This is a genomic window from Variovorax sp. Varisp85 (assembly GCF_047304045.1).
Lineage (GTDB): Bacteria > Pseudomonadota > Gammaproteobacteria > Burkholderiales > Burkholderiaceae_C > Variovorax.
The window spans coordinates 1-55807 of sequence record NZ_JBGLYN010000018.1; the positions used below are offsets into that span (position 1 = coordinate 1).

Annotated in this window: 53 protein-coding genes and 1 pseudogene (1 of these 54 cut by a window edge); 28 read left to right on the forward strand and 26 right to left on the reverse strand. The window is 65.4% G+C overall.

Features of this window, described 5'->3' with window-relative positions; genetic code table 11:
* Nucleotides 1-225 (forward strand): annotated as a pseudogene (locus tag ACCC97_RS09755) (hypothetical protein); the annotation flags it as partial.
* A gap of 271 nt (nucleotides 226-496) precedes the next feature.
* Here the strand turns inward: ACCC97_RS09755 and ACCC97_RS09760 are convergent.
* Entirely contained in the window at nucleotides 497-1108 is a 612-nt protein-coding gene (locus ACCC97_RS09760; protein ID WP_007828789.1) for a glutathione S-transferase N-terminal domain-containing protein, read from the reverse strand.
* Between the two features lie 128 nt (nucleotides 1109-1236).
* Between ACCC97_RS09760 and purB the strand changes: the two genes are divergently transcribed.
* The 4 genes from purB to ACCC97_RS09780 all read left to right on the forward strand — a co-directional run bounded on the left by purB (nucleotide 1237) and on the right by ACCC97_RS09780 (nucleotide 6722).
* A complete protein-coding gene (purB, locus tag ACCC97_RS09765) occupies nucleotides 1237-2616 on the forward strand; it encodes an adenylosuccinate lyase (protein ID WP_007828788.1) in 1380 nt (459 codons plus the stop codon).
* Nucleotides 2617-2747: 131 nt separating this feature from the next.
* Nucleotides 2748-3881: a PepSY-associated TM helix domain-containing protein gene (locus tag ACCC97_RS09770; RefSeq protein ID WP_413332522.1), complete on the forward strand. Its 1134-nt coding sequence runs from the start codon at nucleotides 2748-2750 to the stop codon at nucleotides 3879-3881.
* Between the two features lie 97 nt (nucleotides 3882-3978).
* Entirely contained in the window at nucleotides 3979-6114 is a 2136-nt protein-coding gene (locus ACCC97_RS09775; RefSeq protein ID WP_413332612.1) for a TonB-dependent receptor family protein, read from the forward strand.
* Between the two features lie 47 nt (nucleotides 6115-6161).
* Entirely contained in the window at nucleotides 6162-6722 is a 561-nt protein-coding gene (locus ACCC97_RS09780; RefSeq protein WP_413332524.1) for a YaeQ family protein, read from the forward strand.
* A gap of 10 nt (nucleotides 6723-6732) precedes the next feature.
* Here ACCC97_RS09780 and ACCC97_RS09785 read toward each other — a convergent pair whose 3' ends face one another.
* Both ACCC97_RS09785 and ACCC97_RS09790 read right to left on the reverse strand, forming a co-directional pair.
* Nucleotides 6733-7038, reverse strand: coding sequence for a putative signal transducing protein (locus ACCC97_RS09785; protein WP_007828783.1), 306 nt, complete (start codon nucleotides 7036-7038; stop codon nucleotides 6733-6735).
* A 2-nt stretch (nucleotides 7039-7040) separates the two neighbouring features.
* Complete coding sequence (locus ACCC97_RS09790) at nucleotides 7041-7514, reverse strand: DUF3717 domain-containing protein (RefSeq protein WP_007828781.1); 474 nt, start codon at nucleotides 7512-7514, stop codon at nucleotides 7041-7043.
* Between the two features lie 496 nt (nucleotides 7515-8010).
* On the opposite strand from ACCC97_RS09790, the gene ACCC97_RS09795 reads away from it, so the two are divergent.
* From ACCC97_RS09795 to ACCC97_RS09805, 3 genes are all read left to right on the forward strand, one after another.
* Nucleotides 8011-8760: a TerC family protein gene (locus tag ACCC97_RS09795; protein WP_042672689.1), complete on the forward strand. Its 750-nt coding sequence runs from the start codon at nucleotides 8011-8013 to the stop codon at nucleotides 8758-8760.
* Nucleotides 8761-8838: 78 nt separating this feature from the next.
* Nucleotides 8839-9303, forward strand: coding sequence for a hypothetical protein (locus ACCC97_RS09800; RefSeq protein ID WP_007828775.1), 465 nt, complete (start codon nucleotides 8839-8841; stop codon nucleotides 9301-9303).
* Nucleotides 9304-9391: 88 nt separating this feature from the next.
* The gene (locus ACCC97_RS09805; protein ID WP_007828766.1) at nucleotides 9392-9748 is read left to right on the forward strand and encodes a phage holin family protein; all 357 of its coding nucleotides are present in this window, start codon (nucleotides 9392-9394) and stop codon (nucleotides 9746-9748) included.
* A 9-nt stretch (nucleotides 9749-9757) separates the two neighbouring features.
* Here the strand turns inward: ACCC97_RS09805 and ACCC97_RS09810 are convergent, their stop codons facing one another.
* A complete protein-coding gene (locus tag ACCC97_RS09810; RefSeq protein ID WP_413314229.1) occupies nucleotides 9758-11320 on the reverse strand; it encodes a M48 family metalloprotease in 1563 nt (520 codons plus the stop codon).
* Between the two features lie 54 nt (nucleotides 11321-11374).
* Between ACCC97_RS09810 and moaC the strand changes: the two genes are divergently transcribed.
* On the forward strand, nucleotides 11375-11857 hold the full coding sequence (gene moaC / locus ACCC97_RS09815; protein ID WP_007828763.1) for a cyclic pyranopterin monophosphate synthase MoaC: 483 nt from the start codon (nucleotides 11375-11377) through the stop codon (nucleotides 11855-11857).
* 23 nt (nucleotides 11858-11880) lie between these two features.
* Here the strand turns inward: moaC and ACCC97_RS09820 are convergent, their stop codons facing one another.
* Nucleotides 11881-13527 carry a PglL family O-oligosaccharyltransferase gene (locus tag ACCC97_RS09820; protein ID WP_413332527.1) on the reverse strand — a complete coding sequence of 549 codons (1647 nt, stop codon included), beginning with the start codon at nucleotides 13525-13527 and terminating at the stop codon, nucleotides 11881-11883.
* A gap of 187 nt (nucleotides 13528-13714) precedes the next feature.
* On the opposite strand from ACCC97_RS09820, the gene pilV reads away from it, so the two are divergent.
* From pilV to ACCC97_RS09850, 6 genes are read left to right on the forward strand one after another with little or no spacing between them, the layout of a single operon-like run.
* On the forward strand, nucleotides 13715-14317 hold the full coding sequence (pilV, locus tag ACCC97_RS09825) for a type IV pilus modification protein PilV (RefSeq protein ID WP_413332529.1): 603 nt from the start codon (nucleotides 13715-13717) through the stop codon (nucleotides 14315-14317).
* Complete coding sequence (locus ACCC97_RS09830; protein ID WP_413332530.1) at nucleotides 14314-15330, forward strand: PilW family protein; 1017 nt, start codon at nucleotides 14314-14316, stop codon at nucleotides 15328-15330. Before pilV ends, ACCC97_RS09830 begins: the two co-directional genes overlap by 4 nt.
* Before the next feature lies 1 nt (nucleotide 15331).
* Nucleotides 15332-15934 carry a PilX N-terminal domain-containing pilus assembly protein gene (locus tag ACCC97_RS09835; RefSeq protein ID WP_413332532.1) on the forward strand — a complete coding sequence of 201 codons (603 nt, stop codon included), beginning with the start codon at nucleotides 15332-15334 and terminating at the stop codon, nucleotides 15932-15934.
* A 15-nt stretch (nucleotides 15935-15949) separates the two neighbouring features.
* Nucleotides 15950-20317, forward strand: coding sequence for a pilus assembly protein (locus ACCC97_RS09840; protein ID WP_413332534.1), 4368 nt, complete (start codon nucleotides 15950-15952; stop codon nucleotides 20315-20317).
* A gap of 2 nt (nucleotides 20318-20319) precedes the next feature.
* Complete coding sequence (locus tag ACCC97_RS09845; protein ID WP_413332536.1) at nucleotides 20320-20799, forward strand: type IV pilin protein; 480 nt, start codon at nucleotides 20320-20322, stop codon at nucleotides 20797-20799.
* On the forward strand, nucleotides 20796-21371 hold the full coding sequence (locus tag ACCC97_RS09850; protein ID WP_413332538.1) for a GspH/FimT family pseudopilin: 576 nt from the start codon (nucleotides 20796-20798) through the stop codon (nucleotides 21369-21371). The genes ACCC97_RS09845 and ACCC97_RS09850 overlap by 4 nt, the downstream gene beginning before the upstream one ends.
* A 168-nt stretch (nucleotides 21372-21539) precedes the next feature.
* On the opposite strand, the gene ACCC97_RS09855 is transcribed toward ACCC97_RS09850, so the two are convergent.
* The 13 genes from ACCC97_RS09855 to sucC form a co-directional block, all read right to left on the reverse strand.
* A complete protein-coding gene (locus tag ACCC97_RS09855) occupies nucleotides 21540-23066 on the reverse strand; it encodes a hypothetical protein (protein WP_413332540.1) in 1527 nt (508 codons plus the stop codon).
* Complete coding sequence (locus ACCC97_RS09860) at nucleotides 23063-23551, reverse strand: hypothetical protein (RefSeq protein WP_413332541.1); 489 nt, start codon at nucleotides 23549-23551, stop codon at nucleotides 23063-23065. Before ACCC97_RS09860 ends, ACCC97_RS09855 begins: the two co-directional genes overlap by 4 nt.
* 120 nt (nucleotides 23552-23671) lie before the next feature.
* Nucleotides 23672-25297, reverse strand: a complete 1626-nt coding sequence (locus ACCC97_RS09865; protein ID WP_413332543.1) for an NAD(P)/FAD-dependent oxidoreductase — start codon at nucleotides 25295-25297, stop codon at nucleotides 23672-23674.
* A 10-nt stretch (nucleotides 25298-25307) separates the two neighbouring features.
* Nucleotides 25308-25745, reverse strand: a complete 438-nt coding sequence (locus tag ACCC97_RS09870; RefSeq protein WP_413332544.1) for a GtrA family protein — start codon at nucleotides 25743-25745, stop codon at nucleotides 25308-25310.
* Nucleotides 25735-27651 carry a hypothetical protein gene (locus tag ACCC97_RS09875; RefSeq protein ID WP_413332546.1) on the reverse strand — a complete coding sequence of 639 codons (1917 nt, stop codon included), beginning with the start codon at nucleotides 27649-27651 and terminating at the stop codon, nucleotides 25735-25737. The genes ACCC97_RS09870 and ACCC97_RS09875 overlap by 11 nt, the downstream gene beginning before the upstream one ends.
* Before the next feature lie 66 nt (nucleotides 27652-27717).
* Nucleotides 27718-28176, reverse strand: a complete 459-nt coding sequence (locus ACCC97_RS09880; RefSeq protein WP_413332548.1) for a pilin — start codon at nucleotides 28174-28176, stop codon at nucleotides 27718-27720.
* Between the two features lie 205 nt (nucleotides 28177-28381).
* Nucleotides 28382-29185: a 3',5'-cyclic-nucleotide phosphodiesterase gene (locus ACCC97_RS09885; protein ID WP_413332613.1), complete on the reverse strand. Its 804-nt coding sequence runs from the start codon at nucleotides 29183-29185 to the stop codon at nucleotides 28382-28384.
* Between the two features lie 29 nt (nucleotides 29186-29214).
* Nucleotides 29215-31467 carry a CHASE2 domain-containing protein gene (locus tag ACCC97_RS09890; RefSeq protein WP_413332549.1) on the reverse strand — a complete coding sequence of 751 codons (2253 nt, stop codon included), beginning with the start codon at nucleotides 31465-31467 and terminating at the stop codon, nucleotides 29215-29217.
* Nucleotides 31468-31518: 51 nt separating this feature from the next.
* Entirely contained in the window at nucleotides 31519-32172 is a 654-nt protein-coding gene (locus ACCC97_RS09895) for an FHA domain-containing protein (protein WP_007828715.1), read from the reverse strand.
* Between the two features lie 87 nt (nucleotides 32173-32259).
* On the reverse strand, nucleotides 32260-33048 hold the full coding sequence (locus ACCC97_RS09900) for a Stp1/IreP family PP2C-type Ser/Thr phosphatase (protein ID WP_413332551.1): 789 nt from the start codon (nucleotides 33046-33048) through the stop codon (nucleotides 32260-32262).
* Between the two features lie 28 nt (nucleotides 33049-33076).
* The gene (locus tag ACCC97_RS09905; RefSeq protein ID WP_007828712.1) at nucleotides 33077-33760 is read right to left on the reverse strand and encodes a TerC family protein; all 684 of its coding nucleotides are present in this window, start codon (nucleotides 33758-33760) and stop codon (nucleotides 33077-33079) included.
* 119 nt (nucleotides 33761-33879) lie between these two features.
* On the reverse strand, nucleotides 33880-34773 hold the full coding sequence (gene sucD, locus ACCC97_RS09910) for a succinate--CoA ligase subunit alpha (protein WP_007828710.1): 894 nt from the start codon (nucleotides 34771-34773) through the stop codon (nucleotides 33880-33882).
* Nucleotides 34774-34783: 10 nt separating this feature from the next.
* The gene (sucC, locus tag ACCC97_RS09915) at nucleotides 34784-35950 is read right to left on the reverse strand and encodes an ADP-forming succinate--CoA ligase subunit beta (RefSeq protein ID WP_007828709.1); all 1167 of its coding nucleotides are present in this window, start codon (nucleotides 35948-35950) and stop codon (nucleotides 34784-34786) included.
* A 205-nt stretch (nucleotides 35951-36155) separates the two neighbouring features.
* On the opposite strand from sucC, the gene argC reads away from it, so the two are divergent.
* Nucleotides 36156-37079 carry an N-acetyl-gamma-glutamyl-phosphate reductase gene (gene argC, locus ACCC97_RS09920; RefSeq protein WP_413314212.1) on the forward strand — a complete coding sequence of 308 codons (924 nt, stop codon included), beginning with the start codon at nucleotides 36156-36158 and terminating at the stop codon, nucleotides 37077-37079.
* A gap of 16 nt (nucleotides 37080-37095) precedes the next feature.
* Here the strand turns inward: argC and ACCC97_RS09925 are convergent, their stop codons facing one another.
* Nucleotides 37096-37824, reverse strand: a complete 729-nt coding sequence (locus ACCC97_RS09925; RefSeq protein ID WP_007828707.1) for a hypothetical protein — start codon at nucleotides 37822-37824, stop codon at nucleotides 37096-37098.
* 129 nt (nucleotides 37825-37953) lie between these two features.
* Between ACCC97_RS09925 and yiaA the strand changes: the two genes are divergently transcribed.
* Nucleotides 37954-38391, forward strand: coding sequence for an inner membrane protein YiaA (gene yiaA, locus ACCC97_RS09930; protein ID WP_007828706.1), 438 nt, complete (start codon nucleotides 37954-37956; stop codon nucleotides 38389-38391).
* Nucleotides 38392-38421: 30 nt separating this feature from the next.
* On the opposite strand, the gene recX is transcribed toward yiaA, so the two are convergent.
* Entirely contained in the window at nucleotides 38422-38880 is a 459-nt protein-coding gene (gene recX / locus ACCC97_RS09935; protein ID WP_007828704.1) for a recombination regulator RecX, read from the reverse strand.
* 42 nt (nucleotides 38881-38922) lie between these two features.
* Nucleotides 38923-40029, reverse strand: a complete 1107-nt coding sequence (gene recA, locus ACCC97_RS09940) for a recombinase RecA (protein WP_007828702.1) — start codon at nucleotides 40027-40029, stop codon at nucleotides 38923-38925.
* Between the two features lie 146 nt (nucleotides 40030-40175).
* On the opposite strand from recA, the gene ACCC97_RS09945 reads away from it, so the two are divergent.
* From ACCC97_RS09945 to ACCC97_RS09955, 3 genes are read left to right on the forward strand one after another with little or no spacing between them, the layout of a single operon-like run.
* Complete coding sequence (locus ACCC97_RS09945) at nucleotides 40176-40661, forward strand: MarR family winged helix-turn-helix transcriptional regulator (protein WP_413332554.1); 486 nt, start codon at nucleotides 40176-40178, stop codon at nucleotides 40659-40661.
* Nucleotides 40662-40720: 59 nt separating this feature from the next.
* Complete coding sequence (locus tag ACCC97_RS09950) at nucleotides 40721-41395, forward strand: response regulator transcription factor (RefSeq protein ID WP_007828698.1); 675 nt, start codon at nucleotides 40721-40723, stop codon at nucleotides 41393-41395.
* Between the two features lie 37 nt (nucleotides 41396-41432).
* Complete coding sequence (locus ACCC97_RS09955) at nucleotides 41433-42875, forward strand: sensor histidine kinase (RefSeq protein ID WP_007828696.1); 1443 nt, start codon at nucleotides 41433-41435, stop codon at nucleotides 42873-42875.
* Nucleotides 42876-42884: 9 nt separating this feature from the next.
* Here the strand turns inward: ACCC97_RS09955 and ACCC97_RS09960 are convergent, their stop codons facing one another.
* From ACCC97_RS09960 to ACCC97_RS09970, 3 genes are read right to left on the reverse strand one after another with little or no spacing between them, the layout of a single operon-like run.
* Nucleotides 42885-43082 (reverse strand): hypothetical protein, encoded by a 198-nt coding sequence (locus tag ACCC97_RS09960; RefSeq protein WP_007828694.1) that lies wholly within the window; start codon nucleotides 43080-43082, stop codon nucleotides 42885-42887.
* A 5-nt stretch (nucleotides 43083-43087) separates the two neighbouring features.
* Nucleotides 43088-43903, reverse strand: coding sequence for a biotin--[acetyl-CoA-carboxylase] ligase (locus tag ACCC97_RS09965; RefSeq protein ID WP_007828692.1), 816 nt, complete (start codon nucleotides 43901-43903; stop codon nucleotides 43088-43090).
* A gap of 2 nt (nucleotides 43904-43905) precedes the next feature.
* Nucleotides 43906-44592, reverse strand: coding sequence for an SET domain-containing protein (locus ACCC97_RS09970; protein WP_413332557.1), 687 nt, complete (start codon nucleotides 44590-44592; stop codon nucleotides 43906-43908).
* Nucleotides 44593-44679: 87 nt separating this feature from the next.
* Here ACCC97_RS09970 and ACCC97_RS09975 point away from each other — a divergent pair, with 87 nt between their 5' ends.
* The 3 genes from ACCC97_RS09975 to ACCC97_RS09985 all read left to right on the forward strand — a co-directional run bounded on the left by ACCC97_RS09975 (nucleotide 44680) and on the right by ACCC97_RS09985 (nucleotide 48879).
* Entirely contained in the window at nucleotides 44680-47628 is a 2949-nt protein-coding gene (locus ACCC97_RS09975; RefSeq protein ID WP_007828684.1) for a DNA topoisomerase III, read from the forward strand.
* Between the two features lie 3 nt (nucleotides 47629-47631).
* Nucleotides 47632-48612 (forward strand): tripartite tricarboxylate transporter substrate binding protein, encoded by a 981-nt coding sequence (locus ACCC97_RS09980; RefSeq protein ID WP_413332559.1) that lies wholly within the window; start codon nucleotides 47632-47634, stop codon nucleotides 48610-48612.
* An 84-nt stretch (nucleotides 48613-48696) separates the two neighbouring features.
* A complete protein-coding gene (locus ACCC97_RS09985) occupies nucleotides 48697-48879 on the forward strand; it encodes a hypothetical protein (RefSeq protein WP_413332561.1) in 183 nt (60 codons plus the stop codon).
* A gap of 30 nt (nucleotides 48880-48909) precedes the next feature.
* On the opposite strand, the gene ACCC97_RS09990 is transcribed toward ACCC97_RS09985, so the two are convergent.
* On the reverse strand, nucleotides 48910-49791 hold the full coding sequence (locus ACCC97_RS09990; RefSeq protein WP_042672665.1) for a gamma-glutamyl-gamma-aminobutyrate hydrolase family protein: 882 nt from the start codon (nucleotides 49789-49791) through the stop codon (nucleotides 48910-48912).
* Between the two features lie 140 nt (nucleotides 49792-49931).
* On the opposite strand from ACCC97_RS09990, the gene ACCC97_RS09995 reads away from it, so the two are divergent.
* Nucleotides 49932-50987, forward strand: coding sequence for a sugar phosphate isomerase/epimerase family protein (locus ACCC97_RS09995; protein WP_413332563.1), 1056 nt, complete (start codon nucleotides 49932-49934; stop codon nucleotides 50985-50987).
* A gap of 8 nt (nucleotides 50988-50995) precedes the next feature.
* Here ACCC97_RS09995 and ACCC97_RS10000 read toward each other — a convergent pair whose 3' ends face one another.
* The gene (locus tag ACCC97_RS10000; protein WP_413332565.1) at nucleotides 50996-52453 is read right to left on the reverse strand and encodes a PLP-dependent aminotransferase family protein; all 1458 of its coding nucleotides are present in this window, start codon (nucleotides 52451-52453) and stop codon (nucleotides 50996-50998) included.
* Between the two features lie 84 nt (nucleotides 52454-52537).
* On the opposite strand from ACCC97_RS10000, the gene ACCC97_RS10005 reads away from it, so the two are divergent.
* The 4 genes from ACCC97_RS10005 to dbpA form a co-directional block, all read left to right on the forward strand.
* The gene (locus ACCC97_RS10005; RefSeq protein WP_413332567.1) at nucleotides 52538-53776 is read left to right on the forward strand and encodes an MFS transporter; all 1239 of its coding nucleotides are present in this window, start codon (nucleotides 52538-52540) and stop codon (nucleotides 53774-53776) included.
* A 354-nt stretch (nucleotides 53777-54130) separates the two neighbouring features.
* Complete coding sequence (locus ACCC97_RS10010; protein WP_007828654.1) at nucleotides 54131-54400, forward strand: hypothetical protein; 270 nt, start codon at nucleotides 54131-54133, stop codon at nucleotides 54398-54400.
* 58 nt (nucleotides 54401-54458) lie between these two features.
* Complete coding sequence (gene infA / locus ACCC97_RS10015; RefSeq protein ID WP_007828652.1) at nucleotides 54459-54728, forward strand: translation initiation factor IF-1; 270 nt, start codon at nucleotides 54459-54461, stop codon at nucleotides 54726-54728.
* Nucleotides 54729-54811: 83 nt separating this feature from the next.
* Nucleotides 54812-55807, forward strand: partial view of an ATP-dependent RNA helicase DbpA gene (dbpA, locus tag ACCC97_RS10020; protein WP_007828650.1) — the 5' portion only. It continues 429 nt past the right edge of the window; only the first 996 of its 1425 coding nucleotides appear in the window; its start codon is at nucleotides 54812-54814; the stop codon falls past the right edge of the window.

A 55807-nucleotide genomic window follows, 5' to 3' on the forward strand; every position in this document is an offset into this window, starting at 1 on the left:
CCCCCCCCCCCCCCCCCCCCCCCCCCCCGGGCCCCCCCCCCCCCCCCCCCCGCCAATCCGCTGTTCAAGCAGCTCGCGCAGGCCTCGGGCACCACGCCGAAGTGGAATTTCTACAAATACCTGATCGGCCGCGACGGCAAGGTCGTACAGGCGTGGTCGAGCATGACGGCGCCCGATGAGAACGGCTTCGTGAACGTCATCGAGAAGCAGCTCGGACCCAATTGACACCGACACGTCCGGTCGTGGTGAATTTGGCGACACAAACGTTTACCAAACGAGCGGGAACCGTGCAGCGGATGCCGCGCTCCTAAATCGCGTGGGCAGCGATTGCCCACCCGTTTTCATGTTGCGAGGTCTTCCGGGTGCTTGTCGTCCGGTCGAAATCCCGAGGCGATTCTTCTCCTCCTCCCTCCCTCCCTCCTTCGCGTCGGGGCGCCTCGCAGCATTTTTGTCTTCCAGCCGCAGACGTTGAAAAGGCGCCTCGCGGCGCCTTTTTTCAGGGTTTGGTGTCGATGAAGCTGGGCCGCAGCATCAGCTTGTCGTACAGCTTGGCCAGGTTGCCGTGCTCCCCCCGCCAGTCGATATCGGGAAAGCGCAGGTCCAGCCAGCCCAGCGTGCAGCCCACCGCGATGTCCGACAGGCTCAGATGGATGCCGCTGCAGAAAGGCTTGTCGCCCAGGCCCTTGGCCATCGCGGCAATGCCGCCCTCAACCTTGTTGCGCTGGCGCTCGATCCAGGCTGCGCTGCGTTCGCCGTCGCTGCGCCCGGCCCAGGTGGCTTCCAGGCGCCAGAGCACGCCGGCGTCCATGACGCCATCGGCCAGCGCCTCCCAGGTCTTGACCTCGGCGCGCTCCCGGCCTTGCTGGGGAATCAGCTTGCCGACCGGCGAGAGGGTGTCCAGGTATTCGACGATCACGCGGGAGTCGAACATCGCCTCGCCGCCTTCCATGATCAGGCAGGGAACCTTGCCGAGCGGGTTGGAATGGGAGATCGTGGTGTCGGAGGCCCAAACGTCCTCGAGCACGAACTGGTAATCGAGCCGCTTCTCCGCCAGCACCACGCGCACCTTGCGCACATAAGGGCTGGCGGCGGATCCGATCAGTTTCATGAAGACTCTCTCCCTGCTTAAATGACGTTTGTTGAGAGTCATTTTAGGTGAACGGGGAAACCGGAGCCCGAATCGGCCCCAATCTGTCGGGACCACCCCACGGACCGGCGGCCGCCTAAAATTCGGGCATGAGCTTTTCCACCGTCTCCGCCCTCTCCCCCCTTGACGGCCGCTATGCGGCCAAACTCGCGGCACTGCGCCCGCTGATGAGCGAACAGGGCTATATGCACCGCCGCGTGCAAGTCGAAGTGGCGTGGTTCATTGCGCTGTCCGACTGCGGCTTCGCCGAATTCAAGCCCCTCACGGGCGGCGCCCGCAAGTACCTGCTGGGCCTCGTGTCCCATTTTTCCGAAGCCGACGCACTGGCCATCAAGGAAATCGAGAAAACCACCAACCACGACGTGAAGGCGGTCGAATACTGGATCAAGTCCAAGTTCGAAGCCCGGCCCGAGCTGCTCGCGGCCGCCGAGTTCGTGCACTTCGCCTGCACCAGCGAGGACATCAACAACACCAGCCACGCCCTGCAGATCCAGGCCGCGCGCGACAAGGTGGTGCTGCCGGCCATCGACGGCCTGATCACCAAGCTGCGCGAAATGGCGCACCAGTTCGCCGGCGTGTCGATGCTCTCGCGCACGCACGGCCAGACCGCCAGCCCGACCACGGTCGGCAAGGAAATCGCCAACGTGACGGTGCGCCTGTCGAAGGCCCGCGCGCAGATCGCCGCGGTGCAGCTGCTGGGCAAGATGAACGGCGCGGTCGGCAACTACAACGCCCACCTGGCCGCCTGGCCTGACTTCGACTGGGAAGCCTTCAGCCGCAAGGTGATCGAAACGCCCGCGCCGCTGGGCCTGGGCCTGAACTTCCAGCCGTACAGCATCCAGATCGAGCCGCACGACTACATGGCCGAGCTGTTCGACGCCGTCGCGCGCATCAACACGATCCTGATCGACTTCTCGCGCGACATCTGGGGCTACGTGAGCCTGGGCTATTTCAAGCAGCGGCTCAAGAAGGGCGAGATCGGCTCCTCGACGATGCCGCACAAGGTCAACCCGATCGACTTCGAGAACGCCGAGGGCAACCTGGGCCTGGCCAACGCGGTGCTGCGCCACCTGAGCGAGAAGCTGCCGATCAGCCGCTGGCAGCGCGACCTGACCGACAGCACGGTGCTGCGCAACATCGGCGTGGCCTTCGGCTACGCCACGCTGGCCTACGCGAGCCTGGCCACCGGCCTGGGCAAGCTCGAACTGAACGAGGAAGCGCTGGCCGAAGACCTCGACGCCTCGTGGGAAGTGCTGGCCGAGCCGATCCAGACGGTGATGCGCCGCTTCGGCGTGCAGGGCGCCTACGAGCAGCTCAAGGAAGTGACGCGCGGCAAGACCGTGACGGCCGAGGCGCTGCACGGACTGATCCGCTCGCTCGCCATTCCGGAGGAGGAAAAGGCCCGCCTGCTGGCCATGACCCCCGCCAGCTACGTGGGCAAGGCGGCGGAACTCGCCAGTAGAATTTAGGCTTCCTGTATCGATGCACCAGCCGCCTGAAGGCGGCTGTTTTGCGTCGGTGGTTATCTTTTCCAGCCAACGCCCCCGCGGGGCGCCAGCCAACAACATTCTCCGAGGGGCCCGCCGCTCCTCTGTTGGTCATGCGCACCCCTCTGAGACGCCTCTGGCTCAAGGTTCATCGCTGGATCGGCCTCACGCTCGGTCCGATCCTCGCACTCACCGCCCTGCTCGGCGCCGTGCTGGTGATGGCGCTGCCGCTCGACCGCCAGGCGCATCCCGACTTCTTCATCGCCCGCTCGGCCGGTGATGCCACCACGGCCGCGCTGCCGCTGGAGCCCCTGCGCCAGCGCCTCGCGGCCGAGTTCGGCCCCGACGCCAACTTCACGCTGCGCCCACCGCGCAAGCCCACCGACACGCTGTGGGTGCTGGTGCGCGGCAAGTGGGAAGGCACGCTCTACCTCGACCCCGCCACCGGCGCCGAACAGGGGCGGCGCGGCACGCACGAGGGCGCCTACAACATCCTGTTCGAGTTGCACAGCAGCCTGCTGCTGGACGACACCGGCAAGGGCGTGCTCGCCTTCGCCGCGCTGGCCTACCTGTTCCTGCTGGTCACGGGCATCGTGCTGTGGTGGCCGGCGCGCTGGCCGCCGTCCCTGCGCATCGTGCTGAACCGCGGGCTGCTGCGCGGCTTGTTCGACCTGCACCGCACCGGCGGCGCGGTGCTCGGGCTGCTGATCGCGGTGTCGGTGGCCACGGGCGCGTACATGGCGTGGCGGCCGCTGGGCGATGCCATCTCCCGCGCGATGGGGCAGCAGCCGCTGAAGCCGCCGATGATCGCCAAGGGTGCGGCGGCCGGCCCGCGCCTGCCGCTGGACGAGCTCGTGGCCCGCGCCCGGCAGGTGTACCCGGGCCAGCCCATCGGCTTCATCCAGGTGCCCGCCAAGACCAGCCGGCCGATGCGGGTGCGCTTCCGCCTCTCGGACGACCCGCATCCGAACGGCATCGGCTCGGTGTGGCTGAACCCTGTGACGGGCGAGGTGCTGGCCGCGCGCAAGTGGCAGGACCTCGACGCGGGCAACGGCGCGGTGGCGGTGATCTACCCACTGCACACCGGCGAGCTCGGCGGCCCGCTGCACGAGACGCTCACGGCGCTGCTGGGCCTGGCGCTCGGCGGCCTGGGCCTGAGCGGCGTCTGGCTGTGGTGGCGCCGGCGCGCCGTGGCGAGCGCCGCCCGCGACAACGACGCGCTTGCCCGAGGCAGGACGGCGCCCTGAACGGCTCCACGCCGCGCGCGACCCACTTCTTCACCATCAAAAAAAACCGCAGGAGGAATCTCCCTTGTTGTTCACACGCAAACGCACAGCCATCGCGATGGCGCTGCTTCCCCTGAGCCTGCAGGGCTTCGCCGCCGAGGCCGAGCCCGCTGCCGCCGACGCCGCCAAGTCGCTGGAAACCGTCACCGTCACCGGCGACTGGCTCGGCAGCCCCAGCGAAACCAAGGTGCTCGAGCACCCCGGTGCCCGAAGCATCATCGAGCGCAAGCAGATCCAGGAAAGCGGCTCGTCCAACGTGCGCGACGTGCTGCGCCAGATGCCCGGCGTGCAGGTTCAGGAGAGCAACGGCACCGGCGGCAGCGACATCTCGCTCAACGTGGGTGTGCGCGGCCTGACCTCGCGGCTGTCGCCGCGCTCCACCGTGTTGCTCGACGGCGTGCCGCTGGCCTACGCGCCCTACGGCCAGCCGCAGCTGTCGCTGGCACCGCTGTCGCTGGGCAACCTGGAAGCGGTCGACGTGGTGCGCGGCGCGGGCTCGGTGCGCTACGGCCCCCAGAACGTGGGCGGCATCATCAATTTCGTGTCGCGCGCGATCCCGAAGCAGTTCTCGGGCGAGGTGAACGTGGGCGTGGAAAGCGCCGGGCACGGCGGCGGCACCAAGACCACGCCCAACCTCTTCATCGGCGGCACCAACGAGAACGGCCTGGGCCTGGCGCTGCTGTATTCGGGCACGCACGGCGACGGCTTCCGCCAGAGCAACGACCACACCAGCATCGACGACCTGATGCTCAAGGGCGCCTACCGCATCTCGAAGACCGACGACGTCGCCGTCACGCTGCACCACTTCGAGGGCAAGGGCCGCATGCCCGGCGGCCTGACGACGGCGCAGTTCGCGGCCAACCCCTTCCAGTCGGACCGCCCCTTCGACGAGTTCACCGGCCGCCGCACCGACGGCTCGGTGAAGTACACGCACAACGACGGCATCAACAAGTTCGAGATGCTGACCTACTACACGGACTCCTACCGCAGCAGCTTTCTCGAGCAGGAAGGCACCGGTGCGAGCAGCGGCCGGCGCCGCCTCACCTCGGCGCCGCGCAACTACAAGACCTTCGCGGTCGAACCCCGCTACTCGCGCCTGATCGATTCGGGCAGCGTGGTGCAGGAAGTCAGCGTCGGCTACCGCTACCTGAAGGAAGAGGCATCCGAAGTCGCGACGCGCAGCGCCTACTACCAGCCGCGCCCGGGCTTCGACGCCTTCGGCCTGGCTAACCCGGCCTACCAGACCAGCAAGGGGGGCACGACCGCGCACGCGTTCTACATCGACGACCGCATCGACTTCGGCAACTGGACGATCACGCCCGGCGTGCGCCACGAATCGATCCGCTCGTTCAACGATGTCTACAGCCTCACCAACGGCCGCGTCACCAACGCGATCCATCCGAAGATCGACTCGGACGAATGGCTGCCCACGCTGTCGGTGCTCCATCGCATGAGCGATCGCTGGTCGGTGTTCGCGAACGCGGGTGTCTCGTTCGGGCCGCAGCAGTACGCGCAGCTCGCGCAGTCGACCACCGGGCTGCATCCCGAGAAGGCCAAGACGTACGAGATCGGCACGCACTACAAGGGCGAGGCCTGGAGCGGCGAGCTCACGCTGTTCAACATCAACTTCGACAAGGAGCTGCTGCTGGCGCGCTCCATCACCGGCGACGTCGGCCAGTGGACCGACCTGGGCGCGACGCGCCACCGCGGGCTGGAGTCGGCGCTGCGCTACGACCTCGGCACGCTGAGCGACTCGCTCAAGGGGCTGTCGGTGTCGGGCACCTACACGTACACGCAGGCCATCTCGAAGGCCGGCGCCTTCGCCGGGCGCGATCTGCCCTTCTATTCGCGCCAGGTGGCGACGCTGGGCGCGCGCTACGAGCGCGGGCCGTGGACCTTCAACGCCGACATCTACGCGCAGTCGAAGCAGCGCTCGCCGGGTTCGCCGGACGACGGCGCAAGGTACGTCACGCTGGAAGACGCGACCGGCCGGCTGGGCGACATCCCCGGCTACGCCACGATGAACCTGCGCGCGGCCTACGACTTCGGCCCATCGATGAGCAACCTGAAGCTCGCGGTGGGCGTGAAGAACCTCTTCGACCGCCGCTACTTCAACCGCTCGGTGGACAACAACGGCGGCAAGTACGTGGGACAGCCGCGCACGGTCTACCTGCAGGCTTCGGTGGCGTTCTGACGCACGGCGGGTGCGCGATCGGGCCCAACTAATACACTCGCGCACCCATGGCCCTCAAATCCACCATCTTCAAGGCCACCCTCGCGGTGGCCGACATCGACCACGGCTACTACGCCGACCATGCGCTGACCCTGGCGCGCCACCCCAGCGAGACCGACGAACGCATGATGATCCGGCTCGTCGCGCTCGCGCTCAACGCGCACCAGCTGCAGGACGTGTGCAACGGCGACGGCACGCTGGCCTTCGGCGCCGGTTTGTCGAACGTCGACGAGCCCGACGTCTGGCTGCGCGACTTCACGGGCGAAGTGAAGATCTGGATCGAGGTCGGCCAGCCGGAGGACAAGCCCATCATCAAGGCCTGCGGCAAGGCGGACGAGGTGATCGTCTACTGCTTCAACCACGCGGCCGAGATCTGGTGGCGCGGCATCGAGAACAAGCTCACGCGGCCGCAGAACCTGAAGGTCTATCGCGTGCCGACGAATGCCTCGCAGGCGCTGGCCGCGCTGGCGCAGCGCAGCATGCAGCTGCAGGCGACGATCCAGGAAAACACGCTGACGCTGGGCGACGGGGTGAACAGCATCGACGTCGAGTTGCTCATGTGGAAGTAGGCCCGCGCGGCTAAGCCGCCGGCATCATCGCGCCGCACTGCCAGCACTGCTCGAAGCCGCCTTCGACCTGCTCGCCGCACGCGCACCGCCAGCTGCGCTGCGGGCGGTGCTGCAGTTCATGCAGCAGGCGCCTGGCCAGGTCGAACTGGGTTTCGTCGTCGATCCAGATCTCGGGCAGGCACTGGTCGGGCGGCAGCTGGCCCATCACCGCCCCGAGGAACTCGCGCTGCACGGTGGCGGCCACGCCCTCTTCGCGCAAGGCGTGCACCCACACGGCCGCGATCGCGAGGTTGGGGGCTTGCGCGAGGCGGCGCATGCTCAGGGCGCCCAGTTCTTCTCGTCGTCGGGGTCGAATTCGGGCTCGGCCGCGGATGGCGGCGGGGGCTCGGCCTCGCGTGCGCGTTCGGCATAGCGGTTGAAGCGCCAGGCGGAATCTTCCATCGTGATGCGGCGCCACGTGGCGCGCTTCTCGACGGGCGTCATGGCGGGCCAGTGCTGCACCTCGTCGAAGCTGCGGCCGCAGCCCTTGCATTCGTCGTCGCCCTGGCTGGTCGAGCAGATCGCGATGCAGGGCGTGTCGGGCGTGCTCTCGTACCAGGCCATCCACGCGGCCCAGGCCTTGGGCGGGAAACCGAGCTCGTCGACCTCGTCCTCGTGATGGAAGACCATGAGCGCGTAGACCTCGGCCAGCGCGCGCAATTCAGGGCCGAGCGTGACGCCGTCGGGCGACGGCGTCTTCTCTCGCCAGTGGTTGATGGCGGCCTCGATGTCGGTGATGTGTATGGCGGCCATGGGGCATGAAAAAGCAGCGGACGGCGATCATAGTCCGGCAATGTCCCGAAGCGGCGAAGGGACAAGATTGCTACCAAAACAAGAGCGCCGTCGCTAATGTTCATGCGCCTCTTGAAGCGGTTCTCTTTAAATCCCTGAAAACTTTCGATTGCGCCGCCGCGAACTTCGATGCTCTAATTCCCCCACGAAGGGGAGTAGCTCCCGACCGCTGTCCACCGCAGCGCGAATCGTCAGGTCGTCAATACGAAGCAAAACACTTCCGGCCTGTCGGACAACGTACGTGCACTCGCACGCAGCGCTGTCGAGCGAGACCTTCGATTTGAACCTGTGCAGGTTTGGTCGAAGCGTCGCCAGTCTCTGGAGCCCCCGGTGTCACCCGGCCTTCATTCCTCGCTTTCGACCTTCCCTGCATGGGATGAATCGAAACGCATCTGCATGCGCCTCCGTCGTCGCCTCTGAAGGGAGAGACAGGGGCGCGAAGACAAAAGAGGAATCTATGGAAATGTTCATGACCCCGGAGTTCTGGGTCGCGGTCGGTCAGATCATCATGATCGACATCCTGCTGGGCGGCGACAACGCCGTCGTCATCGCGCTGGCCTGCCGCAAGCTGCCGCCGGCCCAACGCACCAAGGGCATCCTGTGGGGTACCGCCGGCGCCATCGTGCTGCGCGTGGTCCTGATCTTCTTCGCGCTGACCCTGCTGGCCATTCCGTTCCTGAAGCTGGTGGGCGCGATCCTGCTGCTGTGGATCGGCGTGAAGCTGCTGGCCCCCGATCATGACGACGCACACGGCAACATCACCGGCAGCGACAAGCTCTGGGGCGCGGTCAAGACCGTGATCGTGGCCGACCTCGTGATGAGCGTGGACAACGTCATCGCCATTGCAGGTGCCGCCCAAGGTGCAGGCGACAGCCACCAGATGCCGCTCGTGATCTTCGGCCTGCTCGTGAGCATCCCGATCATCGTCTGGGGCAGCCAGCTGGTCATCAAGCTGATGGACCGCTTCCCGATGATCATCACGCTGGGCGGCATGCTGCTGGGCTGGATCGCCGGCACGATGGCCGTGTCCGACCCCGCGCTGGCGAACAGCGCCGCCTGGACCTGGGTGCCGAAGGTGCCGCAGACCGACGTGGTCAAGTACGCCGCCGGCGTGGCCGGTGCGCTGCTGGTGCTGGCGATCGGCAAGTGGGTGGCCGCGCGGCATGCCCGCAACAAGTCCGAAGAACAGGCAGTGACGGCCGGCTGAACGCCGGTGGTCGCTTCCCTGCCCCGAACTTCGTGTCCGAACCAGTCTCTGTCACTCTAACTACCTGAAGGAGCACCCATGGAAAAGGTCATTCTTTATGTCGACGACGTCACCTACGCCTGTGAGCAGTTCGCCGAACTTGCGCCGGACGCGAACAGCGTCGTGGCACGCCATTGGGTGCTGGTGGCCTGTGCGCCGCGCATGACGCATCGCATCAGCAAGTGGGTGAGCCACAGCGCGCGCGAGAACTGGCGCGCCAAGTGGTTCAGCAAGGTGCAGGCGCAGATGCTGCCGCTGCTGGAGCGCAATGGCGGCCAGGTGACGCCGGTGCTGGCCAAGGGCCCGCTGGCCGAACTGACGGCACAGCTCAAGCGCGAGCATTCGGCCGTCCACGTGGTCGATGCGCGCCGCCCGAAGATCGGCGTCGACCTGGAACCGGTGACGCCGGAGCAGACACCGGCCCATCAATCGGGTTGGGCCTTTCCCGGCGCCGTGATGGGCATGGGTGCATTGCTGGTGCTGGCGAACGAGCTGGCCGAGTAAGGCAGGACGAGACTCCCTCGACGAGCCCCGGTACGGCAACGCACCGGGGCTCGTTGTTTTGCAGGCCCTGGGGTATCCTGCCTGCCATATGCGCATCATCCTCAAATGGCTGCTCAGCGCCGTCGCGCTGCTGGCGGTGGCTTATCTCTACAGCGGCGTCCAGGTCGCCAGCTTCGGCTCCGCGCTGATCGCGGCCGCGGTGATCGGCCTGCTCAACATGGTCGTGCGGCCAGTGCTGGTGGTGCTGACGCTGCCAGTCACCGTCATCACGCTCGGGCTGTTCCTGTTCGTGATCAACGCGCTGCTTTTCTGGGCCGCGTCGGGGCTGCTCGGCGGCTTCCACGTCAACGGCTTCCTGGCCGCGCTGATCGGCTCGCTGCTGTATTCGCTGCTGGGGCTGCTGATCGAGGCCGCGCTGGGCGGGCTGGTACCCGGCAGGCGCTGAGCGGAGCCGCTACTTCAGCGGCGGCTCGGCCGCCTGCTCCTTCACCAACACTTCCACGGCCCGTGCGCGGGTGTCGACGATCGACGCCTCGTAGTGATCGACCACCTTGGACTGGCGGATGATTTCCTGGGCCGCCTTGAAGCGGTCGCGCGCGGCCGGGTAGTCGAGGATCGCCACGTTCGCCTCGGCATCGGCGCGCACCGCGCGCAGCGTGTCGTTCTGCGCGCCGTAGAGGGTGGCGAGCGCATGCCACGCCCCCGCATCGCGCGGGTTCGCGGCGACCCAGTCGCGCAGCACGGGAACCATCGGTGCGGGCTGTCGCATTGCCGCCGCGGCTTCGGCCGCGAGCAGCATCTCGGGCCGCTCCTTCGACCTGGCATCGAGCAGCGCGGCCGCCTTCGGCGCTGCGCCCGCGGCCAGCTCGATCTCCGCACCGAGCCAGCGCGCCTGCTTCGCCGCGGCGGGATCGTCCGCCGTGCGCGCGGCCAAACGCTCGGCCATCGCGCGGGCCGTCTTGTAGTCGCGCATTTCCCTGGCCGACAACGCCGCCGCGTACAGCGTGCCGGCCTGCTGGGCCGGTGAACTCTTCGCGAACTCGCCGCTGGAGGCGGATTCGACCCAGAGCCGGAGCACGTCGACGCCCGGACGCGTCAGCACGCGGGCGCGCGAGGCGATCATGGCGTGGTCCATCGCCAACGGCACCGGCGGCGCCGCGTCCATGCGGAACTGAAAGCGGCCCTGCATGTCGGAGATGCGCTCGGTGGTCAGCGGATGGCTGCGCAGGTAGGGGTACGAGCCGTTGTCGTTGAGGCGCGAGGCGTACTGCAGCTTCTCGAACATCGCGGCCGCGCCCTGCGGCGCGAAGCCGGCCTGTGTCATCACGCCGAAGCCGATGCGGTCGGCCTCGCGCTCCATGTCGCGCGAGAAGCTCAGCTGGTTTTGCGCAAAGAGCGCCTGGCTGCCCATCATCACGGCCTGGCCGGCATCGCCGTTGCGGCTCTTGCCGGCCGCGATCATCCCGAGGATCAGACCGGCGAGCATCAACGGCATCTGCTTGCCCTGCCGGGTCATGATGCGCGAGATATGGCGCTGCGTGACGTGCGAAAGCTCGTGCCCCAGCACCGTGGCCAGCTCGTCGCGGCTGCCGACCGCGGCGACGAGGCCGAGGTTGAGCCCCAGGTAGCCGCCGGGCAGCGCGAAGGCATTGATGTTGCGGTCGCGGCCCAGCAGGATCGTCCAGGCGAAGCGCTCGTCGAGCTCGGGCGTGAGCTCGCCGCGCGCGCGGGCCGCCGCCAGCAGGCGCTGCCAGATGTCCTGCACGTAGGCGGCGATCACCGGGTCGTCGATGTAGTCGGTGTCGCGGTACAGCTCGCGGGCGATCTGGTCGCCGAGGTGGCGTTCGGCGCTGGCGGTCATCTCGCCGCCGTCGCCGAGGCCGGGCAGCACCTGCATCTGCGCCAGGGCCGAAGTTGGCAACAGCACCTGTGAAGCTATCAGGAACGTAGCGCACAGCGACCGCAGGGCGGGCTTCAGCTGGCGTTTTCTGGGGTGTCGTGGAGTCAAGCGCGGCATTCCTCGTCTGTGGCTCGGGCTCGTATGATGCACCTCCAACCCGATCGTTCACACATGAGCTCTCTCACCCATTTTGACGCCCAGGGGCAGGCCCACATGGTCGACGTGGCCGCCAAGCCCGCCACCCACCGCGTGGCCGTGGCCACCGGCCGCATCGAGATGCAACCGGCGACGCTGGCGCTGATCGAGTCCGGAACGGCCAAGAAAGGCGACGTGCTCGGCATCGCACGCATCGCGGGCATCCAGGCGGCGAAGAAGACGAGCGACCTGATCCCGCTGTGCCATCCGCTGGCATTGACGCGCGTGGCGGTGGCGTTTGCGATCGCCGATGCGGGGGCGGCGCCTCAGGTGGCCTGCACGGCGACCGTCGAGACCGTCGGGCCGACGGGGGTGGAGATGGAAGCGCTGACGGCGGTGCAGGTGGCGCTATTGACAATCTATGACATGTGCAAGGCGGTGGATCGGGGGATGCGGATTACCGATGTGCACGTGCTGGAGAAGCATGGGGGAAAGTCGGGGAGCTGGGTGGCGGGTTAAGTCACCGGGCAAGTCCCCGATGTTCAAGGCGCCGGCGCATCGCCCGCAGGCTCCTCGAGCCAGCGATTGAACGCCGCGGGAAAGGCGATCCTGAAACGCTCGGCCTGGGCCCGCGCTTCGTCTTCGCGCCCAAGCAACTCGGCGCTTTCGATCAGCTTGGTGATGACGCGCGGCTCCGGTGAAAAGTGCAGCGTGCGTTCGGCGAGTGCGTGCATGTCGGCCGCGTTGGCGGGGGTCACCGTCGTGAGCGTCAGCTCGGCAAAATCCACCTGGCGGGCGAAGAGCCACGAGCCACGCAGCTTGGCGAGCGTGTCGTCCTCGTACGCCGGCAGGCGCTCGCTGCGCGGCATATAGATCTGGCTGATGCGGACGTAGTCCCAGCCTGCGTACACGACGATCGCCATGAGCGCTGCCGCAGCGAAGGCAGACACCCCCCGCACCTTCGGGAATCGGGCAGGCGTCCGGCCCGGCCAGAGCATGCCGAGACACAGGCCGAACACCAACTGGAACGGCCCGTACCAAAGCGGGTACTCGAGCAGGCTGTGCAGCACGACCATGGCCAGCACGCCCCAGGCCATCAGGCGCGCCGGATCGCGCTCGCGCCACGGCCTGGCGGCAAGCACCATCCAGACGAAGCCGCCGCAGATCAGCACGGCCGCGGGAATGCCGAGCTCGACGGCCAGATGCAGGGGCAGGTTGTGGGCGTTGTCCAGGATTTCGGAGAATCGCGGGCCCGGGTACAGCGTGCTGTAGTGGGCAAAGCTCAGTTCGCCCCAGCCCCAGCCCGTCCAGGGACGCTCGGCAATCAGCGCAAGCACGTTGTGCCAGAGGATCAGGCGGCTGTGGTCATCGGGCGCACCCTTCTCGAGGCGCTGCAGCATTCCTTCCACCCCGCCGCCAGCCACCAGGTGCGGCAGCACCCAGCAGATGGCGAAATAGAGCGGAATCGCGGCCAGCAGCACGGCCGGTGCCGGCAAGCTGAAAACACGGGGGCCGGCCGATGCAGGAACACTCCGGCGCTCCCTCCAGGCGATAACACTCGCGACGCCAATGATCGACAGCAGTTGCAGCAAACCCGTCCGGGAGGTTGATGCCGCCTGGGCTGCCAGCAACAGCAAGGCAGCAACTACAAACCCGCGCCGTTTGCGCGGCGAAGCCTGCACGGCGTAGAGCCACAGCGCCGCGACGAGCGCCATGCTGATCAGCGTGGCGAACTGGTTGCGCTGCCTCAGGTTGCCGTAGGCCTGGCCGAGCGGGGGCGAGGTGGTCCAGGGGCCCAAGGGCTCGGCGAGGCCGTAGTACTGGAGCAGGCCGAGGATGGCGCTGACGACACCCGCGGCCAGGATTCCCCACGCCAGGGCGCCAGAAGCGGCGGCTGCACTCGACATGCGTGCCCCCACCAGCGCCGCCATCGCGATGACCGCCATCGCGGCGCAGGCCGGGACCCAATAGCCCGGCACGTCGCCACGGAAAAGCGCGATGCAAACAGCGCAGAGCACCAGCCAGCACAGCACGCCGCCGCCCGGCATCTTTTCCCTCGCGTCCCCCAGGAGCAGCAAGAAGGCAACGCAGGCCCACGCGCAAAGCAGCTGCCAGACATTGACGGACGGACCGGCCACCCATGGAAACAAAAAAGGAAGGGCGATCAGTGCCGCGCTGAGGGAGGGCATCGGCGGAATTGTGCAACGTCGAGGCGCACGCACCTCTGACAGTCTCGCAACAAATATTTCCGAGCGGTTGCCGGGGGCCGACGAGCGGCACGCACGCTTCCAAAGGCCTGCGGCATCATCGCTGTTCACATTTAGCCACATTCAGGCACGTTTACTCACATATAGCCGCGTCCGCGCCCTGCCCCCGATGAACTCCTTGTCTCGCCACGTCCGAAACGTTCGCCGCGGTGCCGGCTTCACGCTGGTCGAAGTGCTGGTGTCCATCGTCGTCCTCTCGTTCGGCCTGCTCGGCATGGTCGGCCTTCAGGCTGGATCGCTGCAGGCCAATCGCGACGCACGGCTGCAATCGACGGCCGTGGTGCTCGCTCGCGAGCTCGCGGAAATGATGCGCGGCAACAAGGACCAGGCGCTGCTCGCCACCGCCAATCCTTATCTGATCGGCGAGATCTCGTCCAACCCGTTGGCGCCTCCCACTGCGTCTTACTGCCTGTCGATCGGCCAGAACTGCGGAACCGACAAGGCAGCCGTCGCACAAGCCGAACTCACCGATTGGCTGGCGCGGGTAAGCGATGCGCTGCCAGGTGCTCGAGTAAGCATCTGCCGCGACACGGCCCCTTTCGCTTCGGACGGCACCGCGCAATGGTCCTGCACCTCTACCGACAACACCGACCCGATCCTCGTCAAGATCGGTTGGAGCCGCCCGTCATTGAAGACGGGGGATTCGACAGTCCAGCAGGCGTCGGATCGACCTTCCGTCGTTCTTCCGGTCACGCCCGGGAGCACCCTGTGAGCGCCACTCCACTCCGCCGCGCCATTCGCGGCCTGACACTGATCGAACTGCTTGTCGCGATGGCGGTGGGCCTGGTGGTAGTGCTGGCGGCCGTGTCCGCCCTGACCGTAGCCCGACGCGGCTTCACCACGGTCGATGCCGCCTCGCAACTGCGCGACAACGGCCGGTTCGCCGCGGACATGATCCAGCGCATCGGCGTGCAGACCGGCTACCGGGATGTGTTCTTTGCGGCAACCCCCCGCCAACCCACGACGACCGACCCGGCGCCGAGCATCATGGGCTTCAACAACGCCAAGGTGAACCTGACCAGCCCGCTGACCTCGTCCACCGCGCGGCCCGCGACGGAGGCGGGGACGGGTAGCGACGTGCTCATCATGCGCTACCAGCCGGCCCAGATCCACACCATGACAGTCAGCTCGACAGACGCTGACAAGACCATGATCGATTGCGCCGGCAACGCGCCGGCGACGGTGGCGGACATCAACACCACCGCTGCGCGCGACACGCTGATGGCCAGCGTCTTCTCCGTCGGCGTCAACCAGGGCGAGCCCACGCTCATGTGCACGTACTACGACTCGGCCACCAGCGCATGGCTGTCGAGCCCCATCGTGCAGGGCGTCGAGAATTTCCAGGTGCTGTACGGGGTCGATGGCGTGACGGCAAAGACAGTGACGGCGGCGGGCGCGGCATCACCGAACGTGCCGAATGCCTATTTGCGCGCCGATCAGATCGTCGTAGACGGCAACAGCACCGCAACCAACGCGAACTGGCGCCGGGTGCGCAGCGTGCGCATTGGCATGGTGCTGCGCAGCGCTAAGGGCGCCGCTCAGGATTCGCAAACGCAGACCTTCTATCCATTCGGCCCGACCAAGGGCAGCGCGACCGGTACGGCCGGCAGCGCCTTCGCAGATGCCACGAACGATCCGGGCACGGTCTTCCAGCCCACGCCGGACGGGCGGCTGCGCCAGACATTGACCTTCACGATCCACCTGCGCAACGACCAGGGGCTCTGACATGAGACACGCACTTTCCTCCCGTTCCGTCGACCAGCGCGGCGTATCGCTGATCATCGTGCTGCTGCTGCTGGTGATCGTGTCGATCCTTGGCGTGGGCGCGGCGCAGATCGCGACCATGGGCGAGCGCAGCTCCCGGAATGACCGGGACATGCAGGTGGCCTGGCAGTCGGCCGAAGCCGCCCTGATGGATGCCGAGTTCGACATCCACGGCCCGAATACCTCCTCCTCCAACCGCCGGGCTGTGTTCACCAACATGGCCAATACCAACGCCTTTGTCAGCGGCTGTGGCAGCTCCGGCACCAGCAAGGGCCTGTGCACGCTCGAAACGACAGCCCAGCCCGCCTGGCTCTCCGTCGACTTCACTGCGACGAACAGCGCCAAGACAGCCGCGTACGGCGATTTCACGGGACGCAGCTTTCCAGCCGGCACCACCGGCATCCAGCCCGTCAAGGCGCCGCGCTACGTGATCGAGCCGATCGAAGACCCGGCCAACCGCGACATCTCGGGCGCCACAACCAGCTACATCTATCGAGTGACGGCCATGGGCTTCGGCCCCCGGGCCGACATCCAGGGTGTCGTCCAGATCATCTATCGCGACTGAAGCGAACCGCCTTCCATGAAATCCAACTCAAAATCCCGGCCCTGGTTCGCGCGTCCGCGCACGCTGGCATGGCTTGCCTTTCCGGCGGTGGCCGCGACGCTCGCGCTTTCCTTTGCGGCCATCTCCAGCACGGCACCCAACATCAAGGCCATCGCGCTGGCCAGCGACCCGCTCTATGCCACAACGTCCGGCGACAAGCCGGTACTCGCGCTCGCGCTGTCGGTGGAGTACCCGACCGTGGGCGCGCAGTACACGCCCGGCGGCGACACCGACAACACGTACAGCAATCTGAACGAGTACATCGGGTACTACGATGCAAAAGCCTGCTACTCGTACAACAACGCGCCCACCGAGACGCCGGCCACCGGCCTTTCGGCCGCCGACTACAAGCGCTTCGACCGCATCCTGACCAACACGCGCACCGACCGCAAATGCGATGACGGCTTCAGCGGCAACTTCCTGAACTGGGCCAGCAGCTCGGCCATCGACATGCTGCGGCTGGCGCTGTCGGGTGGCGATCGCTATATCGACAACACCGACCTGACCATCCTGCAGCGCGCCGTGCTCCCCAACGGCGATCCGATCTGCATGTGGAACTCCACCAATTTTCCCGCCAAGCAATTGACGCGAAATGGCGGCGGCGCCGGCACCTACTGGGGAGCGGTGCCACAAAGCATGGTGAATGCGGCCGGCACCAACGACATCTGGGTGGCCAACACCTTGAACCGGATCTACTTCGGGACGGGCAAGGCCGGAAGTTGCACCGACACGAGCAGTTACAACCTGAGCACCAACTCGACAGGAACGGCGCCGTTCCCCTTCAGCGGCAACAGGCCGACTGCGGCGGTCAAGTGTGCCGACGAGGGAGGTAAGTGCGACTTCAAAAAGAGTTCAATGGAGATCTGGTATGGCGCCGGCACGAGCTGGATGGTCGGCCAGTTCACGAACAGTGCGGCCTGCACCAACGCCGTATTCACCGATCCGGTGCCGGGCACGGTCAAGGCCTGCTACTCGGTCGCCTCCAATACCACTCCCCGGCCAGCCACCGGCCTCAACAGCGACGGGTTCTTCTATTCGCGCGTCAAGGTCTGCGAGAAGAACGCTGCGGGCAACCTGATCGACAGTCGCGACTACACCTTCTGCACCAAGTACCCCAGCGGCAACTTCAAGCCGACCGGCACGGTTCAGAAGTACAGCGACCAATTGCGCCTGTCCGCCTTCGGCTACCTGCTCGACCAGACCAACAGCGCCGACACCCCTCCCGGGCGCTATGGCGGTGTGCTGCGCGCGCCCATGAAATACGTCGGCGCCAAGACCTACGACATCAACGGCATCGAGAACACGCCAACCGGCGGCAACGCCGCGGCCGAGTGGAACGCGACGACCGGCGTTTTTGCCGCCAACCCCGATAGCAGCACGCTGACGGGCACAAACGCCGGCTTCGGAGTGAGCGGCGTCATCAACTACCTGAACAAGTTCGGACGCACCGGCGTGGCCGGCCAGTACAAGAAGTACGACCCGGTCAGCGAGCTCTACTACGAGTCGCTGCGCTATCTGCAGGGCCTGCAGCCAAGCGATATCGCCGTTAGCAACATGACGACGGCCATGTACGACGGGTACCCGGTGTTCACTACCTGGAACGACCCGTATGGCGATGGCCGCTCCAGCTCAAGCAACTACTCGTGCCTGAAGAGCAACATCGTGGTCATTGGCGACATCAACACCCACGATGGCAACCGCTACCCAGCTGCCAACGTGGCGGCCAACATTCCAAACCTGGCCACCTGGACGACTGCAGCCCAGAACTTCGAGAAAGGCGTGGACACCACCTATTTCGACGGGCAGAACGTTCAGCAGCACACTACGGGCAACCCCAGCGTCAACACCAACCCACGCGGCGAAGCGATCATCGGTTACTCGTACTGGGCGCATACGCACGATATCCGAGGCACCGACTGGACTGCCCAGACCAGCATGCAACGCCCTGGTCTGCGCGTGAAGAGCTTCTTCTTCGACGTGAACGAGTACGGCGCTCAAAACGACGATGCCACCCGCCGCAACCGCAACCAGTTCTTCACGTCGGCGAAGTACGGCGGCTTCGAATCGGATCCGGCGAACAGCGGCAGCAAGCCCTTCAACACCTTCGGCAACCCGTTCAAGCGGCAGGACGGCACGGTCGATGCCAACGTCTGGCAGGACAGCGCCCGTACGGGCGAGGCCAGCACCTACTACCTGCAGAGCAGTGCGCGCAGCGTGCTGAGTGCGTTCGACAGCATCTTCAGTCGGGCCTCCACTTCCGCGCGCAGCATTGCCGGCAGCGCGGTGCAGTCCAAGTCGCTGCAGACGAGCAACTCGGTCTACCAGGGCGCCTTCGACACCAGCGACTGGAGCGGCGACCTGTTGGCCCAGTCGATCACGATCACCAACGGCAGCGTCAGCATTTCACCTACGCCCACCTGGTCTGCCTCGTCGCGCCTGGCTCTGCTTTCCGCGCCGGCAACCTCGCGCAACATCGTCGTCGGGCGGCCAGGCAATGCGGTGCCCAAAGCCAGCTCGTTCCTGTGGGGTTCGCTGACCACAGCCCAGCAAACCGACCTGAACAAGATCACGCCCTCAGCCACCGCCGACGCGCTGGGCTCCGACCGCGTGAACTACCTTCGCGGCAGCAACGCCATGGAAGGATCGCCGTTCCGGCGCCGCAACAACAAGCTGCTGGGCGACATCATCAATTCGGGCGTCGTGTACTCGGGGGCACCGGCCAACAACATCAACTCCAGCAGCTATGCGGCCTTCAGGACGGCCAACCTCAACCGTACCGCGGCCGTGTTCGTGGGCGCCAACGACGGCATGTTGCATGCCTTCAACGCCGGTACGGGCGACGAACTGTTTGGCTACATCCCGAGCTGGATGACGCCCAAGCTGGCTGCACTCACCGACGCGAACTATGTGTCGAACCACCAGAGCTATGTCGATGGCCCGCCAGTGGTTGCAGAAGCGCAAGTGGGCTCGGCCGGCACCTCCGACGACTGGAAGACGGTGCTGGTGTCCGGCACCGGCGCGGGCGGGCGCGGTGTGTTTGCGCTCGACGTGACCGACCCGACGTCTTTCAGCGCAAGCAAGGTGATGTGGGAGTTCACGCAGGACGACGACGTAGACATGGGCTTCGTGGTTGGTCAGCCGCAGATTCTCAAGATGCGCACCAGCGCACCGACGGCCACGACGGCGACCTACAAGTGGTTTGCGGTGGTGGCAAGCGGTGTCAACAACTACACGAAGGTCAACTCCGCCAACAACTACAGCACCGGCAATCCCGCGTTGTTCCTGCTCGACCTGTCGAAGGCGCCCGAGACTGCATGGACCCTTGGCAGCAACTACTACAAGGTGGCGCTGCCCTTCAACGCCACGCTGGCCGTGACCAAGCCCACCGGCGTGCTGAACTTCAAGGCGGCAATCGCGACCGGCGGCAACCGTGAAGTGGCGCAGATCTATGCGGGCGACCTGCACGGCAACATGTGGAAGCTCGACTTCCGCAGCCACGGCACCTCCGAGTGGAACATGGCGAACCTGTCGGCGTTCAAGAATGCCAGCAGCAGCAACGCGCCCTATCCGCTCTTCGTTGCCAAGGACAGCGCGGGCAACGTGCAGCCGATCAGCATGGCCCCCACGCTGGTGGCTGCCACGAACAACGTCAACGCGGTCCAGGTGGCTTTCGGCACCGGCAAGTATCTGGAAACAGATGACCGATCATCGACGGCGCAGAACTCGTTCTATGTGCTGTACGACGACGGCACAACCGTTGCCGACGCCACGCCCGTCGGTAGCGGGGCCATCAGCGGACGCGCACGTCTCAAGGCGGCCAGCATCGACACATCAGGCGCAATCACCGTGCCCAGTTTCACGTGGGGCCGTGCCACGAGCGACCTCACGACATCGTCGACTGTGAGTTCGGGTTGGTATATGGACTACGCCACCAGCACCGAACGCCAGGTCAGCGGGGCATTGCTGACAGGCAGCACGCTGGTCTTCGGCAGCCTGATTCCCGGAACCTCGGGCGGCGCTGCCGCTTGTGGCGTGAGCGGCGGGAGCGGCAACTCATACATCATCGACGTGGACACCGGCATCGGGACCCGGAGCGTATCGACCGTGGGCATCATGGGACAGCCGCTGGTGATCGAAGTGGCGTCCACGGTCGAGAGCATCAGCGACAGCACGGGCCGGCGCAAGAAGAAGATCACCAGCCAGACGATTGCGCAAGGCTCCGGCGGTGTTGGCAATGCCGCAGGCGGACCGGGGAACAACGGGCAGACGAGCGTCATCATCACCGCCGGACGACTGAGCTGGCGACAGATCAACAACTACCTGGACCTGAAGCGCGGATCGTGAATATGACCAACATCAAGAAACGCGCGTCGGTGCGCGGCTTTACCCTGATCGAATTGATGATCGTGGTGGCAATCGTCGGCATCCTGGCGTCCATTGCGTATCCTTCGTACAGAGATTCCGTGTTGAAAGGGAGACGGGCCCAGGCACGTACTGCGCTGCTGGAACTCATGCAGCAGCAAGAGAGGTACATGACGCAACGGAACACCTACTTAGCCTTCACTACAGACGTGTCGGGAGTCACTACACCGACCGCTGCTGCAGACACGTTCAAGGCCTATTCTGGAGACAACGCCTCCAGCCCGGCTTACCGGCTTTCCGCTGTTGCGTGCGACAGCCAGTTGATCACCCAATGCGTCAAGCTCACCGCTGCGCCAACGGTCGCCGATGCTGCTGTCGGGTCACTTAGCTTGAGCAGTACCGGCGTTAAGACCTGCAGCAATATTTCCTCAACAGATGCCAAATTCAGGCTGTGCTGGCCATGAGGACATCTCTCCCACCCCGGACATCCGGCTTCACGCTTATTGAATTGATGGTGACGATCGCCATTGCAGCAACATTGCTCGTTATTGGCATACCAAGCTTTGTTGCCTTTCAGCGGAATTCAGAGCTCACGTCGGCAACCAATTCTTTCGTTGCTGCACTGGGGGCCGCGCGAGGAGAGGCAATGAAGCGTGGCCGACAGGCGGTTGTGGTCCCCCGCACGGGCAACGACTGGGCGACGGGCTGGACTGTTTTTGTCGATACCGACAACGACCAGCAGTTCGACGGATCGGATGTCCTCATCGTCCAGCAGGGCGCATTGGCAAGCTACTTCTCGGCAACAGGGCAAGGGACCGCGCAGAATAGCCCTGCGTACATCATGTTCAACCCGTCGGGCTACACCCAGACTAGCGGATCGGTTTTTCAATCGGCCACATTGAAGATCGAACGCAATGACATTTCGGGCACTGCGAAGACACAACAAACACGGATCGTCGTGATTGCGAAAACGGGGCGAGCAAGAGCTTGCCAGCCCGCGACAGATACGACTTGTACAACGTCCGCTACCGAGTAGTGACGATAGCGGCGGAATTCTATTCGCGGGGATAGCCGCCCCAGCAATCAACGCCCCTCCGCATCTTCTTTGGCGTGTGGAATAAGAAGCCGGCTGCGCAACTGGAAGAGCGCCGCCAACCTAGACTAGCATGAGCTTCTAAGAAAATTGCTCTGAATGCAGTCGACTCTATTTTTTGGAACCGCGCAGTAGGTGAGGCTGTTCCCTAGAGAAATACTGAGGCAGGAACTCCCAGCCGCATATCTCAAAGAATTCATGCACATCGTAAGTCGTCCTCGTCGCCGCCGTACGAATCCATTTTTTCCCGAGAGGATCGCGCGAATCAAAGGCAGCATGCGCTAGCCCACCGGTCCGTATATATATAGCTTCGCTCACGGCTGTCGGTGTGCACAAACCTAAGGCGAGCACAAAGAGCAAAGTAGTCCGCCCAGTTGGAGGCCTCTGGAAAATCGTCTGAATAGAGCGAACACCTAATACAAATAGTGGGCCCATCGACGCACGCATGACCAAGTCAGGAGTGTGACCGTGCAACAGCGGCAAGACGAGCAGGGTGCCAAGGGAAATCAAACAAGCAATATCCTGAACGATACGTTGACGAAGAATCAATGCAAACGCCGCTAGTTCTATCGCCAGGAAAATGAACAAATCCGGGATCAGATAAAGCCGACTCGGAAGACAAGAAAAACACGCACCACCGGACGGCAGTTCAGTTGATAGATAGTCCACCATGCAAAGCGCGACAACTGCGCCAGCCAGCACCTGGATCGAGGTTCGCCATTCCAGCAATTCGCGGCGTTTCTCCCAAGCCAACAAGAGCATCAACGGTAGCAGACCGATCATTCCGTATGGTGACCAGAGGGAAAGAAGCCCATAGCCCAACGCCGCCGCGCCAAAGCCGCCCTTTCGATCATTGAAAAGGATCAAACCTCCCACAAGGAAAGTAGCGATGCTTTGATGCGGCACCCAGACCAGTGCCGTGAAAAAAGACGAAAACTCGATAGGCAGTTGGAAGGCATTTGCCCCCCATGCCTCATAGTGAATCCCCAACCACGGAGCAGCAGGAAGCCTCTGCATCGCTCGCGCGATGTGTTCGGCAAATGCGTCGGCACCACCCAGCACAAGCAAGAGCATTGCTGCGGCGACGGACTGCCATTTCGTAGCGCCCAGTGCGCACACCGTGCGAAACACAAGTGCAAATCCACCGAAAAACCAAGCCCCCAATGCAAAGTGCAAGTCGATGCTTGGCAGCAATTTGTGCGAGAAGGACGGCACCAGATAGGCGCCCAGATAAAAGCGAAGATGTTGTGCGGTACCGTTCAACTCGAGCACCACGGGCCACGGCTCTGTTCCCAGTGCATTGACGAGAGCCCAATGCTTGACCCAATCCCAAGCAAAGGGTCCGGTCGGGAAGCCAGCTAAAAGAAGAACGGCCGCTGCCGCACACACCCCTACGTAGGTAGGCCAAGCGTTGCCTGATTGCTCATGACGCTCGATGAAGAGCAAGGTACAACCGACACCCAGCAGAAGGACAACCGCAATGCTTACCCACCACTCCAGAAAGCCCAGGGAAAAAACGATCGCGGGCAACGCCAGGTAGGTAATTTCAAGACCACGCGTGGTCGCTCTCGATGGATAGAGGTGGCGAATCTCATGGGCGTCGGAATTCGGCGCCATTATTTGCAGCCGCTTAGTCACTCCGGTGAACCGCAGGCGAAAACCATCTCCACCGCACGAAAGGCGCCGGCCATCCATTTTCCTGTGGAAGATGCGATGTAGCCCCCTTCACCCTCTTTTCGCATCGTGCCTGTCGCAAGTTGCTCTTCCAGCCTCCGTTCTACGCCACCACCATCACGGAAGTAGCGCTGAAACATTGAGGAAATCTCGTCCTTTGAGACAACCCCTCCTGCCGCTGCGACGTGCTCGATCATTTTGACGGAGTAGGAGCGATCCACAGTCGTTGGAATTGTGAACACGAAGGCGTACACCAGTAGAAAGGTCACCATCGCATCCTTCACGTAGAGCGATTGCGGTTGTTTCTTGTACTGCACTAAGCATTGAACAACCGCCCCAATAGCGGCTGAAAATATGCCTTGGTAAAAAATGAAGCCCCCCGGAATCAACTGACGCCAACACACCAGCAGCACAAAGGATGCGAAAAAACCGACAGTGATTGAGCGCATCAGTACTTACCTTTGCAGCACGAGACCATTCAGCGCCAGGCGTGCGGCCAAGCCTCCATTCGCTGCATGTCTGAGTCCGCACCTTCGCCCAAGGCTCGAGTGCATACTCCACATTTTCAATCAGCGTTGAGCGCCCAAGGCTGGTGTTCCGCCAACCAGCCCAAGCTCCGCAGAAACTGATTTATCCTCCGGCGCCGCTTTCTCTTCATGGTACTCGTCGTCCACGTTGATGGCCCACAGCCGACTCTTGTCGACATTCCCGGTGATGATCTGATGCGCAGCTTCCTTCGCCGTCAGCATCGAGTGATCCTGATTGTTATATCGATGCATTCCATTGCGACCGACCAAAAACAAATTTGGAACGGCATCCAATGCCAACTGAACCTGATCGAACTGTTCGTAGGCTTTGCCGAAATAGCCTGGATATGCCTTCGGAACGCGGAGAACCGTGGCATCGACGGCCTTCGAGGCGCTGACCAACTTAATCTGCTTCATCTCCGACTGCGCGAGTTGCTTGAGCGACTCGTCGCTCATTGACCACAACTCATCTCCCTCCTTGCAGAAGAATTCGAGGCCAAGCCATACCGTATCTGGATCATTGACCATGTAAGGGCTCCAGTTGTTGAAGACCTGCACTCGCCCCACTTTGACACCCGGTTCCTGAATGTAGATCCAGTTGTCGTTCAGTGCGACAGGCAAATCCTCACGCCGGTAGAGAAGTCCCACTGTCATGAAATCGCGATACTCGAGGCGAGCGGCGATGTCCGTGACTTCGGCCGGCCAGGCGTCTTTCGATGCGGCCACCAGGTCCTTGATAGGCATGGTGGATATGACATGCGTGCAATCGAGCCGCTGGTGCTGTCCGTCGGGGGAAATTACATCGACCGCTCGAACAGCGCCTTCGGAAATTTCAATACGTTGTGCTCGATGCCTCATCAGCAGGACCCCGCCACTGCTCACGAATCGCTTGGCGACCTCTTCCCACATCTGTCCTGGTCCGAGTTTCGGATAGACAAACGACTCGATCAGGGAGGTCTGCTCAGCTTGACCACTGTTCATGCCGAGTGCCGATTTCGCCGCATGCCACAGCGCCTTGCTGACGGAGAGGCTCTTGACGCGCTGAGCACCCCAGGCCGCGCTGATTTCGCCGCATGGCACGCCCCAGACCTTTTCGGTGTATTCCTTGAAGAATTGGCGATACAACTTTTCGCCAAAGCGATTGATAAAGAAGTCCTGCAACGAGGCTTCCTGCTTGATGGGACTTGCCTTGGCTTTGATGTAACTGAGCCCGAAAGTGACGGTCTTTGCCCAGCCGAGCTTGCGCAGATTCCCCGCGTTGAGCTTTAGGGGGTAGTCGAAGAAGCGCTCGTTGAAATAGATCCGAGAGAGACGATTCCGGACCATCATTACATCGTCTCGCGCCGATGGAGTGACCTCCGCCAGGTTCGCTGGCAATGCCTCTCTCTGCTGACCTTGATACTTAAAGCTGGGCGATACACCGTCTTCCACCTTCTCTACGGGGAGAATGGACGCCCACCATTGCATCACCCAATCGGATTTTGAGAAGAACCGATGGCCTCCAATGTCGATCCGGTTGCCCCGGTATTCGACGGTCTTGGAGATTCCCCCCACTTGGGTATCCGCCTCGACCACGCAGACCCGCTTGACCCCTGCGCGCTGGAGTTCGTAGGCAGCCGTCAGCCCCGCCGGACCCGCGCCGATCACGACAACATTGATCTCGTTCATATTCACTCCCTCATCTCATCGAGAAAAGCACCAGCTTGCGCAGTGCGAAATTACAGACAAAGCTGGCGCCTGCCGCGACGATCTTGGTCCACCGATAGTCAAGATGCAGTTGCTGCGTGCCGACATACATGATGAGCATTGTCAAAAGAAGGCCCGCGACACCCAACATGGCGAATGTGAAGAACTCGACGACGGGTTGTGCAACCCGCCGTTTCGCAAATACGAACTTCACGGAGCACAGATAGACCACGGCGAGACCGGCCATGAATGCGGCAACGGATGAATGCACAACCGGCAATCCACATCCCGAGACCAAGACTAGGAGCACCGTCGCATCTACCGCAAGCCCCGCGAGCGATACGGCAAAGTAGCCTGCAAACTCCTTCGCGACAGACAGCGCCGAAGGACTCGCCGCAGAGGAAATACCGTATGAGGAATCAGCTTGCATCTACAGCCTTGTGATTGATGGTTTTCGATTTCGCGACGAGCTGGGCGCAGCTGTACAGGTAGTACGTTTTCATGCCGCTCTCGCGTTCAGCATCTGTTCCCCCGGGTGTCCAAGAAGCAAGTACCCAACCCTCCAGCTTGGTGGGCATCACGATGTACCCGAGCAGCGGATCCGCTTCGCATGTCAGTTCCAGACCCGACACATCGGGCTCGCACGAGCCCTTGTCATCTCGCAATGCGTTAAGGAGACCGCAGATCTCCCGCTGCATGTCGAACGCAGAGGTCACATCTCTTCGACGGTCCAGTTCAATCGCGGTCCCCCGGTTGAACACTAGACCCGCGGCCTGCACACCGCTCGCGTAGCTGCGCCGGTGCATCAACAGCCACGGTGCCAATGCATCGCCTTGCCAATAGACCTCGGCATCAGGCGGCACGATGCCGGAAAAAACATGCTGCCCTTGCACAGGGGTGTTCTCGACGATCTTGGCAATTTCGGGGCGACGATCCCAGTTGGCACCGGTGAAGGCCAGAAGCCCAACTAAGATCGCGCTGACGGCGACCGGAGAATGCCGAACACACCGGATCAGTCCTATGGCGACCAGCCCCACGAGTAGCGGTCCCACCGGCGCCTGCTGCAGAAAGATGCGGGCTTTGTCGATGGCACCTAATGTAGTAACGCCGGTCAAATACTCGCCCATGCGAATCGTGAGGCCAGCCTGCATCCACCAGTTATAACCCGCCGCCAACACTAGGCATGCAGCGGAGATCCGCAGGGTGAACCGGGACACGTGCCAACCGCGGGGTGCTCCGACGTAGAGAAGCACAAGGCCCATCAGCATGGCCAGACTTCCCGTGATGAGATCCTGAAACAGTACGGCGTAGGCCAAAAGCGCCGCAGCCAGCTGCTCTTGCCGAACACCACGCGAGGCACGCAGAAGCTCTGGCGCCAAGAATACCAAGGCTACAAGATGGACGAGCCACTGCGCGCGCCACAACTGCAGCGAAGTGATGAGCACATTGGAGAGAACATCGCTACCAAGTAGGGCCGCCCCCACGCAGAGGATTGCTATCAGGAAGAGCGCTTTGAGCAACGTGGAGAAATGTGCGTCACGCTGTTGAAGCGCCAAAGCCCCAAGTAGTACAAGATCCGCAACCAGCGCCAGCCAACTGGCGAGCGGCCAACTCGTCATGAAGACGAAGTTGTGTCTATCGACAAGCTGCCGCCATTCGGCGTCGTAGAAGAGGAATGCACGATCAAACGGTGCAACGCCCAGATAGCCCAGAACAAACGCAGGAATACTGAGCCCGATCAACCAGAGCCAGCCCCGATGTCTTTGCACGGCAAGCGCCCAACACAAGAGCATTCCAGCCAGCGCCATCAAAGGATGGAGCAGTGCCGCCGCCGCGCAAACTACGGAAGCAGCGACCAGTTGTCTGCGAGCCATCAATGCCAGCCCGAAGATCACCAGAACTTCCGCATAAGTGCGAGCCGTTAGAAAAGGCTCCGCAAAATGGATCAGAGACAAACTACCGTAGGTGCCGGCGGTGACAGCCAAGATGCAGCACGCCAATGCCCTTGAGTCTTCCGGCAATACATGCCAGACAAGAAGCCCCGCCGCAACAACGAACAGAATTTGCCCTACAAGCACCCCGGCCAGTGAAGACCAGGCCACACCGAAGGCGACGACAGCGAACGCATATGCTCGCCCAAAGAGGCTGAAAGAATCCTGCGAACCGTATTTGAAGAACAGGTCACCATTGAAAACCGCAGGGTCGACGTGTTTGAGGGCTTGGGCCACGTACAGCATGCCGTCATGGCGGATTCCGTTGTAGGGATGTGTCCAGACAAAAAGCAGCACCGCAACCACGGCAATTGCCCATTGACCTCTTCTCCCTGCGATCATCATTTTTGCACCGGACAAAAAAAACCCGCGCGAACGCGGGCCTCATGATTAGCCGTCAATGCCTGCCCGTTATTGGCGGCATTCGCTCGGAACGTACTTGAACTTGGTGGTATCCGCAGTTGTGCACTTCCACACGATCTGCTTGGTCGGAGGCGTATTTGCAGCCAGCGCCTGACCATCGGAAGTTGGAGTCAAAACCAACGTAACACCACCTGCAGCGGTTGTCGTAACAACAGAAATGGCACCAGCACTGCCAATCGACATGCTGGCGACGTTCTTGGTAGACGAAACGGAAGCGGAATCAAAGCCCAGCGTGAGGTCGGACGCTGCATTAGCAGCGTTTTCACCCACGAGCGTCTTGGCAGCCGATGCGAGCACCATAGCTTCAGAGACGCGTGCGCGCACGGTGTAATCCTGATACGCCGGCAGAGCCACAGCAGCCAAAATACCAATGATCGCCACAACGATCATCAATTCGATAAGGGTGAAACCCTTTTGCACGTTACGTGCGATGGAACGACGGTTCATTCACTAACTCCAGGTTGGTTGGTTGTTACGCCCGGGAACCTGCCCGGAGCGAGGTACCTTCCGCAGCATCCGTGCCACCCGTTCGCAGGGCCCTCAACTGACCGAACCCGTCACCTTCGCTCACTTCAGCGTTACACCATGTGACACAACTTGCTTCGAGATGCTACCGGAGTGACAAATTTGTCATGCCCCGCACCCCTGGCGGTCAGAAAGTCAGCACCCCATCCGCCTTCAACCAGCGAATATCCCGCTGCGCCAACCCCGCCACCTGCTCGACCGCCAGCGCCTCGATCTGGCTCATGATCTCGTCCGTCTCCGCCGGCTTGGTGTGCGTGATGTAGATCGGGTATTGCTTCCCCGGCTCGATGTGCATCAGCTCATCGGCCAGCACCGCAGGCGACAGATGCAGGCTGCGCTCGGCCAGCGCTTGTTCTCGGCTGCTGAAGGCCGTTTCAATCACCAGCATCGCCACGTCGATCGCGTTCACGCGCTCCCAGAACGGCGCGTTGCGCTCTGTGTCGCCGCTGAAGACCCAGTGGGCGCCGCCTTCGGCCCGCCGCACGGCAAAGCCGCAGGCCGGCACCGTATGAACCGCCGGCAGCACCTCGACGAGCTTGGGCTCGCGGCTCCCCAGGTGCAGCATCTGCCCCACCGCGATGTCGTGAAAGCTCACGAAGGGCGCCTCGGCGCTGGGAATGCTCTCGAAATTCGGCCAGATGACGTTGTTGAACACGTGCGTGCGCAGCGCCTCGATGGTGGCGCGCAGCGCATGCACGCGCAGGGGCCGGGTGCGGCGGCTGCCGACGGCGTCGAGCATCAGCGGCAGGGCGGCGATGTGGTCGAGGTGGCTGTGCGTGAGCACGACGTCGTCGATGCGGGCCATCTCATCGAGCGTAAGGTCGCCGACACCGGTGCCCGCATCGACGAGCAGGTCCGTGTCGACCAGGAACGAGGTGGTGCGGCAGTCTTTGGCGATGGCGCCCGAGCAACCCAGCACACGAACCTGCATTGTGAGAGACCCCTCGTATGTGTCTGCCGTCATTTGGTTTCGAACCGGGTTGCACCGTCCCAATCAGGGTCCTGCGGGCGCAACGCCATTGAGGCTAAACGCTGGGCGTAGAGCTGGTAAAGGACTTTTTTTGCGTCCGCGGCGAGCAGGGGAGCCAGCAAGTTTCGGCCCACCGCCCAGTCCTGCCGGCGGTAAGCCGCGAGCACTTCGCTCCAGCGGTCGAGCAACTGCTGAGTCTCTTTCGCCGCTTCGGGCGTGTGCGCGGCCAGGGGCGTAAAAACGGCAACGGCTTGTGCCTTGCCTTTGACGAGCACGCTGTCGAGCTCTTGCCAGATGTAGCCGGGCGCCAGCTCGCGGGTGGCGCCGCTGGCGACGATTTCCATTCCGTAGTGCCCACTCAGGCCCTCGAGGCGGGATGCGAGGTTGACCGCATCGCCGACCACGGTATAGCTGCGGCGCGCGGTGGAGCCCATGTCGCCCACGCTCATCACGCCGCTGTTGATGCCGATGCCCACGCTGATCTCGGGGCGGCCGCTGGCGCGGTGGATGCGGTTGATGTCGTGCACGGCATCGGCCATGTCGAGCGCGGCGCGCACGGCGAGGGTGGCGTGGTCGGGCGTGTCGATGGGCGCGCCCCAGAAGGCCATGACGCAGTCGCCCATGTACTTGTCGACGGTGCCGCGGTGGGCGCTGATGACGTTGGTGAGCCGGCTGAAGACGGTGTTGAGAAAGGCCTGCAGCTCGGCCGGGGCCATCTGCTCCGACAGGCGGGTGAAGTCGCGCATGTCGCAGAACATGACGGTCATGGGCTTGCTCTCGGCGCGCATGCTGTAGCGGTCGGGGTGCGCCATCATTTCGTTGACGAGCTGGGGCGGCACGTAGGTGCCGAAAAGCCGTACCAGGCCGCGCCGCGCGCGCGATTCGACGAGGTAGCCCCAGCTCATGTTGAGCGCGAAGGCAAGCGCCGTCATGGCCAGGGCCGACGCCAGCGGCAGCACGAGGCCGTGGCTCGCGTACAGCCAGGTGTTGAGGCCGATCAGCACGGCGATCGCCCCCGCGGCCAGCAACACGGCGCGCGGCGCCGGCAGCAGCGACAGCCCGAAGGCCAGCACGAGCCCCGTCACGGCGACCATCAGCGTCTCGTAGCCCGAGGCGTAGTCGGGCACGCTGAGCAGCCGATGGTCGAGCAGGCCGGAGACGATGTTGGCATGCACTTCCACGCCCGGAAATGCGGCCTCGACCGGCGTGGCGCGCAGGTCTTGCAGGCCTGGGGCGGTGGCGCCCACGAGCACGATCTTGCCCTTCAGTTCGCCCGGCCCGAGCCGGCCCTCGAGCACGTCGGCGGCGGACACATAGCGGAACGACCCGCCGCCGGCACCGCCGGGGCCGCGGAACGGCACCTGCATGCTGCCCGTTGCGTCGACCGGTATGCGCAGGGGGCCCACTCGCAGCGATTCGAGCTGCGGCTTGGCGCCGCCGGGCGCAAAGGCGGGCTGCACGGGCGGCAATCCGTTTGCGAGGCGGTAGACCGCGAGCGCGAGCGATTCGTAGTAGCCCGGCTGCGCCTTGTCGCCCTCGTAGCGGGCGATGAGCGGCACGCTGCGAATGACGCCGTCGCCGGTGGCGCCAACCAGCGTATTCAGGAATCCCGCAATGGGCGCGGCCTGCGCCAGCGCCGGCAGGCTGGCTCCGAAGCCATTCCAGTTGGTGGCGTAAATGCCGCGCGGGGGGAACGCCCCCTCCGGCAACGAGGGGGCAGGAGGCAGCTGTCCCTTGGCGCTCGGCGTCTCGGTCCGCGTGAAGTAGTAGCCCAGCGCCACGCGCTGGCCTTCGAGCGCCGCGGCGAGCGTGGCATCGTGATCGAGCGAGGGTGCAAGCCGCTCGACCTCGGCGGCCAGGCCCGGCATGCCGCCCAGCGGCCCGCTGGCGATTTCCCGCAGCCTGTCGAGGCCGGAGCTGCGGTCCGGTTCGAGGAACATGACGTCGAAACCGAGCACGGCCGCCTGCTGGCGGGCCATCAGTTCCGTGGTGAGACGGGCGATCTTGTCGCGCGCCCAGGGCCACTGCCCCTGGCGTGCCAGGCTGGCGTCGTCGACGTCGACGATCACGACGCGCGCATCGAACGTGCCCGGCATGGTGGCACGCAGGCGGATGTCGTAGATCAGCCGATCAAGGCGTTCGAGTGCGCTCAGCTGCCACGCGCCGGTGGCATGCGCCAGCGCCAACAGCACCGGCAGCAACGTGATGGCGATACGCGGCCAGTGCCGTCGAAGCCCTCTCACGGCGCTGCACTCGTATGGGCTTTGCCGCAACAGGCCGGAAGAAAAAGCGGCTCAGATGCGCACGAACTGCATGCGTGTGGCACCGCCGAGCTCGAGCACGTCGTGCTCCTGCAGCGCGACCGCCTCGGCCCCCAGTTGCTGGCCGTTGAGCATGACGCGTCCTTCGACACCCGCGGCCACGTAGCCCGTGCGCCGGCGCGTGACCACCGCCACCGCGACACCGGGCTTGCCGATGGTGGTGACGACCTTCTGCAGCGCGACGTCCTGCCCCTCGTTGGCGCCGGAGAGCACGCGCAGCACCGGAACGCCGAGTTCGACCAGCGCGCCCGATTCCGTGGGTGCCGACGACAGGGGCATGTTCCCCGACAGGAACTCGGCCGATGCGGTGCGGACCGAGCTGGCGCTGACGGCCAGGTTGCTGCGCGCGCGGAAATGGATGCGGCAGCCGCCGACCTCGACGACATCGTTGTCCTTGAGCGCCTGCTTCTGGATGGCGAGCGCATTGACGTAGGTGCCGTTGGTGCTGTTGAGATCTTCAATTTCGACTTCGCCACCGCTCATGTGCAGCACGGCGTGTTCGCCGCTGACCGCCAGATTGTCGATCACGATGTCGTTGTAGGCACGGCGTCCCAGTGTCGTGCGCTCCTTGGCAAGCGCCACTTGCCCGATGACAACGCCATCGACCGAAATGATCATCCTCGGCATTGCCGCCCCCCGGTATCCAAAGCTTGAAAGACGACAAGCGCATCGGCGTGATGCCGCCGGAGCCTGCCACCTGGCCGTGCGAGGCGCCTATGCAACGCTCGCGCTGGCCAGGACAACAGAGATGTTGTCCCGTCCGCCATTCTCGTTGGCAATTTCAACCAAAAGTGATGCTTTTTTCTGAAGCCCGACATCGTGTCCTAGAAGCGTGAAAAGCTGCTCGTCCGAAACCATCTCGCTGAGCCCGTCGGAGCAGAGCATATAGAGATCGCCCGGTCTTGCGCTGTGTTCGTGCATTTCCAGCAAGACCTGGGCCTCCACGCCCACGGCGCGGGTCACCAGGTTGCGCGTGGGCGAATTCAGGGCTTCCTCGGCGGTGATGGCGCCGGCGTCGAGCTGCTGCTGGCGCAGCGAGTGATCACGCGTGAGCAGTTCCAGCTTGTTGTTGCGCACGCGGTAGCACCGCGAGTCGCCGATGTGGCCGACCACCACGCGCTGCGGCCGGAATGCCGCCAGCACCAGGGTCGTTCCCATGCCCTGCAGTTCGGGGTTGGTCGTGCCGGCATGCAGGATTGAGCCGTTGGCCTCGTCCGTGGCTGCCTGCAGCGCCCGCCGGACCACGCGGGCAGGCGCCTGCATCCCGGCCTGGGTGAACCAGCGGCCGAAGCTGGCGTGCATCCGGGAGACGGCCATCGCGCTGGCCACTTCGCCGCCCTTGTAGCCGCCCATGCCGTCGGCCAGCAAGGCCAGCCCGAGGGCGGGGTCCACGTGCACGGCGTCCTCGTTATGGGCGCGCGTTCGCCCGACGTCGGTCAGGGAGGCGAATTCCCAGGTCAGCGCGGGGCGAGTGGAGAACATGGAAACGCCGACACTCGCCATGGTTTGTCAGTACTGACTTCTTGGAAACTCAATGAGCAGCGGCACGTGCGCGCCGTTGCAGCAAGCGGCCGCCAGCCACGACGAACACCGCACCGGCAGCAGCCGCCGCGTAGTGCAACCAGGGATTGGCCGCCAGCGTGTCGCGCAGGATCGCGTCTTGCACGATGGTTTCGCCGCCGACCCAGCCGATCAGCGCAGCACCCAGCATGACGATGATCGGGAAGCGTTCCATGAGCTTGATCATGAGCGTGCTGCCGAAAATCACCAAGGGAATGCTGATCGCCAGGCCGAGGACCAGCAGCACCATGCTGCCCTGCGCGGCGGCCGCGACGGCAATCACGTTGTCCAGGCTCATCACCAGGTCGGCCAGCAGGATGGTGCGCACCGCGGCCATCATGCTGCCGTATTCCTTGGACTCGCCCTCGCCCTCGTCTTCCTCGCTCAGCAGCTGCAGGCCGATCCACAGCAGCAGCAGGCCGCCGATGATCTGCAGGTAAGGCAGGGCGAGCAGCTTGGCTGCCACCACCGTGAGCACGATACGCAGCACCACGGCCGCGCCCGAGCCGAAGAGCACGGCCTTTTTCTGCTGCGCCGGCGGCAACGACCGCGCCGCCATGGCGATCACCACCGCGTTGTCCCCCGACAGGATGATGTTGATCCAGACGATCTTGAGCAGACCCAGCCAGAAATCGGTGCTTTGAAGAATTTCCATGTCTCTGATCCCACTGTGTTTTATTGAAAAAAGCGCCCGCAATCGAGTGCGGGCGCTTTTCTGTTTCTGCGTGGTCCTCTCATGACCCGGCTCTGCGGCCGGTGTCGCGGGGCCGTCTCTTAGAGCTGCGCCTTGAGCAGCTTGGCCAGTTCCGAGAAGTTGCGCGTCACGGTGAAGCCGCATTCTTCCATGATGGCCAGCTTGGCATCGGCCGTGTCGGCACCGCCCGAGATCAGCGCGCCGGCGTGGCCCATGCGCTTGCCGGGAGGGGCGGTGACACCGGCGATGAAGCCGACGACCGGCTTCTTCATGTGTTCCTTGCACCAGCGGGCTGCGTCAGCTTCGTCGGGGCCGCCGATTTCGCCGATCATGATGACCGCGTCGGTGTCCGGATCGTCGTTGAAGGCCTTCATCACGTCGATGTGCTTCAGGCCGTTGATCGGGTCGCCGCCGATGCCGACTGCCGACGATTGGCCCAGGCCGATTTCGGTCAGTTGAGCCACGGCTTCGTACGTCAGCGTGCCCGAACGGGAGACCACGCCGATGCGGCCCTTGCGGTGGATGTGGCCGGGCATGATGCCGATCTTGATTTCGTCGGGCGTGATCAGGCCGGGGCAGTTCGGGCCCAGCAGCAGCGTCTTCTTGCCGCCGGCCGCTTCCTTGGCCTTCATCTTGTTGCGCACTTCGAGCATGTCGCGAACGGGAATGCCTTCGGTGATGCAGATCGCCAGGTCCAGGTCGGCCTCGACGGCTTCCCAGATGGCGGCCGCGGCGCCTGCCGGCGGCACGTAGATCACCGACACGGTGGCGCCGGTCTGCGAAGCAGCTTCCTTCACCGAACCGAAGATCGGGATGTTGAAGATCGACTCGCCGGCCTTCTTCGGGTTCACGCCCGCCACGAAGGCGTTCTTGCCGTTCGCGTATTCCTGGCACTTTTCGGTGTGGAACTGGCCGGTCTTGCCGGTGATGCCTTGCGTGATGACTTTGGTGTCTTTGTTGATGTAGATCGACATGACTTGTTCCTTAGGCCTTCTTGACTGCTGCCACGACCTTCTGGGCCGCTTCCGCCATGGTGTCGGCGCTGATGATCGGCAGGCCCGAATCGGCCAGCAGCTTCTTGCCTTCGACTTCGTTGGTGCCCTTCATGCGAACGACCAGCGGCACTTGCAGGTTCACGGCCTTGCAGGCTGCGATCACGCCGGTGGCGATGGTGTCGCACTTCATGATGCCGCCGAAGATGTTCACGAGGATGGCTTCCACGTTCTTGTTCTTCAGCATGATCTTGAAGGCTTCGGTGACCTTCTCGGGGGTGGCGCCGCCGCCCACGTCCAGGAAGTTGGCCGGCTCGCCGCCGAACAGCTTGATGGTGTCCATGGTGGCCATGGCCAGGCCGGCACCGTTCACCAGGCAGCCGATGTTGCCGTCGAGGCTGATGTAGGCGAGGTCGAACTTCGAGGCTTCCACTTCGGCCGCGTCTTCTTCGTCAAGGTCGCGCAGGGCCACGATTTCGGGGTGGCGGAACAGCGCGTTGCTGTCGAAGTTGAACTTGGCGTCCAGCGCCATGACCTTGCCCTTGCTGTCACGGTTGAGCGGGTTGATCTCGACCAGCGAGGCGTCCGTCTCCATGTAGCAGGTGTAGAGCTTCTTGAGGATGTCGACCGTCTGGGCGGTCGAATCGGCGGGCATGCCGATGCCGTCGGCGATCTGCTTGGCCTGTTCGTCGGTCAGGCCCTTTTCGGGGTCTGCGAACACGGTGATGATCTTCTCGGGCGAGGAGTGGGCCACTTCCTCGATGTCCATGCCGCCTTCGCTCGAAGCGATGAAGGCCACCTTCTGGGTGGCGCGGTCGGTCACGGCCGAGACGTAGTATTCCTTGTTGATGTCGGCGCCGTCTTCGATGTAGAGGCGGCGGACCTTCTGGCCTTCGGGGCCGGTCTGGTGCGTCTTGAGCTGCATGCCGAGGATTTCGCCGGCGAGCTTCTTGACGTCTTCGATGGACTTGGCGACTTTGACGCCGCCGCCCTTGCCGCGGCCACCCGCGTGGATCTGGGCCTTGACGACCCAGACCGGGCCTCCAAGTTTCTGGGCGGCTTCGACAGCCTCCTGAACCGTATAGGCCGGGATGCCGCGCGGCACCGGCACGCCGAACTTGGCAAGGATTTCCTTGCCTTGGTACTCGTGAATCTTCATGAGGGATGTCTCTCGGAAGGAGGAGGTTGAGAACAGGAGATCTGGGGTCTGAGGCTTCGTTGGCTCTGTTGCTCGCGGGCGACGGCAGCCTGACGGCTGGGGGCGGCGAACAACCGCGGACTGTATCATGGTGCGCCGCACCAATACCGTACGCGGGTTTGCGGTCAATACGTACTTTCTTCTAGCCACCCGAGCACACTCCATCATGGCCAAGGTTTTCATCGACGGCGAAGCCGGTACCACCGGCCTGCAGATTCGCGAACGGCTCCAGGCGATGCCGCAGATCGAACTCGTGAGCATCGCGCCCGAGCTGCGAAAAGACGCCAATGCCAAGCGCGACCTGATGGCCGGCGTCGACCTGGTGGTGCTGTGCCTGCACGACGACGCGGCGCGCGAATCGGTCGCACTGATCGATCAGCTGCCCGGCAGGAAGCCCAAGATCATCGACGCCTCCACGGCGCACCGCATCGCCCCGGGTTGGGTGTTCGGCTTCCCCGAACTGGTGGAAGGCCACTGGCAGGCCGTGGCCAAGGCCGAGCGCGTCGGCAACCCGGGCTGCTACGCCACCGGCGCCATCGCCATGGTGCGTCCGCTGGTCGACGCGGGCCTGCTGCCCGCCGATTTCCCGATCTCGCTGCCATCGGTGAGCGGCTACTCGGGCGGCGGCCGGACCATGATCGAGGCTCATGAAAAGGGCGAAGCCCCGCTGTTCGAGACCTACGCGCTGGGCCTGAAGCACAAGCACATCCCCGAAATCATGACCTACACCGGCCTCACCCGCCGGCCGGTCTTCATCCCGTCGGTGGGCAACTTCAAGCAGGGCATGCTGGTGCAACTGCCGCTGCACCTCGACCTGCTCCCGGGCAAGCCGAAGGCCGGCGACCTGCAGGACGCGCTGGCCGCGCATTACGCGCGCAGCAACACGCCCGAAAAATTCGTGAAGGTGCTGCCGCCCACCGAGGACGGCAAGCTCGATGCGTTGGCGCTCAACGACACCAACGAGCTCGAGATCCGCGTGTTCCCGAACGAAGACCACCGCCATGCCGTGGTGATCGCCCGCCTCGACAACCTCGGCAAGGGCGCCAGCGGCGCCGCGGTGCAGAACCTGAAGCTGATGCTGGCGCTCTGAGCGCCGCGCTTCCTCGTCAGTTCACCAGCCAGAGTCCAACGCCCAGCAGCGCCGCGTGCGCGCCCAGCGCGATGTAGAGCGGCTTGCGCGAGGGTGTCGCCATGTCCTGCAGCGTCTCGCGGATGCGGCGCGTGAGCAAGGCACGCAGGGCCGGGTCCTGCGCAGCGCCCTCGCCCACCGGCGGCTCGCCATGCTCGGCGCGGCTTTGCTGCCACTCGGCGAGCATCTCGCTCAGCGGCAGCCGGTCGAGCACGAAGCTCACCACCGAACGCACCGCCCTGCCCTCGCCCAGCACCGGCGCGAGCTGCTTGCTCAAGGCATCGATCGACAGCCATTCGGCTGCGCGCTGCAGGGTGCCGTGGGCACGCGGCATCGCCTCGATGCGCCCGGCAATCGCGCCGCCGAGCCGCTGCGACACCGCCTCGCCACGCGCCGCGACCAGGTGCTGCATTGCACGCGCGCGGCCCTGCTGCACGCCGAGCATCGCGTAGACGGCCACGAACAGCAGCAGCAAAACGGCCACCAGCAGCGGCGGCGAGGTGACGAGCGCAAGGATGGCGCCAGCCCCACCGGCACGCGCCGCCGTGTTGCCCGGCCCGTGCAGTTGGCCCAGATAGAAGAAGAAAACGCCGCCGCCCAGAATCAGGCCGAGGAGACTGCCCTTGATCACGGAGCCGGCGAAGGAAAGGCCGGCCTTGGCGCCGGTGCGAACGAGAGACGGCTGGCCGATGGGCTCAGGTGACACGGAAAAGCTCCTCCAAAAGTGACGGCCGGTCCTTCTTGTGGGCTGCAGTGCGAGCTGCCGGCGCGCGGTGGATCATGCCATTGGCGCTCCACACCATAATCGCGCACCCATCTACACGAGGAGGATTCCATGGCCATCAAATTCCAGAAGCCGACCGCGGCATTCGTCGCCGCTTCCTGGGCCGCGCTGCTCATCGGCGCCATCGTCTACCTGATCGGGCTGTGGAACGCCTCCATGCAGCTCAACGAGAAGGGCTACTACTTCACCATCCTGATGTACGGCCTGTTCTCCGCCGTGTCGCTGCAGAAGACCGTGCGCGACCGCCTCGAAGGCACGACCGTGACCGGCATCTACTACGGCCTGTGCTGGATCTCGCTGCTGCTGTCGGTCGCCCTGCTCGCCGTTGGCCTGTTCAATGCCACGCTGGCTGCCAGCGAGAAGGGCTTCTATGCCATGGCATTCCTGCTGAGCCTGTTCGGTGCGGTCGCGGTGCAGAAGAATGTGCGCGACATCGCCGCGCACAAGAGCGAGACGCCCTCGCTCGACGAAGTGCCCGAAGCGAACTGATCCAGCCTGCCTCGGGACGATTGCGCAGCGTCATTCGCCGGCCTCATCGAAATCGCTCCTGAGCACCTTCGACACGACGGCACCTGAAAAGCCCCGCGCCATCAGGAACCGCATCTGCTTCGCCCGCTCCTTCGCATCGGCGGGCGGGGCGTCGAAGCGGCGCCGCCACAGGGCGGTGGCGCGCTCGACTTCGGTGTCTTGCAACCCGGCCACCGCCTCGGCAATGGCCTCGGGCGCGATGCCTTTGGCCTGCAGTTCCTGCTTGACGCGCAGCGCACCCGAGCGGGCGGCGCGCTGGTTGAGCACCGAGGCCACCACGCGCGGCTCGCTGATGAAGTCCTTTGCGGCCAGCTCGTCGAGCGCCTTCGCCAGCGTGCCGGGCTCTTCTTCATGCCTGGCCAGCTTGCGCTCCAGTTCCGCGCGCGAATGTTCGCGCTGGCTCAGCAGGCGCAGTGCGCGGCCTTTGAGGGACGGGGCGTTGAATGCCATGCGGGGGTCGCTCGCGCGGCCCCCGGGGAGCCGCGCCTGTACTTACTCGCCCTTGTCGGCCTTGTCCGCCTTCGCGGCCTTCTGCGGCTTCTCGGGCGTGGCGCCGGCATCGGCGGCCAGCAGCGGGATGCCCAGCGATTCGCGCACCTTGTTCTCGATCTCGCGCGACAGCTCGGGGTTCTCGCGCAGGAACTCGCGGGCGTTGTCTCGGCCCTGGCCGATCTTCTCGCCGTTGTAGGCGTACCAGGCGCCCGACTTGTCGACGATCTTGGCCGTGACGCCCATGTCGATGATCTCGCCCTCGCGGCTGATGCCCTCGCCGAACAGGATGTCGAACTCGGCCGTCTTGAACGGCGGCGACACCTTGTTCTTCACCACCTTCACCTTGGTTTCGTTGCCGATGGCCTCGTCGCCCTTCTTGATGGTGCCGATGCGGCGGATGTCCAGGCGCACCGAGGCGTAGAACTTCAGCGCATTGCCGCCGGTGGTGGTTTCGGGCGAACCGAACATCACGCCGATCTTCATGCGGATCTGGTTGATGAAGATGACCATGCAGTTGGTCTTCTTGATGGTGGCGGTGAGCTTGCGCAGCGCCTGGCTCATCAGGCGGGCCTGCAGGCCGGGCAGCGAGTCGCCCATCTCGCCTTCGATTTCGGCCTTGGGCGTGAGCGCGGCGACGGAGTCGACCACGATCAGGTCAACAGCGCCCGAGCGCACCAGGGAGTCGACGATTTCGAGCGCCTGCTCGCCGGTGTCGGGCTGGCTGATGAGCAGGTCGGACAGGTTCACGCCGAGCTTCTGGGCGTATTGCACGTCGAGCGCGTGCTCGGCATCGACGAAGGCGCAGGTGCCGGCCTGCTTCTGCATGGCGGCGATGACCTGCAGCGTGAGCGTGGTCTTGCCCGACGATTCAGGGCCGTAGATCTCGATGACGCGGCCGCGCGGCAGGCCGCCGACGCCCAGCGCGATGTCCAGGCCCAGCGAACCGGTGGAGACCACCTGGATGTCTTCGAGCGCCTCGCCTTCGCCGAGCCGCATGATCGTGCCCTTGCCGAACTGCTTTTCGATCTGGGCCAGTGCGGCCTGGAGGGCCTTGGCCTTTTCACTGTTGGCGACCGAGATGCTTGCGCCCTTGACGACTGCGTCCATGTGGAAACTCCTTGAATATCAACGGTTTGTGTTGGGTTTCAATCCATCTGCTTTTAATTACAGGCTGGATGCTTGAACAGTAGTGTAGGGGTTCATTGACTCGAGTAAACCCATTTTTTGGTCAGTTTGCTTTACCATTTGGCGCCATGTCCGAAGCCGCGTTCCCGACCGATCCCGACGCCTGGCGCCAGACCCACCTGGGCCGCCTGCTGGGCCACGCGATGCGCCGCTTCGACGAGCGCGTGCTGGAGCTGATGGCACATGACGTCGGCGTGCCGCTGGCACTGTCGAACCTCGCGGCGCGCGCGCAGGTGAGTGCGGCACACATCCACATCACGCGCCATCTGGCACGCGAAGGCTCGCGCCTGACCGAACTGGCAGAGCGCGCCGGCATGACCAAGCAGGCCATGGGCGCGCTGGTCGACCAGTGCGAAGCCTGGGGGCTGGTGACGCGCGGGCCCGACCCGCTGGACGCGCGGGCGCGGCGCGTGCTGTTCACGGCCGACGGCCTGGCCTGGCTCGACGCCTTCCGCAGTGCGGTGACGCAGGCCGAAGGCGAGTTCCGCGCCAGCGTGGGAAACGACATTGCCACCGTGGTAACCATCGGACTCGAAGCCTATACGGCGGGCTAGACTCCTAGGCGGAGACCAACGCGCGCCAAGGGGCGCCGACACAGCCGGAGGTGGCGCATATGCGGATTCTGATTGCCGAAGACGACCAGGTGCTGGCCGATGCCCTGCTGCGCAGCCTGCGCACCTCGGGCGCGGCGGTCGACCACGTGGCGAACGGCTCGCAGGCCGACACCGCCCTCATGACGCACGACGAATTCGACCTGCTGATCCTTGATCTCGGGCTGCCCAACCTGCACGGCATCGAGATCCTCAAGCGCCTGCGCGCGCGCGGCTCGCAGCTGCCGGTGCTGGTGCTCACGGCGGCCGACAGCGTGGAGGAACGCGTCAAGGGCCTGGACCACGGCGCCGACGACTACATGGCCAAGCCCTTCAGCCTGCAGGAACTCGAGGCGCGCGTACGCGCCCTCACCCGGCGCGGCATGGGCACCACCAGCAACACGATCCGCCACGGCCCGCTGGTCTACGACCAGGCCGGCCGCGTGGCGACCATCGACGGCAAGATGATCGAGCTGTCGGCACGCGAACTCGGCCTGCTCGAAGTGCTGCTGCAGCGCGCCGGCCGGCTGGTGAGCAAGGACCAGCTGGTCGACCGCCTGTGCGAATGGGGCGAGGAGGTGAGCCTCAACGCCATCGAGGTCTACATCCACCGCCTGCGCAAGAAGATCGAGAAGGGTCCCGTGCGCATCGCGACGGTGCGCGGGCTGGGCTACTGCCTCGAGAAGATCCAGCCCTGATGCTCCTTGCCAAGCGCGAAGCCTTGGGGCAAGCCCGGTGAAGCTTTTCCAGCGCGCGCAGCGCTCCCTGTTCGGCGAGATCCTCGACTGGATGCTCACGCCGCTTCTGCTGCTGGTGCCCGTGAGCATCGGCGTCACGTGGCTGGTGGCGCAGGGCATTGCCAACGCGCCCTTCGACCGCGCGCTCGAGCACAACGTGAAGGCCCTGGCCGAGCTGGTGACGGTGAAGGACGGGCACACGCAGTTCGCGCTGTCGCAGTCGGCGCGCGAGATCCTGCGGGCCGACGACACAGGCCACGTGTACTACCAGCTGTTCGACGGGCACGACACGCTGCTGAGCGGCGAGCGCGACATTCCGCTGCCCGGGCTCGACGAGCCGCTGCCGCCCGGCCAGGTGTTCCTGCACAACAGCGACGTGCACGGCAAGCCGGTGCGCGTGGCCTCCCTGTGGATCGCCAGCGGCGCCGAGGACGTGCCGCCCTCGCTGCTGCAGCTGGCCGAGACGCGCGAGAAGCAGTCGGTGCTCGCGGCCGAGATCATCAAGGGCGTGCTGCTGCCGCAGTTCGCGATCCTGCCGCTGGCGGTGTTGCTGATCTGGCTGGCGCTGGTGCGCGGCATCAAGCCGCTGTCGGTGGTGGAGGCGCGCATCCGCGAGCGGCGCCCGGGCGACCTGAGCCCGCTCGACGAATCGTCGGTGCCGCAGGAAGTGGTGCCGCTGGTGTCCTCGGTCAACGAGCTGCTGGACAAGCTCAACGATTCGATCGGCACGCAGAAGCGATTCCTGGCCGACGCGGCGCATCAGTTGAAAACGCCGCTGGCAGGCCTGCGCATGCAGGCCGACCTGGCGCAGCGCGAAGGCGCCAATGCCGACGAACTGAAGCAGTCGCTCAAGCAGATCGGCCGTGCGAGCAAGCGCGCCACGCACACCGTGAACCAGCTGCTGTCGCTGGCTCGCGCCGAGGGCAACAGCGCCAACGCGCACCACCAGCCCTGCGACCTGGCGCGGCTCACCATCGAGGTGGTGCGCGAGGCCGTGCCGCGCGCGATCGAGAAGCGCATCGACCTGGGCTACGACGGCGCCGAGGCCGGGGCGCCGGGCGTGGTGTTCGACGGCAACGCGACGCTGCTGAAGGAGCTGGTGCGCAACCTCGTCGACAACGCGATCAACTACACGCCCTCGACGCCGCAGCGCCCGGGACTGATCACCGTGCGCGTGCTGGCCGACCCCTTCGGCCACGTGCTGCTGCTGCAGGTGGAAGACAACGGCCCAGGCATCGCCGAGAGCGACCGCGAGCTGGTGTTCGAGCCCTTCTACCGCGTGCTCGGCAACGAGGCCGACGGCTCGGGGCTGGGGCTGCCGATCGTGCTGGAGATCGCGAACCAGCATCGCGCGCAGGTGAAGCTGGAGGATGCGCATCCCGGCAAGCAGCCGCCGGGCGCGCTGTTCACGGTGCGCTTCGAGAGCGAGACGCCCTCCTGACCCGCTGGATCAGGGCGTCGGCGCGCCGGTTCTGGCTTCCTTGCGGATCTGCAGCCATTCAGGATGGATCTGCCGCGCCACGCGCTGCGGCTCGCGTTCGCTGAGCGCGGCGGGCGCCAGGCCGAAGCCGGCGAGATCGCCGCGCGCCCACAGGAAATAGCCGGCGTTGGCAATCAGCAGAACGACGAGCAAAAGGCGCAGCTTCATGCGGATCAGAACCCCATGCCGCGAGGGCGCACGCTGACTTCGTCGCTGGAGACCAGTTGCAGGCCGGCGTCGGTGCGCACCTGCAGCTCGCCGCCCCAGGCCACGCCTTCGCACAGCCCGGCGGTGCCGTCGCTGAGCGCCACTTCGCGGCCGCGCAGCACGTCGCGTGCGGCAAAGCGCTCAGCGAACGGCGCGAAGCCCCTGGCCTCGAAGTCGAGCACGCTGCGCACCAGCGGCTCGGCCAGTTCGTGCAGCACCTCGGGCGCGGTGGCCTCGGGACGCCACTGGCGCAGCCAGGCCGGCGGCGTGCGCATGCCATCGGCTTCGCGCGCGCCGATGTTGATGCCGATGCCGATCACGAGGTAGCGCGACGCATCCGGCCGGCCGGTGGACGGCAGCGCGGTCTCGATGAGGATGCCGGCCAGCTTGCAGTCGCCGACCCACACGTCGTTGGGCCACTTGAGGCCGGTCTTGTGAACGCCCGAGGGGTCGAGGCTTTCGGCCACGGCAACGCCGACGGCCAGCGACAGGCCCGACCAGTCGGCCGGCGCGAGCGGCAGGCCGAGAGAGAAGGTCAGCGACGCGGGCTCTTCGTTCTGCTGCGCGCTCTGCCAGGGCCGCCCAAGGCGGCCGCGCCCCGCAGTCTGGCGCTCGGCCACGAGCAGCACGGGCTCGACACGGCCGCCGCGCGCGCGGCGCATCAGCTCGGTGTTGGTGGAATCGATTTCGGCCACGGCCTCGACGGCGAAGCCGGGCAGCAGCGGCGCAACCGCCGCGGCGATCCGGTCTTCGAACCAGTCGGCCGTTGTGCTGCTGCTCATGGTCAATCCTTGTCGGATTTGTCCTTCTTCGCGGATTTTTTCTCCGATTTCTTGCCGGCTTTTTTCTCGGCCTTCTTTTCAGCCTTCTTCGCTTCTTTTTTCTCGGCCTTTTTCTTTTCGGCCTTCCTGGCTTTCTTCTTCTTTTTCTTCTCGTCGTCCTTGGGCGTCAACAGCGTGCCGCGGCACTGCTCCGAGCCGCACCAGCAGGGAAATTCGGACAGGAGTTTCGGCGTGTACGGCTCGTCGATGATCAGGCCGTAGTCGTAATTGAGTTCTTCGCCCGCAGAGATGTTTCGCAGCGCCTTGATATAAACGCGCCCATCGACTTCGTCTGCTTCGCAATTCGGTTCGCACGAGTGATTGATCCAGCGCGCATCGTTGCCCTTGACGTTGCCGTCGATCACACGCCCGTCGTCGATGTGGAAGTAGAAGGTGTGGTTCGGCTGGGCCGGGTCGTGCGGATGGCGGCGCAGCGCCTCCTTCCAGCTGATGACCTCGCCCTTGTATTCGATCAGCGTCTCGCCTTCGGCCAGGTCCTGCACGGCGAAGACACCGTTGCCGTGGACATCCGAGCGCCGCATCTGGATGCGGCGGCCGCTGGGCCGCCCCGAGGCAAGCCGCGCCTCCCCCTCGGGGGGATGGGGGGCTTCCGTTTCGCGGCCGGCGGAAAGTGGGGATTTGGAAGGCATCGCCGAAGTCTGTTAGTTTGAATATGCACACATGCGCGTGTGCGCGTGTGCACACGCGGGAAGCCGCAGAGTATAGAGAGCCCTTAGATGACAAAGACTTTGGTAATCGCAGAAAAACCGTCGGTGGCACAGGACATCGTCCGCGCCCTCACGCCGGTGGCAGGGAAATTCGACAAGCACGACGAGCATTTCGAGAACGAAAGCTACGTCGTGACCAGCGCCGTGGGCCACCTGGTCGAGATCCAGGCGCCCGAGGAGTTCGACGTCAAGCGGGGCAAGTGGAGCTTTGCCAATCTCCCCGTGATCCCGCCGCACTTCGACCTGAAGCCGGTCGACAAGACCAAGACGCGCCTGAACGCCGTGGTCAAGCAGGCCAAGCGCAAGGACGTGACGCAGCTCATCAACGCCTGCGACGCGGGCCGCGAGGGCGAGCTGATCTTCCGCCTGATCGAGCAGTACGCCGGCGGCAAGTCGGGCCTGCACAAGCCGGTGAAACGGCTGTGGCTGCAGTCGATGACGCCGCAGGCGATCCGCGACGGCTTCGACGCGCTGCGCACCGAGAAGCAGATGCAGGGCCTGGCCGACGCCGCGCGTTCGCGCTCCGAGGCCGACTGGCTCGTGGGCATCAACGGCACGCGCGCCATGACGGCGTTCAATTCGCGCGACGGCGGCTTCTTCCTCACGACCGTGGGCCGCGTGCAGACGCCCACGCTTTCCGTCGTGGTGGAGCGCGAGGAGCAGATCCGCAAGTTCGTCTCGCGCGAGTACTGGGAAATCCACGGCAGCTTCGCGGCCGAGGCCGGCGAGTACCCGGGCAAGTGGTTCAACCCCGACTGGAAGAAGGCCAACGCGCCGCTGCTGGCCAACGGCGAACCCGATCCCGAGCAGCGCGCCGACCGCGTGTGGAACGAGCACGACGCCCGCGCCATCGCCGACGCCTCGCGCGGCAAGCCCGCCACGGTGACGGAAGAGAGCAAGCCCACCACGCAAGCCTCGCCGATGCTGTTCGACCTGACCTCGCTGCAGCGCGAGGCCAACGGCCGCTTCGGCTTCTCGGCCAAGACCACGCTGGCGCTGGCGCAGAGCCTGTACGAGCGCCACAAGGCGCTGACCTATCCGCGTACCGATTCGCGCGCGCTGCCGGAAGACTATCTGCCCGTCGTCAAGCAGACCATGGGCATGCTCGCCAACAGCGGCATGAAGCACCTGGCGCCGTTCGCCCAGCAGGCGGTCGACGGCAACTACGTGAAGCCCAACAAGCGCATCTTCGACAACGCCAAGGTGTCGGATCACTTTGCGATCATCCCGACGCTGCAGGCGCCCAGCGGCCTGAGCGATGCCGAGCAGAAGCTCTACGACTTCGTGGTGCGCCGTTTCATGTCGGTGTTCTTCCCGAGCGCCGAGTACCAGGTGACCACGCGCATCAGCACGGTGGAGCAGGGCGGCAGGAAGTACCCCTTCCGCACCGACGGCAAGGTGCTGGTGAAGCCGGGCTGGCTGGCCATCTACGGCAAGGAAGCCCAGGACGACGAGAAGGAAGACGACAAGGACGGCAAGCGCCTCGTGCCGGTGAAGCCGGGCGAGATCGTGAAGGCCGAGTCGGTCGACACCAAGGGCCTGAAGACGCGCCCGCCGGCGCGCTACTCCGAAGCCACGCTGCTCGGCGCGATGGAAGGCGCGGGCAAGACCATCGACGACGACGAACTGCGCGAGGCCATGCAGGAGAAGGGCCTGGGCACGCCAGCCACGCGCGCGGCCACCATCGAAGGCCTGATCACCGAGAAGTACATGCTGCGCGAAGGCCGCGAGCTGATCCCCACGGCCAAGGCCTTCCAGCTCATGACGCTGCTGCGCGGCCTGGGTGTGGAAGAACTCTCCAAGGCCGAGCTGACCGGCGAGTGGGAGTACAAGCTCGCGCAGATGGAAAAGGGCGCGCTGAGCCGCGATGCCTTCATGCGCGAGATCGCCGAGATGACGGAGCACATCGTCAAGAAGGCGAAAGAGTACGACCGCGACACCGTGCCGGGCGACTATGCGACCCTGCAGACGCCGTGCCCCAACTGCGGCGGCGTGGTGAAGGAAAACTACCGCCGCTACGGCTGCGTCGGCAAGAGCGGCACGGGCGAGGATGCCTGCGGCTTCTCCTTCGGCAAGTCGCCGGCCGGGCGCACCTTCGAGGTGGCCGAGGCCGAGGCGCTGCTGCACGACAAGCACATCGGCCCGCTGGAAGGCTTCCGCTCCAAGGCCGGCTGGCCCTTCACCTCCGAGATCATTCTCAAGTTCGACGAGGAGGCGAAGAACTGGAAGCTGGAGTTCGACTTCGGCGACGACAAGAACGGCGACACCGGCGAGATCGTCGACTTCAGCGAGCAGGACACCGTGGGCCCGTGCCCGGTGTGCGGCGCGCCGGTGTTCGAGCACGGCAGCAACTACGTCTGCGAGAAGTCGGTGCCGACGAACGCGCAGCCGACGCCCAGCTGCACCTTCAAGACCGGCAAGATCATCCTGCAACAGCCGGTGGAGCGCGCGCAGATGGAAAAGCTGCTCGCCACCGGCAAGACCGACCTGCTCGACAAGTTCGTGAGCATGCGCACGCGCCGCGCCTTCAAGGCCTTCCTGACCTGGAATGCCGAAGAGGGCAAGGTGACCTTCGAGTTCGCGCCGCGCGAGGGCGGCAGCAAGTTCCCGCCGCGCAAGACCTTCGGCAAGGCCGCGCCCGCGGCCAAGAAGGCGGCGGCGAAGAAGACGCCCGCCGCGAAGAAGGCCCCGGCAGCGAAGAAGGCAGCCGCGCCGCGCAAGCCCGGCGCGGGCTTGAAGCCCAGCGACTCGCTGGCCGCGGTGATCGGCGCCGAACCGGTGGCGCGCACCGAGGTCATCAAGAAGCTGTGGGACTACATCAAGGCCAACGGCCTGCAGGATGCGGCCAACAAGCGCGCGATCAACGCCGACGCCAAGCTCAAGCCGGTGTTCGGCAAGGACCAGGTGACGATGTTCGAGCTCGCGGGCATCGTCGGCAAGCATCTTTCGGCGCCCTGAGCCATGCGGCGCCGACATCTCGCCGCCGGCCTGGCTGCAGCGATGCTGCTGGGCGCAGCCTGCCTCGCACAAGCCGCGGCCTGGCCTGACAAGCCCGTCAGGCTGATCGTGCCCTTCCCGCCGGGACAGGCCACCGATATCTTCGCCCGCGCGCTCGCCGAACAGCTCGGCAAACGGCTGGGCCAGCCGGTGATCGTCGACAACAAGGCCGGTGCCGGCAGCAACATCGGCACCGAGTTCGTGGTGCGCTCACAGCCCGACGGCTACACGCTGGTGGTGGCCGGCAGCGCGATGGCGGTGAACCAGACGCTCTATGCCAAGCCGGGCTTCGACCCGCGCAAGGACCTGGTCGGCATCTCGCTGATCGCCAAGGTGCCGCTGGTGTTCCTCGCCACGCCCGAGAGCGGCATCCGAACGCTGGCCGACCTCACGACGCGCGCCAAGGCCGAGCCGGGGCGGCTGAGCTACGCGAGCGCCGGCATCGGCGGCACGCAGCATCTCTCGGGCGAGATGTACAAGTCGGCGGCGCACGTGTTCATCACGCACATTCCGTACCGCGGCAGCGGACCCGCGCAGTCGGACTTCCTGGGCAACCAGATTCCGCTGATGGTCGACTCGGTGACGGCCGCGCTGCCGCACATCAAGTCGGGCAGGGCGGTGGCGCTGGCCGTGACCTCGGCCACACGCTCCTCGCAATTGCCCGACGTGCCCACCGTGCGCGAAAGCGGCGTGGCGGGCACGAAGAACTTCGAGGCCGTGGGCTGGCTCGGCCTGATGGCGCCGCGCGGCACGCCACCCGACATCGTCGAGCGGCTCAACCGCGAAGTCACGGACATCCTGAAGAGCGAGCAGATGGCGCGTTTCATCCGCGAGCGCGGTTCCGAGCCCGCGCCCACGACGCCGGCCGAGTTCGACCGCTTCGTGGCGAGCGAGATCGGCGTCTGGGGCGCGGCGGTGAAGGCCTCTGGCGCGAAGCCGGAGTAGCAACCAAGGGCCGGGGCTGTTACAAGGCCAGCCGGGGCTGCGGCCTATAGTGGTCTGCAGTTCCACCCTCTCCTGGAGTTTTCCGTGAAGTCATTCATTGCAGCTGTGTTCGCCCTTGCGATGGGGGCCGTCCTGGTGGGCTGCGCCGGAACGGGCTCGGCCGGATCGTCGGGCTCCGCCGGTGCGTCGCCGGGCAGTGGTGTCACGGTGTTCGGCACCATCGATGCCGGCGTCAGCGGCAGCACGAACCGCTCCGACCGGCGCTAGGCCCGGCCGGCGGCCATCCTCCCGATCGCGTCAGCGCCGCAGCAGCGCCTGTCGCAACACTCGCGCCGCGCGGTCGCGGATCTTGGCGGGGCCGGACCCCGGCGACGTCTTGGGCGCGACCCTGGCAGTCGCGCAGGCCCACAAGAAGTCATGCAGGATCGGCGTGTCGTCGACCGTCTCGGTGCTGCCGTACTTGTGGAACTCGGGATGCCATTGGGTCGCGGCGATGTAGCTGCGGCCCTTGTCGGACCGGCGGCGGATGGCCTCGGGCACGCGGTCGGGCAGGCTCCAGGCCTCGATCTCGAAGCCCGGTGCGAGCCCCTTGATGCCCTGGTGGTGGATGCTGTTGACGCGCGCCTTCTGCACCTGCGGAAAGAGCTTGGAAAGCCGCGTGCCCTGCACCAGCTCGATCTCGTGGAAGTTCTGGTCGTAGGTGACCGGGTCGCGGTGGCGCAGGCCGCCAGCGTGCTGGGCCTCGATGTCCTGGTAGAGCGTGCCGCCGAAGGCCACGTTGATGAGCTGCAGCCCGCGGCACACGCCGAAGATCGGCTTGCCGGCCTGCTCGAAGGCCTCGACCAGCGCGAGGTCGTAGAGGTCGCGGATCTGGTCGCCGATCCACGCATCCTTGAGCGGCACTTCGCCGTAGCTGCCGGGCCAGACGTCGGCGCCGCCGTGCATCACGACACCGTCGAGCCACTCTGCGTAGTGTGAAAGCTTGGTGTCGCCGCGCGCGGTTTCGCCGGTGGGGCAGGGCACCATCACCACCATCGCGCCGGCGGACATGAGCCAATGCGCGATCGATTGCTCGACGTACTGCAGCGTCTTGTTGGTGAAGAGCGAGCGGGCCGGGTCGGCATGCGAGAAGCAGGCGGACAGGCCGATCTTGAGTCGGGCGGAAACAGGTTGTGTCATCGCGGGACTGTCGTCAGTGGGAACCGGACGATGGATGCGAAAAGGAAAGTCCATTTTGGCTCGTTGGCCTCTCGCACGGGGTCGGACGACACGCCAAGTATGCTTTCAACGCCGCCCCAACGAAGAAGGAAGACAAGCCGATGAAAACCATCAAGGGCCCCGCCATTTTTCTGGCCCAGTTCGCGGGGGACACCGCCCCGTTCGATACGCTCGACGGCATCGCCGGCTGGGCCGCCGGGCTGGGCTACAGGGGCGTGCAGATCCCGAGCTGGGACGCGCGCCTGTTCGACCTCCGGCGCGCCGCCGAGAGCAAGACCTACTGCGACGAGGTGAAGGGTACGCTGGCGAAGCATGGCCTGGAGATCACCGAACTCTCGACGCACCTCCAGGGCCAGCTGGTGGCGGTGCATCCGGCCTACGACGCGGGCTTCGACGGCTTCGCGGCGCCCGAAGTGCGCGGCGACCCGGTGCGGCGGCAGCAGTGGGCGGTCGAGCAGCTGCACTTCGCGGCCAAGGCCTCGGCCAACCTGGGCCTCACGGCGCACGCGACCTTCTCGGGCGCGCTGGCCTGGCCGTACCTGTATTCGTGGCCGCCACGCCCGCCGGGCCTCGTCGAGCAAGCCTTCGACGAACTCGCGCGCCGCTGGCGGCCGATCCTCGACGCCTTCGACGCCGTGGGCGTGGACGTGGGCTACGAGATCCACCCCGGCGAAGACCTGCACGACGGCGTGAGCTACGAGATGTTTTTGGAGCGCGTGAACAACCACCCGCGCGCCTGCCTGCTGTACGACCCGAGCCACTTCATGCTGCAGCAGCTCGATTACCTGGCCTACATCGACCACTACCACGAGCGCATCAAGATCTTCCACGTGAAGGACGCCGAGTTCAACCCGACCGGCAAACAGGGCGTGTACGGCGGCTTCCAGAGCTGGATCAACCGGGCCGGGCGCTTCCGCTCGCTGGGTGATGGGCAGGTGAACTTCAAGGCCATCTTCTCGAAGCTGGCGCAGTACGACTTTCCGGGCTGGGCGGTGCTGGAGTGGGAGTGCTGCATCAAGCACCCGGAAGACGGCGCGCGCGAGGGCGCAACGTTCATCGCCGACCACATCATCCAGGTGGCGGACCGGGCCTTCGACGACTTCGCGGCGGGCGGGGTGGACGTGGCGGCCAACAGGCGGACGCTCGGAATCGCCTGACCTGACCGTCAGAGCAACGCGACCAGCCGACGGATCGCGCCATCGATCTGCTGCTCGGCGATCAGCCCGTAGCCGAAGGCGAGGCCGTTGGACACGCCGGGCGCGTGCGGATCGAGCGCGAAACGCGAGAGCGGCGGCAGCGTGATGCCGGCCGCGGCGGCGCGCTCCACCACCGCATCGGCGCGCGTACCGCCGTGCAGCCGGGCCGACAGGTGCAGGCCGGCGTCCGAAGGAATCACTTCGAGCCGGCCCGCACCGTGGCGTGCCAGGGCCTCGAGCAATGCGGTGCGCCGCGCGCCGTAGAGCCTGCGCATCTTGCGGATGTGGCGCGCCAGGTGCCCTTCGGCGATGAAGGCGGCCAGCGCCTCCTGGCCCAGCACCGGGCCGTGCCAGTCGGCCAGTTCGCGCGCGCGCACCAGCGCCGCGCGGGCCCAGGGCGGCGCCACCACGAAGCCCAGCCGCAGCGCGGGGAACAGGCTCTTGGAAAAGGTGCCGATGTAGAAGACCGACTCGGCGCGGTCGAGCGTCTGCAGCGCATCGAGCGGGCGGCCGGCGAAGCGAAATTCGCCGTCGTAGTCGTCCTCGATGACGACCGCGTTGCGCGCCCGCGCGAAGGCCAACAGGGCGGCACGGCGCGGTGGCGACATCGCCACGCCGGTGGGGAATTGGTGCGAGGGGGTCACGCAGACCACGCGGGCCTCGGGCGGAATGCGGTCCACGCACATGCCTTCGTCATCGGTCGGCACGGTCACCACTTTCGCGCCAGCGGCCAGCATGGCTTCGCGCAGCGAGGGGTAGAACAGCTGCTCGACCGCGACCACCGTGCGCCCCGGCACGACGAGGATGCGCGCGAGCAGCCCGAAGGCCTGCTGCGCGCCGGCCGTGACCACGATGTCACCGGCGGTGCAGCCGACGGCGCGGGTGAACGACACGTGCTTCGCGATGGCCTCGCGCAGCGCGCCCTGGCCCTGCGGGTCGGCGTAGTCGGCGGTCTGGCGTGCGACGCGGCGCAGCGCGCGGTCGCTCAGGCGGCGCCAGATGTCGAAGGGAAAGACGCTCACGTCGGGCAGGCCGACGCGGAAGTCGTCGCGCGCTGGCGATGGCTGCAGCGTGGGTACGAGGTCGGCGCCCGGAAGAGTGAGTGGCACCAGGCGAGGGTCGCGCCGGGCTGGCGAGGCCTTGGTGGCGCGGCCGCGCCGGGAGGCCGGCAGCGTGTCGGCCACGTAGGTGCCGGCGCCGGGGCGCGCCAGCAGGTAGCCCTCGCTCAGCAGCAGGTCGTAGGCCGCGAGCATGGTGTTGCGCGACACGCCCAGGCGCTGCGCCAGCGCGCGCGTGGCGGGCAGGCGCGCGCCGGGCTGCAGCCGGCCGTCGAGGATGGCGCCGCGCAGCTGGCGGTGCACCTCACGCAGCAGTTCGCGCGAGCCGGCGCCCGGCAGGTGGATGGCGAGTTCGAAAAGTGGCTCCATAAACTTCGTTAATTGTGGTTCTTTTGAAGGGCCAATTGCAAACGTACTCTGGAAGCCTCGAACACAGCTTCAACGGAGTCCCTCATGAACGGCACCGATCTCCCGACCTCGCAACCGCCTGAACGCCTGCCCCTGAGCCTGGGTTGGCTCGCACTGGGGGCCTTCGCCATCGGCACCGAAAGCTTCATGGTCGCGGGACTGCTGCCGGTGCTGGCGGCCGACCTGCAGGTCAGTGCCGCACGGGCCGGGCAGTTGGTGCTGCTGTTCGCGCTGAGCTATGCGATCGGCTCGCCGGTGATGGCGGCGCTGCTGGCGCGCTTCGGTCGCCGGCCGCTGCTGATTGCCAGCCTCGCGGCCTTCTCGGCGCTGACGCTGGCGGCATCGATGGCGCACGGCTTTGCGCAGCTGGCATTCGCGAGGGTCGCGCTGGGGCTGGTGGCCGGCGTGTTCCTGCCGACCGCGAGCGCGGTGGCGGCCGCCATGGTGTCGCCCGCGCTGCGCGGCCGAGCGCTGGCCATCGTGACCGGCGGCGGCACAGTGGCAGTGGCGCTGGGCGTGCCGCTGGGTGCGTGGATCTCCGGCTGGGGCGGCTGGCGCACGGCCTACCTGCTGATCGCGGCTGCGGCGGCGCTTGCCACCTTGGGCCTCGCCCTCGGGCTGCCGCGCACGCTGGCGCAGGCCCCGGCGGCTGCAAAGCGCGCGCCGGCCTTTGCCGTGGCCCGCGAGCCGGGCGTGCTGCCGGCGTTGCTGATCAGCATGCTGTGGGCCACGGGCGGCTTCAGCTTCTACACCTACATTGCACTGTTCCTCTCGGAGACGCTGGGCTTCGGCGCCGAAGGCGCTAGCGCGGTGTTCTTCGCCATCGGCGTGGCGGCAGCCATCGGCACCGCGGCCGGCGGCTGGGCCACCGACCGCTTCGGCGCCGATCGCATGGCGCAGGGCTTCGCGCTGATGCTGGTGCTGATCCTTGGTGGGCTCTCGTTCTCGGCGCAGATGCTGCCGCGCGGTTTGGCACTGCCGCTGATCGTGGGGCTGTCGGCGCTGTGGGGCTTCGCGGGCTGGGGGTTCGGCCCGGCGCAGGCGGTGCGGCTGATCCGGCTGGCGCCGGAGCGCGCGCCGATGACGCTGTCGCTCAACGCATCGGCGATCTACCTCGGCATTGCGACCGGTTCGGCACTGGGCGGCATGGCGATCGAACTGGCCGGCGTCGGCGCGGTGGGCTGGGTGGGGGCGGCCTGCCAGTTCACAGGGCTGATGCTGCTGTTGCGCGCGCCGCGCGCGGCCCGCAGCGCCTCGTCAAACTATGTTTTTGATAGCAAATAGTGCTTGAACAACGGCCCTTCGGGGCCTTTTTCATGAGATCGTTGTTTTAAAGACAAGCAACTGTCATGCCCTGCAAGCTATAATGTCGGGTTCGTTTCGATACCACGACGAAGAATTTCGTCAATACCGCCGGCTGACCTGCACTGTCCCTTGGATTCTTCAGGCCTCTCACTCCCAAGCCGGCTTTTACAGTGTGTTGGAGCGCCAGACCGGGCGCCCATGATTGCCACCACTGCCTTCGTTCCTGTTGAAGCGAATAGCGCGTCCGCCGCGCCATTCCGGCCGGCCCACGCCCGTTTTCAATTATTTTTCAGGCACTTCGCGCTTTGCATCTGCGCGCTGTGCCAAGGCTTCATGGACATCATTCAACACAGTATCGCGGTGGGCAAGTACCTTGTTTCCCCGCTCATCCGACATCAGGACGACGGCAAGTACGCCGCTTCGGTCTCGATCCGCTCCGGCCGCGGCAGCGGCATGCACGACCGCGTGATGCGCTTCACGCCGCGCTTTGCCAGCCACGCCGCCGCCGTCGGCTACGCCATCGACCAGGGCCTCGGCTGGGTGCGCGAACGCGCCCCCCAGGTTTCGAAGACGGCCCCTCTCGCGCTTCCGTGCGCGGGCTGAAACAATTACGCCCAATTCCATCTCCAACAAACATCGAACGAGTCAGAGGTAACCACATATGCCCAAGGAAGAACTGATCGAAATGAACGGCGCAGTGACCGAAGTCCTGCCCGACTCGCGCTACCGCGTCACGCTGGACAACGGCCATCAGCTGATCGCCTACAGCGGCGGCAAGATGCGCAAGCACCACATCCGCATCCTGGCGGGTGACAAGGTGTCGCTCGAACTCTCGCCCTACGACCTGACCAAGGGCCGTATCACCTTCCGTCACCTGGAACGCCGCGGCCCGCCGCCGACCACCGGCGGCAACAACTCCCCCCGCCGCTGATCCGCAACCGACGAAAGGCCTTGCGGTGCCCGCGAAGGGCGCCGGCAAGGCTTTTGTTTTTTGCACTTCCCGGCTGCTGAACGATGACCACACCCAACCCCACAGCCGGCGGCACCCCAGCCGACAACGGCTTTGCCTCACTGGCGCTCTCGCCCCAGATGCTGGCCAACCTCACCCAGCTCGGTTACACGCAGATGACGGCCATCCAGGCCGCCGCGCTGCCGCCGGCGCTGCTCGGCAAGGACCTGATCGCGCAGGCCAAGACCGGCAGCGGCAAGACCGCCGCCTTTGCGCTGGCGCTGCTTTCCAACCTGAACCCGCGCCGCTTCGCCATCCAGGCGATGGTGCTGTGCCCGACGCGCGAGCTGGCCGACCAGGTCACGACCGAAATCCGTCGCCTGGCGCGTGCCGAAGAAAACATCAAGGTCGTCACGCTCTGCGGCGGCGTTGCGCTGCGTGGGCAGATCGCCAGCCTGGAGCACGGCGCGCACATCGTCGTCGGCACGCCCGGCCGCATCATGGACCACCTCGAGCGCGAGAACCTCAACCTCGAGGCGCTCAACACGCTGGTGCTCGACGAGGCCGACCGCATGCTGGACATGGGCTTCTTCGACGACATCGTGACGGTGGCGCGCCAGTGCCCTTCGGCCCGCCAGACGCTGCTGTTCTCGGCCACGTACCCCGAAGGCATCGCCAAGCTCGCGCAGCAGTTCATGAAGAGCCCCGAGCAGATCACGGTGCAGGCGCAGCATGAAGGCAGCAAGATCCGCCAGCGCTGGTACCAGGTGAAGGACAGCGAGCGGCTGCACACCGTGAGCCTGCTGCTCGACCATTTCCGCCCCGTCAGCACGCTGGCCTTCTGCAACACCAAGCAGCAGTGCCGCGACCTCGTCGAGGTGCTGCAGGCCCAGGGCTTCAGCGCGTTGGCGCTGTTCGGCGAGCTGGAGCAGCGCGAGCGCGACCAGGTGCTGGTGCAGTTCGCCAACCGCAGCTGCTCGGTGCTGGTTGCCACCGACGTGGCGGCGCGCGGTCTCGACATTTCGCACCTCGAAGCCGTGATCAACGTCGACGTGACGCCC

What these genes read in the sequence shown, in the direction of transcription:
- ACCC97_RS09760 (WP_007828789.1), bottom strand. Translation starts at nt 1,108, where the DNA reads ATGAAACTGATCGGATCCGCCGCCAGCCCTTATGTGCGCAAGGTGCGC.
- purB (WP_007828788.1), top strand. Translation starts at nt 1,237, where the DNA reads ATGAGCTTTTCCACCGTCTCCGCCCTCTCCCCCCTTGACGGCCGCTAT.
- ACCC97_RS09770 (WP_413332522.1), top strand. Translation starts at nt 2,748, where the DNA reads ATGCGCACCCCTCTGAGACGCCTCTGGCTCAAGGTTCATCGCTGGATC.
- ACCC97_RS09775 (WP_413332612.1), top strand. Translation starts at nt 3,979, where the DNA reads ATGGCGCTGCTTCCCCTGAGCCTGCAGGGCTTCGCCGCCGAGGCCGAG.
- ACCC97_RS09780 (WP_413332524.1), top strand. Translation starts at nt 6,162, where the DNA reads ATGGCCCTCAAATCCACCATCTTCAAGGCCACCCTCGCGGTGGCCGAC.
- ACCC97_RS09785 (WP_007828783.1), bottom strand. Translation starts at nt 7,038, where the DNA reads ATGCGCCGCCTCGCGCAAGCCCCCAACCTCGCGATCGCGGCCGTGTGG.
- ACCC97_RS09790 (WP_007828781.1), bottom strand. Translation starts at nt 7,514, where the DNA reads ATGGCCGCCATACACATCACCGACATCGAGGCCGCCATCAACCACTGG.
- ACCC97_RS09795 (WP_042672689.1), top strand. Translation starts at nt 8,011, where the DNA reads ATGGAAATGTTCATGACCCCGGAGTTCTGGGTCGCGGTCGGTCAGATC.
- ACCC97_RS09800 (WP_007828775.1), top strand. Translation starts at nt 8,839, where the DNA reads ATGGAAAAGGTCATTCTTTATGTCGACGACGTCACCTACGCCTGTGAG.
- ACCC97_RS09805 (WP_007828766.1), top strand. Translation starts at nt 9,392, where the DNA reads ATGCGCATCATCCTCAAATGGCTGCTCAGCGCCGTCGCGCTGCTGGCG.
- ACCC97_RS09810 (WP_413314229.1), bottom strand. Translation starts at nt 11,320, where the DNA reads ATGCCGCGCTTGACTCCACGACACCCCAGAAAACGCCAGCTGAAGCCC.
- moaC (WP_007828763.1), top strand. Translation starts at nt 11,375, where the DNA reads ATGAGCTCTCTCACCCATTTTGACGCCCAGGGGCAGGCCCACATGGTC.
- ACCC97_RS09820 (WP_413332527.1), bottom strand. Translation starts at nt 13,527, where the DNA reads ATGCCCTCCCTCAGCGCGGCACTGATCGCCCTTCCTTTTTTGTTTCCA.
- pilV (WP_413332529.1), top strand. Translation starts at nt 13,715, where the DNA reads ATGAACTCCTTGTCTCGCCACGTCCGAAACGTTCGCCGCGGTGCCGGC.
- ACCC97_RS09835 (WP_413332532.1), top strand. Translation starts at nt 15,332, where the DNA reads ATGAGACACGCACTTTCCTCCCGTTCCGTCGACCAGCGCGGCGTATCG.
- ACCC97_RS09840 (WP_413332534.1), top strand. Translation starts at nt 15,950, where the DNA reads ATGAAATCCAACTCAAAATCCCGGCCCTGGTTCGCGCGTCCGCGCACG.
- ACCC97_RS09845 (WP_413332536.1), top strand. Translation starts at nt 20,320, where the DNA reads ATGACCAACATCAAGAAACGCGCGTCGGTGCGCGGCTTTACCCTGATC.
- ACCC97_RS09850 (WP_413332538.1), top strand. Translation starts at nt 20,796, where the DNA reads ATGAGGACATCTCTCCCACCCCGGACATCCGGCTTCACGCTTATTGAA.
- ACCC97_RS09860 (WP_413332541.1), bottom strand. Translation starts at nt 23,551, where the DNA reads ATGCGCTCAATCACTGTCGGTTTTTTCGCATCCTTTGTGCTGCTGGTG.
- ACCC97_RS09865 (WP_413332543.1), bottom strand. Translation starts at nt 25,297, where the DNA reads ATGAACGAGATCAATGTTGTCGTGATCGGCGCGGGTCCGGCGGGGCTG.
- ACCC97_RS09870 (WP_413332544.1), bottom strand. Translation starts at nt 25,745, where the DNA reads ATGCAAGCTGATTCCTCATACGGTATTTCCTCTGCGGCGAGTCCTTCG.
- ACCC97_RS09875 (WP_413332546.1), bottom strand. Translation starts at nt 27,651, where the DNA reads ATGATGATCGCAGGGAGAAGAGGTCAATGGGCAATTGCCGTGGTTGCG.
- ACCC97_RS09880 (WP_413332548.1), bottom strand. Translation starts at nt 28,176, where the DNA reads ATGAACCGTCGTTCCATCGCACGTAACGTGCAAAAGGGTTTCACCCTT.
- ACCC97_RS09885 (WP_413332613.1), bottom strand. Translation starts at nt 29,185, where the DNA reads ATGCAGGTTCGTGTGCTGGGTTGCTCGGGCGCCATCGCCAAAGACTGC.
- ACCC97_RS09895 (WP_007828715.1), bottom strand. Translation starts at nt 32,172, where the DNA reads ATGCCGAGGATGATCATTTCGGTCGATGGCGTTGTCATCGGGCAAGTG.
- ACCC97_RS09900 (WP_413332551.1), bottom strand. Translation starts at nt 33,048, where the DNA reads ATGGCGAGTGTCGGCGTTTCCATGTTCTCCACTCGCCCCGCGCTGACC.
- ACCC97_RS09905 (WP_007828712.1), bottom strand. Translation starts at nt 33,760, where the DNA reads ATGGAAATTCTTCAAAGCACCGATTTCTGGCTGGGTCTGCTCAAGATC.
- sucD (WP_007828710.1), bottom strand. Translation starts at nt 34,773, where the DNA reads ATGTCGATCTACATCAACAAAGACACCAAAGTCATCACGCAAGGCATC.
- sucC (WP_007828709.1), bottom strand. Translation starts at nt 35,950, where the DNA reads ATGAAGATTCACGAGTACCAAGGCAAGGAAATCCTTGCCAAGTTCGGC.
- argC (WP_413314212.1), top strand. Translation starts at nt 36,156, where the DNA reads ATGGCCAAGGTTTTCATCGACGGCGAAGCCGGTACCACCGGCCTGCAG.
- yiaA (WP_007828706.1), top strand. Translation starts at nt 37,954, where the DNA reads ATGGCCATCAAATTCCAGAAGCCGACCGCGGCATTCGTCGCCGCTTCC.
- recX (WP_007828704.1), bottom strand. Translation starts at nt 38,880, where the DNA reads ATGGCATTCAACGCCCCGTCCCTCAAAGGCCGCGCACTGCGCCTGCTG.
- recA (WP_007828702.1), bottom strand. Translation starts at nt 40,029, where the DNA reads ATGGACGCAGTCGTCAAGGGCGCAAGCATCTCGGTCGCCAACAGTGAA.
- ACCC97_RS09945 (WP_413332554.1), top strand. Translation starts at nt 40,176, where the DNA reads ATGTCCGAAGCCGCGTTCCCGACCGATCCCGACGCCTGGCGCCAGACC.
- ACCC97_RS09950 (WP_007828698.1), top strand. Translation starts at nt 40,721, where the DNA reads ATGCGGATTCTGATTGCCGAAGACGACCAGGTGCTGGCCGATGCCCTG.
- ACCC97_RS09960 (WP_007828694.1), bottom strand. Translation starts at nt 43,082, where the DNA reads ATGAAGCTGCGCCTTTTGCTCGTCGTTCTGCTGATTGCCAACGCCGGC.
- ACCC97_RS09965 (WP_007828692.1), bottom strand. Translation starts at nt 43,903, where the DNA reads ATGAGCAGCAGCACAACGGCCGACTGGTTCGAAGACCGGATCGCCGCG.
- ACCC97_RS09970 (WP_413332557.1), bottom strand. Translation starts at nt 44,592, where the DNA reads ATGCCTTCCAAATCCCCACTTTCCGCCGGCCGCGAAACGGAAGCCCCC.
- ACCC97_RS09975 (WP_007828684.1), top strand. Translation starts at nt 44,680, where the DNA reads ATGACAAAGACTTTGGTAATCGCAGAAAAACCGTCGGTGGCACAGGAC.
- ACCC97_RS09980 (WP_413332559.1), top strand. Translation starts at nt 47,632, where the DNA reads ATGCGGCGCCGACATCTCGCCGCCGGCCTGGCTGCAGCGATGCTGCTG.
- ACCC97_RS09990 (WP_042672665.1), bottom strand. Translation starts at nt 49,791, where the DNA reads ATGACACAACCTGTTTCCGCCCGACTCAAGATCGGCCTGTCCGCCTGC.
- ACCC97_RS09995 (WP_413332563.1), top strand. Translation starts at nt 49,932, where the DNA reads ATGAAAACCATCAAGGGCCCCGCCATTTTTCTGGCCCAGTTCGCGGGG.
- ACCC97_RS10000 (WP_413332565.1), bottom strand. Translation starts at nt 52,453, where the DNA reads ATGGAGCCACTTTTCGAACTCGCCATCCACCTGCCGGGCGCCGGCTCG.
- ACCC97_RS10005 (WP_413332567.1), top strand. Translation starts at nt 52,538, where the DNA reads ATGAACGGCACCGATCTCCCGACCTCGCAACCGCCTGAACGCCTGCCC.
- ACCC97_RS10010 (WP_007828654.1), top strand. Translation starts at nt 54,131, where the DNA reads ATGGACATCATTCAACACAGTATCGCGGTGGGCAAGTACCTTGTTTCC.
- infA (WP_007828652.1), top strand. Translation starts at nt 54,459, where the DNA reads ATGCCCAAGGAAGAACTGATCGAAATGAACGGCGCAGTGACCGAAGTC.